General features: G+C 64.3%; 54 protein-coding genes and 1 other RNA gene (1 of these 55 cut by a window edge). 25 read left to right on the top strand and 30 right to left on the bottom strand.

Annotated elements, in window-relative coordinates:
* The 3 genes from C0Z19_RS09220 to C0Z19_RS09210 form a co-directional block, all read left to right on the top strand.
* Positions 1-301: the 3' portion of a bifunctional 4-hydroxy-2-oxoglutarate aldolase/2-dehydro-3-deoxy-phosphogluconate aldolase gene (locus tag C0Z19_RS09220; RefSeq protein WP_102609508.1), read on the top strand. 335 nt of this gene lie to the left of the window's left edge; 301 of the gene's 636 nt are visible here — the last part of the coding sequence; its start codon lies off the left edge, out of view; it ends in the stop codon at positions 299-301.
* Positions 302-404: 103 nt separating this feature from the next.
* Positions 405-1,772 carry a GntT/GntP/DsdX family permease gene (locus C0Z19_RS09215; protein WP_102609507.1) on the top strand — a complete coding sequence of 456 codons (1,368 nt, stop codon included), beginning with the start codon at positions 405-407 and terminating at the stop codon, positions 1,770-1,772.
* A 22-nt stretch (positions 1,773-1,794) separates the two neighbouring features.
* Entirely contained in the window at positions 1,795-2,298 is a 504-nt protein-coding gene (locus C0Z19_RS09210; RefSeq protein ID WP_102609506.1) for a gluconokinase, read from the top strand.
* A 170-nt stretch (positions 2,299-2,468) separates the two neighbouring features.
* Here C0Z19_RS09210 and purB read toward each other — a convergent pair whose 3' ends face one another.
* Positions 2,469-3,857 carry an adenylosuccinate lyase gene (gene purB / locus C0Z19_RS09205; RefSeq protein ID WP_102609505.1) on the bottom strand — a complete coding sequence of 463 codons (1,389 nt, stop codon included), beginning with the start codon at positions 3,855-3,857 and terminating at the stop codon, positions 2,469-2,471.
* Between the two features lie 124 nt (positions 3,858-3,981).
* A complete protein-coding gene (locus tag C0Z19_RS09200) occupies positions 3,982-5,391 on the bottom strand; it encodes an MFS transporter (RefSeq protein ID WP_102609504.1) in 1,410 nt (469 codons plus the stop codon).
* A 526-nt stretch (positions 5,392-5,917) separates the two neighbouring features.
* Between C0Z19_RS09200 and C0Z19_RS09190 the strand changes: the two genes are divergently transcribed.
* From C0Z19_RS09190 to C0Z19_RS09180, 3 genes are all read left to right on the top strand, one after another.
* Positions 5,918-6,877, top strand: a complete 960-nt coding sequence (locus tag C0Z19_RS09190; protein WP_102609502.1) for a LysR family transcriptional regulator — start codon at positions 5,918-5,920, stop codon at positions 6,875-6,877.
* Between the two features lie 166 nt (positions 6,878-7,043).
* Entirely contained in the window at positions 7,044-8,348 is a 1,305-nt protein-coding gene (locus tag C0Z19_RS09185) for a Glu/Leu/Phe/Val family dehydrogenase (protein WP_102609501.1), read from the top strand.
* A gap of 337 nt (positions 8,349-8,685) precedes the next feature.
* Positions 8,686-9,411: an amino acid ABC transporter ATP-binding protein gene (locus tag C0Z19_RS09180; RefSeq protein ID WP_102609500.1), complete on the top strand. Its 726-nt coding sequence runs from the start codon at positions 8,686-8,688 to the stop codon at positions 9,409-9,411.
* 47 nt (positions 9,412-9,458) lie between these two features.
* On the opposite strand, the gene C0Z19_RS09175 is transcribed toward C0Z19_RS09180, so the two are convergent.
* Positions 9,459-10,364 carry a class II glutamine amidotransferase gene (locus C0Z19_RS09175; protein ID WP_102609499.1) on the bottom strand — a complete coding sequence of 302 codons (906 nt, stop codon included), beginning with the start codon at positions 10,362-10,364 and terminating at the stop codon, positions 9,459-9,461.
* A 325-nt stretch (positions 10,365-10,689) separates the two neighbouring features.
* Here C0Z19_RS09175 and pyrC point away from each other — a divergent pair, with 325 nt between their 5' ends.
* From pyrC to rnpB, 3 genes are all read left to right on the top strand, one after another.
* Positions 10,690-11,778: a dihydroorotase gene (gene pyrC / locus C0Z19_RS09170; protein ID WP_102609498.1), complete on the top strand. Its 1,089-nt coding sequence runs from the start codon at positions 10,690-10,692 to the stop codon at positions 11,776-11,778.
* A gap of 23 nt (positions 11,779-11,801) precedes the next feature.
* Positions 11,802-12,719 (top strand): DUF3025 domain-containing protein, encoded by a 918-nt coding sequence (locus tag C0Z19_RS09165; RefSeq protein ID WP_102609497.1) that lies wholly within the window; start codon positions 11,802-11,804, stop codon positions 12,717-12,719.
* A gap of 13 nt (positions 12,720-12,732) precedes the next feature.
* Positions 12,733-13,144, top strand: an RNA gene (gene rnpB, locus C0Z19_RS09160) — RNase P RNA component class A.
* Positions 13,145-13,311: 167 nt separating this feature from the next.
* Here the strand turns inward: rnpB and C0Z19_RS09155 are convergent.
* Positions 13,312-13,734: an OsmC family protein gene (locus C0Z19_RS09155; protein ID WP_102609496.1), complete on the bottom strand. Its 423-nt coding sequence runs from the start codon at positions 13,732-13,734 to the stop codon at positions 13,312-13,314.
* A 596-nt stretch (positions 13,735-14,330) separates the two neighbouring features.
* On the opposite strand from C0Z19_RS09155, the gene rplM reads away from it, so the two are divergent.
* The 3 genes from rplM to erpA all read left to right on the top strand — a co-directional run bounded on the left by rplM (position 14,331) and on the right by erpA (position 15,815).
* The gene (rplM, locus tag C0Z19_RS09150; RefSeq protein WP_102609495.1) at positions 14,331-14,759 is read left to right on the top strand and encodes a 50S ribosomal protein L13; all 429 of its coding nucleotides are present in this window, start codon (positions 14,331-14,333) and stop codon (positions 14,757-14,759) included.
* 11 nt (positions 14,760-14,770) lie between these two features.
* The gene (rpsI, locus tag C0Z19_RS09145) at positions 14,771-15,163 is read left to right on the top strand and encodes a 30S ribosomal protein S9 (protein ID WP_102609494.1); all 393 of its coding nucleotides are present in this window, start codon (positions 14,771-14,773) and stop codon (positions 15,161-15,163) included.
* 283 nt (positions 15,164-15,446) lie between these two features.
* Complete coding sequence (erpA, locus tag C0Z19_RS09140) at positions 15,447-15,815, top strand: iron-sulfur cluster insertion protein ErpA (RefSeq protein ID WP_102609493.1); 369 nt, start codon at positions 15,447-15,449, stop codon at positions 15,813-15,815.
* Between the two features lie 93 nt (positions 15,816-15,908).
* Here the strand turns inward: erpA and C0Z19_RS09135 are convergent, their stop codons facing one another.
* The gene (locus tag C0Z19_RS09135; RefSeq protein ID WP_102609492.1) at positions 15,909-17,126 is read right to left on the bottom strand and encodes an anhydro-N-acetylmuramic acid kinase; all 1,218 of its coding nucleotides are present in this window, start codon (positions 17,124-17,126) and stop codon (positions 15,909-15,911) included.
* A gap of 192 nt (positions 17,127-17,318) precedes the next feature.
* Here C0Z19_RS09135 and tyrS point away from each other — a divergent pair, with 192 nt between their 5' ends.
* The 3 genes from tyrS (at position 17,319) to C0Z19_RS09120 (ending at position 19,813) form a co-directional block, all read left to right on the top strand.
* Positions 17,319-18,566, top strand: a complete 1,248-nt coding sequence (tyrS, locus tag C0Z19_RS09130; RefSeq protein ID WP_102609491.1) for a tyrosine--tRNA ligase — start codon at positions 17,319-17,321, stop codon at positions 18,564-18,566.
* An 82-nt stretch (positions 18,567-18,648) separates the two neighbouring features.
* A complete protein-coding gene (gene dtd / locus C0Z19_RS09125) occupies positions 18,649-19,107 on the top strand; it encodes a D-aminoacyl-tRNA deacylase (protein WP_102609490.1) in 459 nt (152 codons plus the stop codon).
* Between the two features lie 31 nt (positions 19,108-19,138).
* Positions 19,139-19,813: a histidine phosphatase family protein gene (locus C0Z19_RS09120; RefSeq protein WP_102609489.1), complete on the top strand. Its 675-nt coding sequence runs from the start codon at positions 19,139-19,141 to the stop codon at positions 19,811-19,813.
* A 113-nt stretch (positions 19,814-19,926) separates the two neighbouring features.
* Here C0Z19_RS09120 and C0Z19_RS09115 read toward each other — a convergent pair whose 3' ends face one another.
* From C0Z19_RS09115 to ruvC, 5 genes are all read right to left on the bottom strand, one after another.
* Positions 19,927-20,865, bottom strand: a complete 939-nt coding sequence (locus C0Z19_RS09115; protein ID WP_102609488.1) for an oxygenase MpaB family protein — start codon at positions 20,863-20,865, stop codon at positions 19,927-19,929.
* 71 nt (positions 20,866-20,936) lie between these two features.
* On the bottom strand, positions 20,937-22,004 hold the full coding sequence (gene ruvB, locus C0Z19_RS09110; RefSeq protein ID WP_102609607.1) for a Holliday junction branch migration DNA helicase RuvB: 1,068 nt from the start codon (positions 22,002-22,004) through the stop codon (positions 20,937-20,939).
* Between the two features lie 35 nt (positions 22,005-22,039).
* Positions 22,040-22,621, bottom strand: a complete 582-nt coding sequence (gene ruvA / locus C0Z19_RS09105; protein WP_102609487.1) for a Holliday junction branch migration protein RuvA — start codon at positions 22,619-22,621, stop codon at positions 22,040-22,042.
* Positions 22,618-22,899 (bottom strand): hypothetical protein, encoded by a 282-nt coding sequence (locus C0Z19_RS09100; RefSeq protein WP_102609486.1) that lies wholly within the window; start codon positions 22,897-22,899, stop codon positions 22,618-22,620. Before C0Z19_RS09100 ends, ruvA begins: the two co-directional genes overlap by 4 nt.
* Before the next feature lie 194 nt (positions 22,900-23,093).
* Complete coding sequence (gene ruvC, locus C0Z19_RS09095; protein ID WP_102609485.1) at positions 23,094-23,636, bottom strand: crossover junction endodeoxyribonuclease RuvC; 543 nt, start codon at positions 23,634-23,636, stop codon at positions 23,094-23,096.
* Positions 23,637-23,876: 240 nt separating this feature from the next.
* Between ruvC and C0Z19_RS09090 the strand changes: the two genes are divergently transcribed.
* The gene (locus tag C0Z19_RS09090) at positions 23,877-24,314 is read left to right on the top strand and encodes a hypothetical protein (RefSeq protein ID WP_102609484.1); all 438 of its coding nucleotides are present in this window, start codon (positions 23,877-23,879) and stop codon (positions 24,312-24,314) included.
* Positions 24,315-24,367: 53 nt separating this feature from the next.
* On the opposite strand, the gene C0Z19_RS09085 is transcribed toward C0Z19_RS09090, so the two are convergent.
* The 7 genes from C0Z19_RS09085 to C0Z19_RS09055 form a co-directional block, all read right to left on the bottom strand.
* Positions 24,368-25,519: a DSD1 family PLP-dependent enzyme gene (locus C0Z19_RS09085; protein WP_233196068.1), complete on the bottom strand. Its 1,152-nt coding sequence runs from the start codon at positions 25,517-25,519 to the stop codon at positions 24,368-24,370.
* A gap of 9 nt (positions 25,520-25,528) precedes the next feature.
* A complete protein-coding gene (locus C0Z19_RS09080) occupies positions 25,529-26,317 on the bottom strand; it encodes a hypothetical protein (protein WP_102609483.1) in 789 nt (262 codons plus the stop codon).
* Between the two features lie 228 nt (positions 26,318-26,545).
* Positions 26,546-28,111 carry a bifunctional phosphoribosylaminoimidazolecarboxamide formyltransferase/IMP cyclohydrolase gene (gene purH, locus C0Z19_RS09075; protein ID WP_102609482.1) on the bottom strand — a complete coding sequence of 522 codons (1,566 nt, stop codon included), beginning with the start codon at positions 28,109-28,111 and terminating at the stop codon, positions 26,546-26,548.
* A 40-nt stretch (positions 28,112-28,151) separates the two neighbouring features.
* On the bottom strand, positions 28,152-28,385 hold the full coding sequence (locus C0Z19_RS09070; protein ID WP_102609481.1) for a Fis family transcriptional regulator: 234 nt from the start codon (positions 28,383-28,385) through the stop codon (positions 28,152-28,154).
* Positions 28,382-29,443 (bottom strand): tRNA dihydrouridine synthase DusB, encoded by a 1,062-nt coding sequence (gene dusB / locus C0Z19_RS09065; RefSeq protein ID WP_102609480.1) that lies wholly within the window; start codon positions 29,441-29,443, stop codon positions 28,382-28,384. Before dusB ends, C0Z19_RS09070 begins: the two co-directional genes overlap by 4 nt.
* Before the next feature lie 167 nt (positions 29,444-29,610).
* On the bottom strand, positions 29,611-30,936 hold the full coding sequence (locus C0Z19_RS09060; protein ID WP_102609479.1) for a UbiH/UbiF/VisC/COQ6 family ubiquinone biosynthesis hydroxylase: 1,326 nt from the start codon (positions 30,934-30,936) through the stop codon (positions 29,611-29,613).
* Positions 30,933-32,345: an aminopeptidase P N-terminal domain-containing protein gene (locus C0Z19_RS09055; RefSeq protein WP_102609478.1), complete on the bottom strand. Its 1,413-nt coding sequence runs from the start codon at positions 32,343-32,345 to the stop codon at positions 30,933-30,935. Before C0Z19_RS09055 ends, C0Z19_RS09060 begins: the two co-directional genes overlap by 4 nt.
* A gap of 291 nt (positions 32,346-32,636) precedes the next feature.
* Here C0Z19_RS09055 and C0Z19_RS09045 point away from each other — a divergent pair, with 291 nt between their 5' ends.
* Positions 32,637-33,248 (top strand): glutathione S-transferase family protein, encoded by a 612-nt coding sequence (locus tag C0Z19_RS09045; protein ID WP_102609476.1) that lies wholly within the window; start codon positions 32,637-32,639, stop codon positions 33,246-33,248.
* Between the two features lie 33 nt (positions 33,249-33,281).
* Here C0Z19_RS09045 and C0Z19_RS09040 read toward each other — a convergent pair whose 3' ends face one another.
* From C0Z19_RS09040 to C0Z19_RS29010, 3 genes are all read right to left on the bottom strand, one after another.
* Complete coding sequence (locus C0Z19_RS09040) at positions 33,282-34,901, bottom strand: FMN-binding glutamate synthase family protein (RefSeq protein WP_102609475.1); 1,620 nt, start codon at positions 34,899-34,901, stop codon at positions 33,282-33,284.
* 123 nt (positions 34,902-35,024) lie between these two features.
* Entirely contained in the window at positions 35,025-36,164 is a 1,140-nt protein-coding gene (mnmA, locus tag C0Z19_RS09035; protein ID WP_233196067.1) for a tRNA 2-thiouridine(34) synthase MnmA, read from the bottom strand.
* Between the two features lie 26 nt (positions 36,165-36,190).
* Entirely contained in the window at positions 36,191-36,673 is a 483-nt protein-coding gene (locus tag C0Z19_RS29010) for an NUDIX hydrolase (RefSeq protein WP_233196074.1), read from the bottom strand.
* A gap of 415 nt (positions 36,674-37,088) precedes the next feature.
* Here C0Z19_RS29010 and C0Z19_RS09025 point away from each other — a divergent pair, with 415 nt between their 5' ends.
* The 3 genes from C0Z19_RS09025 to C0Z19_RS09015 are packed head-to-tail and all read left to right on the top strand — an operon-like array spanning position 37,089 to position 40,027.
* Positions 37,089-38,243 (top strand): Re/Si-specific NAD(P)(+) transhydrogenase subunit alpha, encoded by a 1,155-nt coding sequence (locus C0Z19_RS09025; RefSeq protein WP_102609472.1) that lies wholly within the window; start codon positions 37,089-37,091, stop codon positions 38,241-38,243.
* Positions 38,244-38,254: 11 nt separating this feature from the next.
* Positions 38,255-38,572 (top strand): NAD(P) transhydrogenase subunit alpha part 2, encoded by a 318-nt coding sequence (locus tag C0Z19_RS09020; RefSeq protein WP_102609471.1) that lies wholly within the window; start codon positions 38,255-38,257, stop codon positions 38,570-38,572.
* The gene (locus C0Z19_RS09015) at positions 38,573-40,027 is read left to right on the top strand and encodes an NAD(P)(+) transhydrogenase (Re/Si-specific) subunit beta (protein ID WP_102609470.1); all 1,455 of its coding nucleotides are present in this window, start codon (positions 38,573-38,575) and stop codon (positions 40,025-40,027) included. It abuts the gene before it with no gap.
* 70 nt (positions 40,028-40,097) lie between these two features.
* Here the strand turns inward: C0Z19_RS09015 and C0Z19_RS09010 are convergent, their stop codons facing one another.
* The 7 genes from C0Z19_RS09010 to C0Z19_RS08980 form a co-directional block, all read right to left on the bottom strand.
* Positions 40,098-40,805, bottom strand: coding sequence for a helix-turn-helix transcriptional regulator (locus tag C0Z19_RS09010; RefSeq protein ID WP_102609469.1), 708 nt, complete (start codon positions 40,803-40,805; stop codon positions 40,098-40,100).
* A gap of 30 nt (positions 40,806-40,835) precedes the next feature.
* Positions 40,836-41,243: a VOC family protein gene (locus C0Z19_RS09005; protein ID WP_102609468.1), complete on the bottom strand. Its 408-nt coding sequence runs from the start codon at positions 41,241-41,243 to the stop codon at positions 40,836-40,838.
* A 159-nt stretch (positions 41,244-41,402) separates the two neighbouring features.
* Complete coding sequence (locus C0Z19_RS09000) at positions 41,403-42,725, bottom strand: THUMP domain-containing class I SAM-dependent RNA methyltransferase (protein WP_102609467.1); 1,323 nt, start codon at positions 42,723-42,725, stop codon at positions 41,403-41,405.
* A gap of 171 nt (positions 42,726-42,896) precedes the next feature.
* Complete coding sequence (locus C0Z19_RS08995) at positions 42,897-43,619, bottom strand: PqiC family protein (protein ID WP_102609466.1); 723 nt, start codon at positions 43,617-43,619, stop codon at positions 42,897-42,899.
* Positions 43,616-45,274, bottom strand: coding sequence for a PqiB family protein (locus C0Z19_RS08990; protein ID WP_102609465.1), 1,659 nt, complete (start codon positions 45,272-45,274; stop codon positions 43,616-43,618). Before C0Z19_RS08990 ends, C0Z19_RS08995 begins: the two co-directional genes overlap by 4 nt.
* Entirely contained in the window at positions 45,271-45,954 is a 684-nt protein-coding gene (locus C0Z19_RS08985) for a paraquat-inducible protein A (protein ID WP_102609464.1), read from the bottom strand. The genes C0Z19_RS08990 and C0Z19_RS08985 overlap by 4 nt, the downstream gene beginning before the upstream one ends.
* Positions 45,951-46,628: a paraquat-inducible protein A gene (locus tag C0Z19_RS08980; protein ID WP_102609463.1), complete on the bottom strand. Its 678-nt coding sequence runs from the start codon at positions 46,626-46,628 to the stop codon at positions 45,951-45,953. Before C0Z19_RS08980 ends, C0Z19_RS08985 begins: the two co-directional genes overlap by 4 nt.
* A 276-nt stretch (positions 46,629-46,904) precedes the next feature.
* Here C0Z19_RS08980 and C0Z19_RS08975 point away from each other — a divergent pair, with 276 nt between their 5' ends.
* The 5 genes from C0Z19_RS08975 to C0Z19_RS08955 all read left to right on the top strand — a co-directional run bounded on the left by C0Z19_RS08975 (position 46,905) and on the right by C0Z19_RS08955 (position 52,099).
* Positions 46,905-47,471 carry a cytochrome b gene (locus C0Z19_RS08975; protein WP_102609462.1) on the top strand — a complete coding sequence of 189 codons (567 nt, stop codon included), beginning with the start codon at positions 46,905-46,907 and terminating at the stop codon, positions 47,469-47,471.
* Positions 47,472-47,589: 118 nt separating this feature from the next.
* Positions 47,590-48,156 (top strand): YceI family protein, encoded by a 567-nt coding sequence (locus C0Z19_RS08970; RefSeq protein ID WP_102609461.1) that lies wholly within the window; start codon positions 47,590-47,592, stop codon positions 48,154-48,156.
* 158 nt (positions 48,157-48,314) lie between these two features.
* The gene (locus C0Z19_RS08965; RefSeq protein WP_425330238.1) at positions 48,315-48,890 is read left to right on the top strand and encodes a YceI family protein; all 576 of its coding nucleotides are present in this window, start codon (positions 48,315-48,317) and stop codon (positions 48,888-48,890) included.
* A 348-nt stretch (positions 48,891-49,238) separates the two neighbouring features.
* Positions 49,239-50,516 (top strand): MFS transporter, encoded by a 1,278-nt coding sequence (locus C0Z19_RS08960; RefSeq protein WP_102609460.1) that lies wholly within the window; start codon positions 49,239-49,241, stop codon positions 50,514-50,516.
* 434 nt (positions 50,517-50,950) lie between these two features.
* Positions 50,951-52,099: a DUF8189 domain-containing protein gene (locus C0Z19_RS08955; RefSeq protein WP_102609459.1), complete on the top strand. Its 1,149-nt coding sequence runs from the start codon at positions 50,951-50,953 to the stop codon at positions 52,097-52,099.
* Positions 52,100-52,260: 161 nt separating this feature from the next.
* Here the strand turns inward: C0Z19_RS08955 and C0Z19_RS08950 are convergent, their stop codons facing one another.
* The 3 genes from C0Z19_RS08950 to secD all read right to left on the bottom strand — a co-directional run bounded on the left by C0Z19_RS08950 (position 52,261) and on the right by secD (position 55,832).
* Positions 52,261-52,500, bottom strand: a complete 240-nt coding sequence (locus tag C0Z19_RS08950; RefSeq protein WP_102609458.1) for a hypothetical protein — start codon at positions 52,498-52,500, stop codon at positions 52,261-52,263.
* 315 nt (positions 52,501-52,815) lie between these two features.
* Positions 52,816-53,766, bottom strand: a complete 951-nt coding sequence (secF, locus tag C0Z19_RS08945) for a protein translocase subunit SecF (protein ID WP_102609457.1) — start codon at positions 53,764-53,766, stop codon at positions 52,816-52,818.
* A gap of 29 nt (positions 53,767-53,795) precedes the next feature.
* Positions 53,796-55,832 (bottom strand): protein translocase subunit SecD, encoded by a 2,037-nt coding sequence (gene secD / locus C0Z19_RS08940; protein ID WP_102609456.1) that lies wholly within the window; start codon positions 55,830-55,832, stop codon positions 53,796-53,798.
* Positions 55,833-55,878 lie beyond the last annotated feature (46 nt).

Here is a 55,878-nt window from a genome sequence, read left to right as displayed (position 1 = left end):
GACGCCGAGCGACATCCTGCTGGCGCTTGAACTCGGCTATGAAACGGTCAAGTTCTTTCCGGCGCAGCAAGCCGGCGGCATTCCGATGCTGCAGGCGCTGTACGGCCCGTTCCCGACGCTCAGATTCTGCCCGACCGGCGGTATCACGACCGATACCGCGCCGAGCTTTCTGGCGCTGCCGAACGTCGTCTGCGTCGGCGGCTCCTGGCTGACGCCGAAAAGCGCACTGGCTGCCCAGAACTGGGATGAGGTTACGCGGCTCGCCCGCGCCGCCTCCGAACTCGCTGCCCACCAACACTGACCCGCCTCGCCGCGGTTCGCGCAAGCCACGCGTGAACCGTGGCTGCCCGCCGCCGCGGCTTTGTCCACCTGCCTCGTGTCAAAACAAGTGAAGGAGACTTTTCATGGGATCGGTCCACGGCGGCCTGTTGTTGGTGTACGCCATCATCGCTATTGCGGCGCTCATTCTGCTCATTGCGCGGTACAAGGTCTATCCGTTTCTGGTCCTGATCGTCGTTTCTTTACTGCTGGGGCTTGCGTCGGGCATGCCGATGGGCCAGATCGTCAAGTCGTTCGAAACGGGTAACGGCGGCACGCTGGGGCACATCGCAATCGTCGTGGGTCTCGGCACGATGCTCGGCAAAATGATGGCCGAGTCGGGCGGGGCAGAGCGCGTCGCGACAACGCTGATCCGCTGGTTCGGTGAAAAGCATATTCATTGGGCGATGATGTTCGTCGCGATTATCGTCGGCTTGCCTGTCTTCTTCGAAGTCGGCTTCGTGCTGTTGATCCCGATCGCGTTCAACGTCGCCAAGCGCACGGGCAAGTCGCTGCTGTTGATCGGGCTGCCGATGGTGGCGGGGCTGTCCGTCGTGCATGGCCTGATTCCACCGCATCCGGCCGCGCTGTTGGCCGTGCAGGCCTACGGCGCCGACATCGGCAAGACGATCGCGTATGGCCTCATCGTCGGCATTCCGACCGCGATCGTCGCGGGGCCGCTGTTCGCGCTGCTCGTCTATCGATACGTCAAGCTGCCGGAAAACAATCCGCTTGCCGCACAGTTTATCGAATCGGACGACGAAGCCGCCGAGCATCACCGCGATCTGCCCGGTTTCGGCATCACGCTGTTCACCATTTTGCTGCCCGTGTTGCTGATGCTCGTCGGCAGTTGGGCCGACCTCGTCTTTGCGCCGAAAACCACGGCGAACGACCTGCTTCGCTTCGTCGGCAATTCGGACGTCGCGTTGCTGATCGCCGTGATCGTCAGCTTTTGGACGTTCGGCGCGCAGCGCGGCTTCACGCGCGAGCAAATCCAAAAATTTTGCGGCGACTGCCTCGCACCGATCGCCGGCATTACGCTGATCGTCGGCGCGGGCGGCGGTTTCGGCGGCGTGCTGCGAGACAGCGGCGTATCGCAGGAGATCGTTGCGGTCGCCACGCAGGCGCAGCTCTCGCCGTTGCTGTTCGGTTGGTTCGTCGCGGCGCTGATCCGCCTGGCGACGGGTTCGGCCACCGTCGCGATGACGACCGCTTGCGGCATCGTCGCGCCCATCGCCAAGGCTGGCGCAATTCACGTTCAGCCCGAACTGCTCGTGCTGGCGACGGGCTCCGGTTCGCTGATCTTCTCGCACGTGAACGATGGCGGCTTCTGGCTGATCAAAGAGTATTTCGGCATGACCGTGGGCCAGACCTTCAAGACGTGGTCGCTCTGTGAGACGATCATCTCGTTGCTCGGCCTTGGGCTGACGTTTGCATTGGCCACGGTGGTATGAAGGTTTTGTCATTGGAACGCAAATGATCCTGATCGTGATGGGCGTCTCGGGCGCCGGCAAGACGCGCATCGGCGAGTTGCTGGCCGAGCGCCTCGGTTGCAGCTTCGTCGATGGCGACGTGTTTCACAGCGCCGCGAACAAAGCAAAGATGGCGCAAGGCATTGCGTTGACTGACGACGATCGCTGGCCGTGGCTCGCGTCCATTCGCGCGGCGATCGAAGAGAAAGTGCATGCGCGCGAGTCGCTCATCGTGGGCTGCTCGGCGCTCAAGCGCGTTTATCGCGATGTGCTGCGCGGCGGGGCGCAGGGCGATGGGAACGTCCGCTTTGTTTATCTGAAGGGCTCGTTCGACGTGCTGCACGAGCGGCTCGCAACGCGCGGCCGGCATTTCTTCAATCCGGCGCTGTTGCAAAGCCAGCTCGATACGCTCGAAGAACCGGGGGACGACGAAGCGGCGATTACGGTCGGCATCGAGCTGTCGCCGGAGCAGATCGTCGATGAGGTGGTCGCCCGTCTCGGCCGCTAGAGACAAGCCACAGTGACCGACATTCAGTCGTTGTAGCACTCGGCTCGCTTTTTGAAGCTTCGAAGTCGACGCAGAGCGCTTCGCCCGACGAGACAGGGTGCAAAAAATAAGGGCGCAGTCCGCTACGACCGCGCCCCTTCCGTGCTGAGATTGTGCTGATGCCGGGATCGTTATCCGATCCGCTTCGCCAATTCCGCCGCCTTGCCCGTATACGACGCGGGCGTCATCGCGATCAGCAGCGCCTTTGCATCTTCGGGGATGGCCAACGTAGCGATGAACTGCTGCAGCGCTTCCCGCGTGATGCCCTTGCCGCGCGTGAGTTCCTTCAACTGCTCGTACGGGTTTTCGATGCCGAAGCGGCGCATGACCGTTTGCACGGGCTCGGCCAGCACTTCCCAGCAAGCGTCGAGATCTTCGTTCAAGCGGGCGGGGTTCACTTCGAGCTTGTCGAGGCCGCGGATCAATGCGTCGTAGGCGAGCAGCGAGTAGCCGAGCGCAACGCCCATGTTGCGCAGGACCGTTGAATCGGTGAGGTCGCGCTGCCAACGCGAGACGGGCAGTTTGTCGGCCAGATGGCGCAGCGTTGCATTGGCGAGCCCGAGGTTGCCTTCCGAGTTTTCGAAATCGATCGGGTTGACCTTGTGCGGCATCGTCGACGAGCCGATTTCGCCGGCCTTCGTCCTTTGCTTGAAGTAGCCGAGCGAGATGTAGCCCCACACGTCGCGATCCAGATCGAGCAGGATCGTATTGGCGCGGGCGACGGCGTCGAACAACTCGGCCATGTAGTCGTGCGGCTCGATCTGGATCGTGTACGGATTGAACGTGAGCTTCAGACGCTGTTCGATGACCGTGCGCGAGAACGTTTCCCAATCGAAGCCCGGGTAAGCGGCCAGATGCGCGTTGTAGTTGCCCACCGCGCCGTTCATCTTGCCGAGGATCTCGACTTTGGCGATGCGCTCGATCGCACGCGACAGGCGCGCTGCGACGTTCGCGATTTCCTTGCCGAGCGTCGTCGGGCTGGCCGGCTGGCCGTGCGTGCGCGAGAGCATCGGCTGCTCGGCATGCGCGTGTGCGAGTGCGACGAGGCGGCTATGCACCGAGCGCAGCGCCGGTAGAATCACATGTTCGCGCGCGCCGGCGAGCATGAGCCCGTGCGACGTGTTGTTGATGTCTTCGGAGGTGCAGGCGAAGTGGATGAATTCGCTGGCGCGCTCGAGTTCGGGCTGGCCTTTGACCGATTCCTTGAGCCAGTACTCGACAGCCTTGACGTCGTGATTCGTCACGCGCTCGATGTCCTTGATGCGCGCGGCGTCGTGCGCCGAGAAGCGCGCGACGAGATCGAGCAGAAACTTTTCCGCTTCGTCGGAGAAGCGCGGCATTTCGGCGAAGCCCGCTTGCGACAGCGCGATCAGCCAGTGAACTTCGACCGTCACGCGATGGCGCATGAAGGCGGCTTCGGAAAGCCAGTCGCGCAGCGCTTCGGTCTTGGCGGCATAGCGGCCGTCGAGCGGCGAAAGGGCGGTGAGGGCAAACAGCGTGTCGGCGCGGGTATCGGACATGGTCGGAGGTCGCGCTCGAAGGCGCGGGTTCGGTGCAGGAGAGAACCCGCGATTTTACCACCGCCTGAGGCCGGCTTTGTCGCTGGCGGGAGAGCGCATCTGCAGCGGCGCCCGCCAGCCGTTCTCATTCCCCCGCGGCGGCCGGCTGTCCGACGCGTGCGGGTTGGGCTGCGTGCGCGAAGTCGGCCGCCGTGCCGGCCGGGCTTGCCCAGACGAGCCACTGCGCGCGCAATGCGACGACCGCGAGGCACGCGCAGGCCGCCAGTACGCCGAAAGTGGCGAAGCCCATCTGGTAGCTGCCGGTGGTTTCCTTGGCGATGCCCATGACGACGGGCAGATAGAAGCCGCCGATGCCACCGGCCGCCCCGATCACGCCCGACAGCAGACCGGTCTTGCCTTTCCAACGATGGGGCACGAGTTGGAACGTGGAGCCGTTGCCCAGACCGAACGCGAGATAGAGGCAGACCAGGATGGCGATGCCGCCCGCGAGCGGCGGCATCCAGGCGGCGAAGGCGAAATCGGCCAACGAGATCGCGGCGAGCAGACCGGTCAGCGCGCGCACGCCCGTGATCCGGTCGGCCAGATAGCCGCCCACCGGACGCACCATCGCGCCGAGGAAGGCGAGCAGCGACATGAACAGCCCGGCTTCGAGCTTCGGCATTTGATAGAGCGTCGTGAGCAGTAGGGTGACGTACGACGACATGCCGACAAAGCCGCCGAACGTGATGCTGTAGACGAGCATCATGACCCAGGTGTCGCGCTCGGCCAGGACCGCACGATAGCGGGCCGGCAACAGCACGATGGCGCCGACCGCACCGATCACAGGCAATAGCAGGACGCCGGCTTTGCCGGCGCCGAATACACCGGCATGAACGGCGAGCACGAGCGCAATGAGGCCCGCGAGCATCGTCACGAAGCCGGCCAGCGCGCGGCCCGGGCTGCCGGCTTTTTCGCCGCGATCGTCGCCCCAGGCGAACAGGGCGAGGCCGGCGATCGCCAGCAGCGGCAGCGCCGCGGCAGTCGCGTACTGCCAGCCGAGTGCGGCGGCCACGTGCGGGAACAGAAAGCCGTCGAGCACGGCGCCGACATTGCCGGCCGCGGCGAGGCCGAGCACGAGCCCTTGCACCTTTGGCGGGTAGCTGCTGCCCGCCATCGGCAGCGCAACGGCGAAGCTCGCGCCGCCTACGCCGAGGAACACGCCGAGCACGAGCAGCAGCGAGTAGGAGGGCGTGGTCGGCAACAGCGGCAGTGTCATCGCAGGCAAGGCCGAAATCAACACGCCCATCAACGCGACGCGCCGGCCGTCGGTTGACTGATAGAGGTTGCCGAGCGCCACGCGCAAAATGGCCGCCGCAAGCACCGGCACGGCCACGAGAAACCCCTGCTGAGCGGCTGTCATGGAGATGCTCTTGCTGATGAACGGCGCGAGCGGTCCGTACAACACCCACACCGTGAAGCCGGTGTCGAAATAGAGAAAGCAGGCGAGGAGCGAGCGCCAATTGCCGCTCCGTAGCGCGTGTTGAAGGTCCTTCATGATCGTCCTCGCGTCGAGTGTCGGATGAATCGGTCAGTAAATCGTCGGTTGAATCTTTGGGGCGACGACCGGCGCGGCACCTGCGGCGGCACGCGACGGCTCGCCAATGCAAGGGCTATGCCATCGGCGCCCGCAGCGCGCTGCGCATCGGCCGCTTCGTCAGGCGTGGCGTGCGATTGCGGCGTTTCGGACGAATTGCGGCTAAGCCTGGGCACGCTGCCGTTGCGATCGAATGCGGTGCGTGCCGGCGCACCTGCGTCGCGCGGCGCGGCACCGCCGGTGTGCCGGGCGCGCGTCGATGGTGCGCTGCACCAACGTTGCCACCGAAGCCGGTGGCGCGGAGCATCGGTGCGCCGCTGCGCCGCGCGGCACGATGACCGCCGCATCTCCGGCATCGCCATCCACCGTTTGCGCTGACGATGTGTTGGTCCAAGGGGCGGGCGAGGCCGCTGCAAGCCCGGCCCTGCGGCCCGCCCCGGTACAATGCGGGCGTTGCTTTTCCTCAGGCCCGCCCGGCCCCGCTCGCATGGAACTCAAATGGCTCGAAGATTTCGTTTCGCTCGCGGAGACGCGCAGCTTCAGCCGTTCGGCCGAGTTGCGGCATGTCACGCAGCCCGCGTTTTCGCGCCGCATCCAGGCGCTCGAGGCGTGGCTCGGCACCGAGCTCATCGATCGCTCGGTCTATCCGACGCGGCTCACGCAAGCGGGCGAGGTCTTCCATGAGCAGGCGCTCGCGATGCTGTCGCATATGCACGAGTCGCGCATCCTGCTGCGCGGGCACGTGCGCTCCCCGGCGCCGACGATCGAGTTCGCCGTGCCGCACACGCTTTCGCTCACCTACTTCCCGCTTTGGTTGCAACGGATCGAAGCGCAGATGGGGCCGGTCCATACGCGTCTGCGCGCGCTGAACGTTCACGATGCCGTGCTCTCGCTCGTCGAAGGCGGCTGCGATCTCGTGATGGGCTATCACCATCCGAGCCACCCGGTGGCGCTCGATCCGGGCCGGTATGACATGCTGACGCTCGGGTTCGAGCCGATCAGTCCGTTCTCGGCGCCGGCCCGAGCCGGGCGGGCGCGCTACACCTTGCCGGGCGCGGCCGACGCGGCCGTTCCGTATCTGTCGTACACGCCGAACGCCTATTTGGGACGCATGACCGAGGTCATCGTGGCGAATGCGCCCGAGCGCCTGTATCTCGATCGCATCTACGAAACGGATATGGCCGAGGCGCTCAAGGCGATGACGCTGGCCGGGCACGGCGTCGCCTTCCTGCCGCACAGCGCCGTCGAAGACGCCGTGGCGGCCGGCGATCTGATCCGGCTGGACCGTGCGGCGTCGCGCGGGTTGCCCGCCGATCGCTTCACGTTGACGATGGAGATCCGTCTCTACCGCGACAAGCTCGCGGCGGCCGGCGACGATCCGCGCCAACAGCTCGTGCGTCGCTTATGGCAGGTCGTCGCCGACGAGCTCGGCGTGAAATCGGCGTGACGGAGCGCGTGATTGCGACATGAAGGCGCCACGGGCGCCGAACGCGGCGCAGTGCGCGTGCTGCCAAGGTTATGCAAGAAATGCATAACGGGATGACCAAACGGCATTGGATTTCAAAATGGGCTTTTTCGACAATGGCGCACATTCAGTGACCGTTGGAGAGTCCATGTCCTCGCAATTGCAGTCCGCCACGTCTGCACAATCGATCCCCTCGTACCTGCATGCCGACGATCTCGGCCCCTGGGGAAACTATCTGCGTCAAGTCGATCGCGTCGCGCCGTACCTCGGTTCGTCGTCGCGTTGGCTCGAAACACTGAAGCGTCCGAAGCGCATTCTGATCGTCGACGTGCCTATCGAACTCGATAACGGCACCGTCGCGCACTTCGAAGGCTACCGCGTCCAGCACAACGTTTCGCGCGGCCCCGGCAAAGGCGGCGTGCGCTACCACCAGGACGTGACGTTGTCCGAAGTGATGGCGCTCTCGGCCTGGATGTCGGTGAAGAACGCCGCTGTGAACGTGCCGTACGGCGGCGCGAAGGGCGGTATCCGTGTCGATCCGCGCACGTTGTCGCGCGGCGAGCTCGAGCGCGTTACGCGCCGCTATACGAGCGAAATCGGCATCATCATCGGACCGAACACCGACATCCCCGCGCCTGACGTCAACACGAACGAGCAGATCATGGCGTGGATGATGGACACGTACTCGATGAACCAGGGCCAAACGGCCACGGGCGTCGTGACGGGCAAGCCGATCACACTGGGCGGCTCGTTGGGCCGTCGCGAAGCGACGGGCCGCGGCGTGTTCGTCGTCGGCACGGAAGCGGCGCGCCGCGTGGGCCTCGATATCAAGGGCGCGCGCATCGCCGTGCAAGGTTTCGGCAATGTGGGCGGCATCGCTGCCCGCCTGTTCGAAGAAGCCGGTGCGAAGGTCATCGCCGTGCAGGATCATACGGGCGCGATCCATAAGTCGAGCGGCATCGATACGCATGCGTTGCTCCAACACGTCGGCAACACGGGCGGCGTGGGCGGCTTTGCGGGCGCGGACCCGGTCGCGAACGACGAATTCTGGATGATCGAGAGCGACATCCTGATCCCGGCGGCGCTTGAGAATCAGATCACCGAGAAGAACGCGGCGAAGATCAGAACGAAGATCATCGTCGAAGGCGCGAACGGCCCGACCACGACGGCTGCCGACGACATCCTGCACGACAAGGGCGTGCTCGTGATTCCCGATGTGGTCGCGAACGCCGGCGGCGTGACGGTTTCGTACTTCGAGTGGGTGCAGGATTTCTCGAGCTTCTTCTGGACCGAAGACGAAATCAATCAGCGTCTCGAGCGCGTCATGCGCGAAGCCTTCAACGCCGTCTGGCAGGTGGCGAGCGAGAACAAGGTGTCGATGCGTACGGCGGCGTTCATCGTCGCATGCAAGCGGATTTTGATGGCGCGCGAAATGCGTGGCCTGTATCCCTGATTCCCTATTCGCCAAAAGCGAAACGGGTTTGACTTGCCGGTGCGCCGCTCACGGCGCTTCCGGCTTCCCCTGGGCGGGCGGCATCGACAAGATGTCGCCCGCTTTTTTCGTTTCGATCGACTTCCACCTTCCTCGCATTGACATCCGTAGTCCGTGGGCGATCGACCGAGAACGCGTCAATCCGGCGTTTCGATTTAAGGGCAAATGGGTATTCGACCGATCAATCGGCCGACGTGTAATATTTGCCTTCGTTCGCATACGCCCGCCGCGCAACAGGCGAGGCCGACGCCGGCCCCGTGGCGCTGGCGAGGACTTTCTGCACAACGAGGATGACCGGATGATTTCGATCAAGCATGTTTCGAAGTGGTATGGCACGTTTCAGGTCCTGTCCGATTGCACAGCCGAGGTCGCAAAAGGGGAAGTCGTGGTCGTATGCGGTCCGTCCGGTTCGGGCAAATCGACCTTGATCAAGACCGTCAACGGGCTGGAGCCGTTTCAAGAGGGGCAGATCGTCGTCAACGGGCAATCGCTCGGCGACAAGCAAACCAACCTTTCGAAGTTGCGCGCGAAGGTGGGGATGGTGTTTCAGCACTTCGAGCTGTTTCCGCATCTATCGATCATGGAGAACCTGACGCTCGCGCAGCTCAAAGTGCTGGGCCGGTCGAAAGACGAGGCCGCCGACAAAGGGCTCAAACTACTCGAGCGCGTGGGCCTGAAGGGCCATGCCGACAAATTCCCGGCGCAACTGTCGGGCGGCCAGCAGCAGCGTGTCGCGATCGCACGTGCGCTATCGATGGACCCGGTTGCGATGCTGTTCGACGAACCTACTTCGGCGCTCGATCCCGAGATGATCAACGAAGTGCTCGACGTGATGGTCGAACTCGCTCAGGAAGGGATGACGATGATGTGCGTGACGCATGAGATGGGGTTCGCCAGGAAGGTCGCGAACCGCGTCATCTTCATGGACCGGGGCGTCATCGTCGAAGACGATCACAAGGACGCGTTCTTCGCCAATCCGAAATCGGACCGCGCCAAAGAGTTCTTGGCGAAAATCCTGCACTGAGCGTTTGAAGCGGAACGACGCGAATGGAACGAGGGCGTGGGAATCGCTCAGGACTCGAATGCGGCGATGTCGTCCGCATCGGCGCTGAGCGGGGCGGCTGCTGAGCGCATCGATGCCGATGCGCTCGGATCGCAGGCGGGGTTGCGCGCTTTCTCGAGCACGCTAGCCGGCACGGGAATGTGCGCGCGCGCCGCCACGTCGCCGTCTTGGAACATCAGCAGATCGCCAGGTGCGAACGCGGTCCAGATCTCGTCGTCGGTGAGCGGTTGCGTCGCGATGACGGCCACACGATCCTCGGGCGTCGTGTATTGCGCGAAATCGATCGACATGTCGGCGTCGATCAGATGCGCCGTCGAAAACGGCCAGCTTCGCACGATGTAATGCAGGTGAGTCGAGCAATGCGCGAACAGCGCCTGCCCGTTGGACATCAAAAAGTTGAATACGCCGTAAGTCGTGATTTCGCGCGTCAGCGCCGTCACGGCGTCGAACAGCTCTTGCAGCGGCGGCTGCGCGCCTGGAAATGCGCGGCGCAAGCCTTGCATCAACGTGCAGAATGCCAGTTCGCTGTCGGTCGTGCCTACGGGCTGGTAGACGCCGGTAAGCTCGGGCCGATGATCCTTCAGGTCGCCGTTGTGCGCGAAGATCCAATGCCGGCCCCATAGTTCGCGCATGAACGGGTGGCAGTTCTCCAGCAGGATATGGCCCTGCGTCGCTTTGCGGATATGCGCGATCGTATTCTTGGATTTGATCGGGTAGCGCTTGACCATTTCGGCGATCGGCGAGGTGGCCGACGATTGATGGTCGATGAACAGGCGGCAGGCTTTATCTTCGAAGAAGGCGATGCCCCAGCCGTCGGCGTGGTGATCGGTGATGCCGCCGCGCGCGGCGAAGCCCGTGAAGGAGAACGTGACGTCCGTCGGCGCGGCGCAGTTCATTCCGAGAAGTTGGCACATGGTACGGGCTTGCGGTGCGTGGTGGCGAGCGGGTGCGTGGTCCGAACCCGCTACAATATGTTGTTTTGAAGCATATACCGGGCCGCTGGCCGAAAAAAGCAAAACGGTGGGACGGGTCGTCCGTCCGTTGCTGTTTTTCCACGATGGCCGGTGTCTTGCTTCACGTGACCCTGTTCGCGTCTGTTGCTTCGCATCGCCCCATGGCCGGATGACGTACTCGCCGAGGCCTGGTCCGCTTGCAAGGCCCGCAGCCACGCCCGGCCCGATTCAGCCAGATTCCGCCAGATTCCGCCAAATTGCGCTATACCCAGCCAGATCCATCGCCATGACCGTTTCCGTTTCGTCCCCGAACGCCGCGCCAACGAGCGGCTCTTTGTCTTCGCTGACGCTGGCCCGTCCAGACGATTGGCACCTGCATCTGCGCGACGGCGAGATGCTTGCGGCCGTGCTGCCGCATACGACCCGGCAGTTCGGCCGGGCGATCGTCATGCCGAACCTGAAGCCGCCCGTGACCACGGTCGAGGCCGCGCGGGCCTACCGCGGGCGCATCCTGGCGGCGCTGCCGCTCGGCTCGACGTTCGAGCCGCTGATGACGCTGTACCTCACCGACAACATGCCACCCGATGAAATCCGCCGCGCCCGCGAAAGCGGGTTCGTCCATGGCGTGAAGCTCTATCCGGCTGGTGCGACGACGAACTCGGACTTCGGCGTGACCGATTTGACGAAATGCGCGAAAACGCTCGAGACGATGCAGGAAGTCGGGATGCCGCTGCTCGTGCATGGCGAGGTGACCGATTCGTCGATCGATCTGTTCGATCGCGAGAAGGTGTTCATCGACCGCGTGATGATGCCCCTGCGCCGCGATTTCCCGGCGCTCAAGGTTGTTTTCGAGCACATCACGACGAAGGACGCCGCGCAGTACGTGCGGGACGACGGCGCGCCGGCCGGGCTGCTCGGGGCGACCATCACGGCGCATCATCTGCTCTACAACCGTAACGCGATCTTCCAGGGCGGGATTCGCCCGCATTACTACTGCCTGCCGGTGCTCAAGCGCGAAACGCACCGCGTTGCGCTCGTCGAGGCGGCCACCTCGGGCAATCCGCGGTTCTTCCTCGGCACCGACAGCGCGCCGCATCCGAAGGGCTTGAAGGAACATGCATGCGGGTGCGCGGGCTGCTACACGGCGTTGCATGCGTTGGAACTGTACGCCGAGGCGTTCGACAACGCGGGCGCGCTCGATAAGCTCGAAGGGTTTGCCAGTTTCTTCGGGCCCGACTTCTACAATCTGCCGCGCAGCACAGAGCGCGTAACGCTGCTGCGCGAAAGCTGGACCTTGCCGGCCGAGATCGTGGCGGGGGAAGCCGCCGTCGTGCCGCTGCGCGCCGGCGAGTCGATCGGCTGGCGTCTGGCCTGAGCGCCGTTCGGGAGAGTTGCGCCGTGACGCGGCAACCGTGCCTGGCCGAAGCCGAAGAGCCCGCGCGGCCGATCGCGAACATCGAGCGAATCGATTGGTCCGCACCTTGGCTGGCGCCGCATGCCGCGCGCGGTGCGCGCTGGCAGCGCGCCGCACTCGCCGATCCTTCGGGCTTCGTCGCCATGCTTGCGCGCGAGGCGCAGGCGGGCGACGAGAAAGTCACGGGGAACGGCCGGCCTTTGACATTCATCGAGCAGGCGCAGTTGCCCGAAGGCACCGCGTATGAAGCGCATATCGCCGCGACGGGTGGTGTGCCGACGCGCCACAATCTGCATGACTTCTTCAATGCGCTGATCTGGTTCGCCTACCCGCGGGTGAAGGCGACGCTCAACGCGCGGCAGGCCAGGGCGATCGCACGCGACGGTGTGAGCGGCGCGCGCGGCGCGGAGCGCGATTTCCTGACGCTGTTCGACGAGAACGCCGTGCTGTTCGTGTCGGCCGATCCGACGCTGACTGCGGCGTTGACGGCGTTCGATTGGCGGCGGCTGTTTGTCGACGAGCGCGCCGCCTGGGGCATTCGCTGCGAGGTGCGCGTGTTCGGCCACGCGCTCATCGAAAAACTTGTTTTTCCCTACAAGGCTTGCACGGGACACGCATGGATCGTCGCGGCTCCGGCCGAGTACTTCACCTGGGCGCTCGAGCAGCAAGCCGTATGGCTCGACGGTGCCGTGGCGGCTTCGCTCGCGGATTGCAAGCTCGACAACAGTCGCTATGCGCCACTGCCGGTCCTCGGTGTGCCGGGTTTTTGGCCGGCCAATGCCGATCCGGCTTTCTACGACGATCGTCAGGTGTTTCGCCTGGGCCGACGCTCGCGCGGGGCCCCTGGATGCACTGAAGCCGGGCAGAACGAAGACGAACGTAGGGAGGTCTGCCGGTGGTAAACTCTCTCGTTGCGAAGCAGGCCAGGCAGTCGCGGCTTTTCCGGCTCACGCCGGGAAGGGCGAGGAAAGTCCGGACTCCATAGGGCAGGGTGATGGCTAACGGCCATCCGTGGCAACACGCGGAACAGGGCAACAGAGAGCAAACCGCCGATGGCCCGGCGCAAGCCGGGATCAGGTAAGGGTGAAACGGTGCGGTAAGAGCGCACCGCGTCTGCGGCGACGCAGACGGCACGGTAACCTCCACCCGGAGCAATTCCAAATAGGCAGGCGCGCATCTTCGGATGCAAGGCGGGGCCCCCGTCTCGCCTGCGGGTAGGAAGCTTGAGCGCGTCAGCAATGGCGCGCCTAGAGGAATGGCTGCCACGTCCGAGGCGCCGCAAGGTGCGGCGGACGCACAGAATCCGGCTTATCGGCCTGCTTTGCTTTTCTTTTCCCGGCGTCGCATCCGACGTCGGCCTCTGGCGCTCGCTCGGCAATCGGGCGTTTTCGCGGCGGGGCGGGCGACAAGATCCCGCCAAAACGCGCGCATCGGGCGCGATTGCCGCGCCTAAGCGCGGGGCGGGCTTCGCGCCCAATGAGACCGATCGCGCCTTCAGCTTTCCACGATATCGAACGAGTGCGTGAGTTCGGCCGTCTTGGCCAGCATGATCGACGCCGAGCAGTACTTGTCGTGCGAAAGGTTGATTGCGCGCTCGACGGTGGCCGGGTTGAGGTTCTTGCCCGTCACCGTGAAATGGAAGTGGATCTTCGTGAACACCTTTGGGTCTTCGCTGGCGCGCTCGGCCTTCAGCGTCGCCGAGCACCCCGCAATGTCCTGCCGGCTTTTCTTCAGAATCATGACGACGTCGTAGGCCGTGCAGCCGCCCGTGCCGAGCAGCACCATTTCCATCGGCCGCGGCGCCAGATTGCGGCCGCCGCCTTCCGGCGCGCCGTCCATCATCGCCAGATGGCCGCTGCCCGTTTCTGCGGCAAAGGCCATCCCGTCAGGACCCATCCAGCTCACTTTGCATTCCATAGCGCTACTCCCGCGGTGTCCGCGATTACGGTAAATACGTTCTGTCAGGCTGGCATTGTAGCTTCGGCAGACGTCACGGGCGGGCCAGGGGCCTTTATCCTCATAGTGATTTCGATATCACATTATGAGATGAAATTTCGCGATGCAGATTTTCTTGCCTCTCCGTCATTCGCTCTGTACAATGCGTCTCATTGATTGTGGTTTTTGGCAATCTCCGCATGTCTCCTCCACCCTCCTCCTTAGGTGGATTACGCCCGAACCCTGAGTTCGGGCTTTTTTTTACAAAGACGTCGTCGAACGACTGCACGAACCGGCGCGAACCCCGTCACACCGTGCCTCTCGGTCGGGCGGCTGCGGCGTATGAGAGGGCTTTGCCCGCCGTTGGCGGCCGGCCTGAACCACCCCGATCGCTCGATTTCACGCCCCGCCGGGTGGCGGATTGCCGCCTTTGACTCACGCGGCCAAATTCCTTTATAATTCAGGGCTTTTCCGCATCCATGCCCGCGGAAGAAGAACAGGGAGAGCCTGCACGGCGCCTCGATGCGCCAACCGAAGCAGGAAAAATACGAAGGGCAGGTCAATTTTTTGGATCGATCATGAAGACGTTTTCCGCCAAAGCCGAAGAGGTGACGCGCGAATGGTACGTGATTGACGCGACGGATAAGGTTCTCGGCCGTGTCGCCAGCGAAGTGGCACGCCGTCTTCGCGGCAAGCATAAGCCTGAGTTCACTCCGCACGTCGACACCGGTGATTTCATCATCGTCATCAACGCCGGCAAGCTGAAGGTCACGGGCAACAAGACTACCGACAAGAAGTACTACCGTCACTCGGGCTATCCGGGCGGCATCTATGAAACGACGTTTGGCAAGATGCAGGAACGCTTCCCGGGCCGCGCGCTCGAGAAGGCGGTCAAGGGCATGCTGCCGAAGGGCCCGCTCGGCTACGCCATGATCAAGAAGCTGAAGGTCTACGCCGAAGCTACGCATCCGCATTCGGCTCAACAGCCGAAGGCGCTCGAGATCTAAGGGGAGCCCACATGATCGGTAATTGGAACTACGGTACGGGCCGCCGCAAGAGCGCCGTCGCTCGTGTCTTCATCAAGGCTGGCAAAGGCGACATCATCGTCAACGGCAAGCCCATTGCGGATTACTTCTCGCGCGAAACGTCGCTGATGATCGTGCGTCAGCCGCTCGAGCTCACGAACCACGGCACCACGTTCGACATCAAGGTCAACGTTTCGGGCGGTGGTGAGACGGGCCAGGCCGGTGCGGTTCGCCACGGCATCACGCGTGCGCTGATGGACTACGACGCAACGCTGAAGCCTGCTCTGTCGAGCGCTGGCTTCGTGACGCGTGACGCACGTGAAGTCGAGCGTAAGAAGGTCGGTTTCCACAAGGCACGTCGCAGGAAGCAATTCTCGAAGCGTTAATCGTTTCGAAGGGTCGTTTCGAAGCGCCCGTCACCAGACGGGTCGCTGCCGAAAAAGCCGCCGCTGCATCCGCACGGCGGCTTTTTTGCATGCGCTTTCGCCCGTTTTCAGCCGATTTCAGCGTTCGGGCAACGCACTGGCGCGGTTGCCGGCTACCCTGAAGGCCTGTCGCGGCGACCGTTGAGGCTAGAACCCATTGCAATCATAGGGTTACCGCATTTCGGGCAAGCAAGAGTCGGCGAAGGGCCATACAATAGCGCTTAGAAGCCTTTTGGAGAAAGTTATGAACACCGCCGTCACCGATACCCCCGTGACCGAAATGCCGAGTCCGTTCGTCTTCACGGACGCGGCGGCCGACAAAGTGAAACAACTGATCGACGAGGAAGGCAACCCCGACCTCAAGCTGCGTGTGTTCGTGCAAGGCGGCGGCTGCTCGGGCTTCCAGTACGGCTTCACGTTCGACGAAGCAATCAACGAAGACGACACCGTCATGAACAAAGGCGGCGTGCAATTGTTGATCGACTCGATGAGCTACCAATATCTGGTCGGCGCCGAGATCGACTATAAGGACGATATCAACGGCGCACAGTTCGTCATCAAGAACCCGAACGCCTCGACCACTTGCGGCTGCGGGTCGTCGTTCTCGGTTTGACGCATTGCTAAAGCGCAGGCGGGGCGGCGTAATCAGCCTCGCATCGTAAGAACGGGACCCCTGGTCCCGTTTTTTATTGCGCTGACGCTGGCTTTAGCGCGGGTAAATCGCGCCGAGCACGCGTTCCCCGGCGGCGCCCGTCACTGCGGGCAGGTTGCCCGCCGCGCGCTCGACGCACCGCATGGCCAGCCACGCGAAAGCCAGCGCTTCGACGTGATGGGCCGGCACACCAAGCGCTTCCGTCGTCATCACCGGCACGCCGCTTACGCCGCTTCGATCGAGCGCACGCTCGAGCGCTTTCAGCAGTTCGGGATTGCGCGCGCCTCCGCCGCAAACGTAGACGGCCCGGCACCCGGGCGCATGCCGCTCGATCTCGCGAGCGACGCTCACGGCTGTGAGTGCGGCGAGCGTGGCCTGCACGTCCGCAGGTGCAACTGCTTCGAATCCCGCGAGTTTGGCATCGAGCCACTCGCTGTTGAATAGGTCGCGCCCTGTGCTCTTGGGCGGCGCCTGCTCGAAGAAGGGCTCGGCCAACAGCGCGTTGAGCAGCGTCTGATTGACCGTTCCGCTCGCCGCAAACCGGCCCCTTTCGTCGAACGGCGCCCGAAGATGTCGTTTGGCCCATTCGTCGAGCAGCACGTTCGCAGGGCCACAGTCGAAGCCGCGTATGGCCCCGCTATCGGCTGCCGCTGCGTGGCCGCCGTCGTCGCCGCGGCTGGCCGCCCGGACGCGCGTGGGCGGCAACACCGTGATATTGCTGATGCCGCCGAGATTGCAGACGACGCGGGTTTCGTCTTTGGCACCGAACACCTGTGCGTGGAATGCAGGGACGAGCGGCGCGCCCTGGCCGCCGGCCGCGACGTCGCGGCTGCGGAAATCGGCGACGACGTCGATTTGCGTCATCTCCGCGAGCAATGCGGGGTTGTTGATCTGGCGCGTGTAGCCCTTTTCGGGGCGGTGACGGACGGTTTGACCATGTACGCCGATCGCGCGCACGCTGGCGGGCGCGAGGTTGGCGCTACGCAGCAGTTCGTGGCAACAGACGGCGTAGCGTGCCGCGAGCGCCGAAGCAGCGAGCGCTTCGCGCTCGATTTCGTTCTCGCCCGGCTGCTGCAAGGCGAACAGCGCATCGCGCAGCCCATCGGCGAAGCCGACGAACGCATCGGCCAGTACCCGCGGCGCCTCGCCGGCGCGAAATTGGACGGCGACGCCGTCGACGCCGTCCATGCTCGTGCCCGACATGAGGCCGAAGTAGACGCCATCGGCTCCGGTTTGCTGCGTCCTCGCCGCCAATTTTTGCTCCTCGTGCATGGTGGCGGGCCACCCCGGGCGGCCCGATCGAACCCGTCGGCTTGTGCGCCGGTTGGCCAGTCCGATTATCCGCGAGAATGAGCCCGCGTGCTCACGCCCACGCCTACGTACAAGAGGCGGCGCCAGATATGGGACAATTACGGTTTTTGCCCCATCCGCCAGCCGGATCAACCCGGATCTACCGACTTTAAGATGAGCACCGAGTCCACCTCCAAGCCTGCCTCGCCGTTCCCGATTACGGACGAAGTGCGGCACGCGCTCGCCGTCGCCAAGCGTGGCGCCGATGAGCTCCTGATCGAAGACGAGTTCGCGCAGAAGCTCGCACGCAGCGCGGCCACGGGCGCGCCGCTGCGGATCAAGCTCGGCCTCGACCCGACCGCCCCCGATATTCATATCGGACATACGGTCGTGTTGAACAAGATGCGCCAGCTGCAGGATCTGGGTCATACGGTCATCTTTCTGATCGGCGATTTCACTTCGCTGATCGGCGATCCGTCGGGGCGCAATGCAACGCGGCCGCCGCTCACGCGCGAGCAGATCGAATCGAACGCGAGGACCTATTTCGAGCAGGCCGCCCTGGTGCTCGACCGTGAGAAAACCGAAATCCGCTACAACAGCGAATGGTCGATGCCGCTTGGCGCCGACGGCATGATCAAGCTGGCATCGCGCTACACGGTGGCGCGCATGCTCGAGCGCGACGACTTCACGAAGCGCTTCCAAGGCGGCGTGCCGATTTCGATTCATGAGTTCCTCTACCCGTTGATGCAAGGTTACGACTCGGTTGCGCTCAACGCCGACCTGGAGCTCGGCGGCACGGACCAGAAATTCAATCTGCTCGTGGGCCGGGAATTGCAAAAGCAGTACGGGCAGGAGCAACAATGCATTCTGACGATGCCGCTGCTCGAAGGGCTCGACGGCGTCGACAAGATGTCGAAGTCGAAGAACAACTATGTCGGCATCAGCGAGAAGCCTGGCGATATGTTCGGCAAGCTGATGAGCATCTCGGACACGTTGATGTGGCGCTACTTCGAGCTGCTGTCGTTCCGCAGCCTCGATGAAATTGCGCGCTTCAGGCGTGAGGCCGAAGAAGGCCGTAACCCGCGCGACTTCAAAGTCTTGCTCGCCCAGGAAATCGTCGCTCGTTTTCATTCGCAAGCCGACGCCGAGCGCGCGCTCGACGATTTCAATCACCGCGCCAAGGGCGGCGTGCCGGACGATATCGCATCGGTCACGCTCAGTGGCGCGCCGCTTGCGATCGGGCAGTTGCTCAAGCAGGCCGGGCTCGTGCCATCCACGAGCGAGGCGTTGCGCAACATCGAACAGAGCGGTGTGCGGATCGACGGCACGGTGATCTCCGACAAGGCGCTCAAAGTCGAGGCGGGCGAATACGTCGTCCAGGTGGGCAAGCGCCGCTTCGCACGCGTGACGCTGACAGCCTGAGGAGCGGCGCGATGTCGAGCGGCGGTGCGAACGGATTGCACGAGGCGGGGCATGTGAGCCCGAGCTCCACGGGAGGGCAGCGATGATCGCGCTGATTCAGCGGGTGTCCCAGGCGAGCGTGCGCGTGGGCGATCGCATCGCTGGCGAGATCGGCCCCGGGTTGCTGGCGCTCGTTTGTGCCGAGCGCGGCGACACGCAGGCGAGCGCGGATAAGTTGCTCGCCAAAGTACTCGGCTATCGCGTTTTCAGCGACGCCGCCGGCAAGATGAACCTGCCCGTCACGAATATCGACGGGGCGGGCTGTGCCGGTGGTCTACTGGTCGTTTCGCAATTCACGCTGGCTGCCGATACGAACAGCGGCCTGCGACCGAGCTTTACGCCGGCAGCGGCGCCCGAGGACGGCAAGCGATTGTTCGACTACTTCGTTGCTTCGGCTCGCGCTCGCCATCCTGCCGTCGAGACCGGAGAGTTCGGCGCGATGATGCAGGTTTCGCTCGTCAATGACGGGCCCGTGACGTTCTGGCTGCAAGCGCGGCCCTGATTTTTCCTCATTTGCCAGCTATCTCTTGCCGATGCCTACGCACGTCCTTTTCATTCGACATGGCGAAACCGACTGGAATCGCATCAAGCGCATTCAAGGTCATGTGGATATTCCGCTGGCGCAAAGCGGTGTGGCCCAGGCGCAGCGTCTTGCCGAACGCCTTGCTCGCGAAGCGCGCGATGCTGCTGCGCTCGACGCGATCTATTCGAGCGATCTGCTGCGCGCCCAGCAGACCGCGCAACCCGCGGCGGCTGCGCTCGGGCTCGGATTGCGGCTGGTCGAAGGCTTGCGCGAGCGTGCTTATGGCGTGTTCCAGGGGCACGACAGCGGCGAGATTGCGGACCGCTTTCCGGACGACTATGCGCGCTGGCAAACGCGTGACCCGGGATTCGCGCCGCCCGGAGGGGAATCGGTGCGTGCTTTTTTTCACCGCGTCCTTCATGCGGTCGAGGCGATCGTCCAGGCGCATCGCGGGGGCCGTATCGCCTGCGTGACGCATGGCGGGGTGCTCGACTGCGTCTACCGCCATGCGCGCAGCCTTGCGCTTGATGCGCCGCGTGACTACCCGCTGCTCAATACCAGCATCAATACCGTCGAGTTTCGGGACGACGGTACGGCGCAGGTGCTCGGATGGGCCGACATCGCGCATCTGGATGGGGCCAGCGCGGATGACGGATTGGCGAAAGGGGCGCGAACAGGCCGGTGAGTCCGGCGGGTGCGCGCATGCGGGCGGCTGCGACGGCACGGGCGAGCGCTCGCCGGACTTTTCAGTCATCGCACCGATCGCCGTTGAGCGCACAACGGCGCCTCGTGAATCGCCTATGTATGCACCGCCGCGGCCCGCCGGCGCGCGCGTTTGGAAACGGCATTCACGTGCGCCCACCGAATCACGGGCGCGATGACCCGAACGCCTGGACGTGCCAGCACGCCTTGTATGCGTGCGAGCGCGCTGAAACCGAGCATCGTCTGGGCCCATTCCGGTAGCAGATCGACGCCCGCGTTAAGCATCAATCCCACGGCCGGCCGCATGAGCGGTCGATCGGGCGGCGCCGCATGGCGCAAAATTCGGACGACCTCATGCGTCCGGGGGCCGGCTTCGAGCTCGGGCCGCATCGCGACCAGATAGTCGGCAACCTGGGCGCGCGTTTCGGGTACGTCCGACGCGCCGAGCAGCCTGGCGATCAGTGCGACCTCCGCGTAATAGCGGTCCTGTTCTGCCGACGCCAGCGATGGCTGGACGTAGCGCAGATAGGCAGCCAGAAAGCTCGACACTTCGGCGACGTGCACCCAGGTGAGCAGCGCTGGATCATCGGCGCGGTAAGGCCGGCCATCGGGCGCCACGCCCGTGACGCCAAGATGGATGCGCTTGACGCGCTCGATCAGGGCCAGCGCGTCGTCGCGCGCCCCATAGGTCGTGCCGGCAATGAATGTGGCGGTGCGCCTCAAGCGGCCGCGCATGTCCGTGCGAAACGTCGAGTGATCCCAAACGCCAGCGAGCGCCAATGGGTGCAGCGCTTGCAGCATCAACGCACTGACGCCGCCGATCATCATCGATGTGAAATCGGCATGCACGCGCCAACAGACGGAATCGGGGCCGAACAGGCCCAGGTCGCCGGGAGGATTGTTGTAATCGAGCGTAGGACCGCTGCCGCTCGTGACACTGAGCACGCTTTGTGAAATCCGCTGGCGCAGCCGCAAGACAAGCGGGGACAGCGGCGTATTTCGCCCGTCGTCACGCTGATTAGCCGATTCGGACATCGCTCTCTAACCTCGATGCGCTGCAGTGCCGTGGATGCTTTGCGTCTGTGTTGCTTTAGCGAGGTGTGCGCTTACGCCTTGTTTTCGTCATCCCACAGCGTACGCACGGTGCTCGACGCATCGGGTGCGGCCAAGCCGAAATGACGGTAGGCGGCAAGCGTCGCCACGCGGCCCCGCGGCGTGCGTTGCAAGAACCCCTGCTGAATCAGAAACGGTTCGAGTACGTCCTCGATCGTATCGCGCTCCTCTCCGATTGCTGCGGCGAGGTTATCGACGCCGACCGGGCCGCCGTCGAACTTGTGCAGAATCGCTTCGAGCAGCTTGCGATCCATCAGATCGAAGCCGACCGGGTCGACATCGAGCATGGCTAGCGCGGCATCGGCGACGGGCGCCGTGATTGCGCCGTCGGCCTTCACTTCCGCGTAATCGCGCACGCGGCGCAGCAAGCGATTGGCGATCCGCGGCGTGCCGCGCGAACGCTTGGCGATTTCGAATGCGCCGTCGGGGTGAATCTGTGCCCCGAGCAGCGACGCCGAGCGCCGCACGATGCGCGAGAGCTGTTCCGCGTCGTAGAACTCCAAACGGGCGACGATGCCGAAGCGGTCGCGCAGCGGGTTCGTCAGCATCCCGGCGCGCGTCGTTGCGCCGACCAGCGTGAACGGCTGCAGATCGAGCTTCACGCTGCGCGCGGCCGGCCCTTCGCCGATCATGATGTCGATCTGATAGTCCTCGAGCGCCGGATAGAGAATTTCCTCGACGACGGGTGAAAGCCGATGGATTTCGTCGATGAAAAGGACGTCGTTCGCTTCGAGATTCGTCAGCAACGCAGCGAGGTCGCCTGCGCGTTCGAGGACGGGGCCCGACGTCTGCCGCAGGTTGACGCCCATTTCGCGCGCGATGATGTGGGCGAGTGTCGTCTTGCCGAGACCGGGCGGCCCGAACAGTAAAACGTGGTCGAGTGCTTCCGAGCGGCGCCTTGCCGCTTCGATGAAGATTTCGAGCTGCCCGCGCACCTTTTCCTGCCCGACATACTCGTCGAGCTGACGCGGACGCAACGCGCGCTCCAACGCCTCTTCATGCGTGGAAGCAGGCGTGGCGGAAATGATGCGCTCGGCGGCGAGCTTATCGGTTTCGATCATGAGCGCAATTGTACCGCGCGCGCCGGCCGCGGCCGTCAAGCCTTCGACAACGCCTTCAGTGCGAGCTTGATGCCTTCGGAGACGCCTGTGCCGGCCGGCACGTGCTTGATCGCCGCGAGGGCTTCTTTCTCTGAGTAGCCCAATGCGAGCAGGGCGTTCAGGATGTCCGAGGCGTGGTCGGACGGCGAAGCTGCCGCCGCCGCGGTGCCAAGGTCGGCGCCAAGCTTGCCCTTCAGCTCGAGCATCAGCCGCTCGGCCGTTTTCTTGCCGATGCCCGGCACGCGCGTCAGGCGTGCGGCGTCCTGCAGCGTGACGGCCTGCGCAAGTTCCTGCACGCTCATGCCCGACAGCACGGCCAACGCCATCCGCGCGCCGATGCCACTGATCTTGAGCAGCTCGCGAAACGTGGAGCGCTCCTGCGGTGTGCCGAAGCCGTAGAGCAGATGGGCGTCTTCGCGAACGATGAACTGCGTCAACAGGACGATTTTCTCGCCCACCGAGGGGAGGTTGTAGAACGTGCTCATCGGCACGTCGACCTCATAGCCGACGCCGTTGCAATCGACGAGCAGATGAGGCGGATTCTTTTCGAGCAGGATGCCGGCAATGCGACCGATCATGGCGGGTGACGCTTAGCGTGACGATGGTTGAGAATGATCGATAAGAACCTGATGAAGCACACAGCTGACGTGAAGCTTGCGATAAGCGGCACGCCGGCAATGACCTCGTCTTCGCCTTCAATTCCAACGGCGCCGTACAGGCGGAACGGCGGGATCAAGAGCTTCCAGCGGGTTTCCCCGTTATCCACGCGACCAACTGTGTCGAAGCTCGTAAGCACGAGAAAAACGGGCGCCGTGAGGCCAATGGCGAGCACGAACTGTAGCACCAGACGTTTCATCTGACGTCAACCGTTCCGAAATATTTGCTGTTCGTGTCTGGAATGAGCCGGATTGCTTGGGACAGAAGGAAGGATGCGGTCATGGGACGCTCCAGAGCGGATCGTCTCGCAGTCTGCCGTCCCTACGGGGGGTCCCGATCGGATTGCCGAATTTTCGGACGTGGTCGGAGCCCTTTGGCGCGTCCCCGGCGGACTCACCCCACGAGCCGCCCGCGCCGCACGCGCAGGCCCTTCCTGGCCAGCGCCGGTGCGATGCCGCCCAGCGTGTCGAGCGTGTTGCCGCCGTGGGCGTGGCAGATGGCCATGCCGAGCGCATCGGCGGCGTCGGTGCCAGGCACGCCCGACAGGTTCAGCAAACGCACGACCATTTGCTGCATTTGCTCTTTCGTTGCGCGGCCGTAGCCGACCACGGCCTGTTTCAACTGCAGCGCGGTGTATTCGGCCACCGGCACGCCGCCGGCCACGAGCCCGCAAATCGCCGCGCCGCGCGCTTGCCCGAGCAGCAGCGTCGATTGGGGATTGACGTTGACGAACACCTTTTCGATGGCCGATTGGTCGGGCGCGTGCTCGCGGATCAGCGCCGAGACGCCGTCGAAGATCGTGCCGAGACGGGAGGGCAGGTCGCCGTCTGCGGTGCGAATGACGCCGCTCGTCACGTAGGTGAGCCGCTGCCCCGACTGGTCGATGACGCCAAAACCCGTGACGCGCAAGCCGGGGTCGATGCCGAGAATTCTCATGAACAAAAACCGGACGAAGTGCCCGAGATACTACAACGAACGGCGCGCCGCGCCTAATGCGGTGCGGGTAGCCCGGTCAGGTGACCCCGTCCGCGGAGACGGGGTCACCTGACCTTTGCCGTGAAGCCCTTTGCGTCGCACCCCTGACTTCATCGACGACGTATGGCCTATTCAAGGATTTTCGCCCTCAGCCTACGCTTCATGTGCCCGTCACTCTTATCGACGGAACAAGGAGAAAACATGTTCGACATTATCACCACCGAGCCGGACGATTCCGCTGTGCAGACGGCGATCAATACCGTTGCGCAAGATAAATCGAATGTCGTTTCGGCGAAAGGTAGCTATGTCCTGACTACGCCGACAGCGAGTCACACGGAGGGCGGCGGCGGCGAGGACCGTAACGTGCTCGTCATCATTGGCCACGGATCCGCGAACAGCTTGAGCGATTGTCAAACCTGGGCGTGCTACAAGAAGCAGTTTTCTCATTTGAACATCGAATGGGACAAGAAGACCTCGGTCTATATCGTTTCGTGTTCTACGGCGGGGCAGTCGTACTCGGCTTTCGTGCATGGCAATTTCGCGCGGGAGGTCAAGGCTACGTTTCCGGAAGCGACCGTGTGGGCCTCGTCGACGCCGGTCAATGCCAGAACGCTGGAAGGGGATTGGGAGAAGCTGTGATGCAACGAGATGCTCGTCGGTGAAGGTCGGGTGCCCACAGGCGGAGCTGCGGCTCAAAGCCTGCCGCGCGCTTCGATCGGCCAGATATCGACGAGCACCTCACCCTCGACGACGTGATACCGGTCGTACAGATTCACGGTTGGGTCGCAATGCGGCGTGACAAATTCGATATGGGCGCCCAGGGATGGGCGGTGCTCGCTGGCGACGATGAGCTTGCCATGTTCGTCGCCGAAGAATGCATACGAGGACGGCCCGTTCACGCCGCGCGCAACGATGGGCACGCCGCTGTCGGTCGCGAAGCTTTTGGTGCCGGCGTCGACGGTGACCCAGGCATCGGCCTGCGTGCTGACCACCGTGCTTTGAACGAACAGCGCCGTCTCGAACGGCGTGTCCTGTCCATCCTCAGCCAGAACTTGCGCGTACTCGGCATCCATGAACACATACGAGCCCGGTTGCATTTCGGTGAACACGCCCGCGGCGGCGTCGGCCTCGTGAGTGCCCGTGCCCACGCCGGTGACGATCTCGACGGGCATGCCGGCCGATTCGAGTGCGGCAACGAGCCTGGCGACGGTGTGGCTCAATTGCGCGGCCGCTGTATTGCGGCGCTCGCGCCCTTCGATATGTTGCAGATGCCCGCCATATGCCTGCAAGCCGCGCAGCCGCAGCGAACCAGTGTCGTTGATCGCCCGGGCGAGCGCGAGCGCAGCGTTTTCGTCGACGACGCCCGTGCGGTGGTAGCCCGAGTGGTAATCGATCAGTACGTCGAGCGGATACGCGAGCCGGGCGGCCAGCACGGCGAGCTCGGCCACGTTGCGGGCGTCGTCCACGACGACCATCAATTGCCGCGGGCCCGCCTTCTCTGCAAGCTCAACGAGGCGGCGCAGCTTGTTCGAACTGACGACAGGCGACGTGATGAGTACACCCGGCACGCCGGCCTCAACCATCGCCTCAGCTTCGCCCAGCGTCGCACAGCTCACGCCGAGTGCGCCCGCGTCGATCTGCATCTGTGCGATGCGCGCCGATTTGTGGCTCTTCACATGCGGGCGCAGCCCGACGCCGTGCCGTGCGGCCGTCGTTGCCATCTTTGCGATATTGCGCATGAGGGCTGCGCGATCGAGCACGAGCGCGGGCGTGTCGAGCCTGTTTCGACTGCCGGCAACGCCGATCAGATAGGCGTTCGGGCCAAGGGCGGGTGCGCGTGTCAAGTGCGACTCCTAGAGGTGCGATCCAACGACTTTACCGAAAAACGATCCGGGCATGCGTTGATGGACGCGCGCATCGATCAGCACCTCTCGTAAGCTCGCGAAAGTGATGCCGGCGGCCGTGGCTTTGTCGGCGATACCGGCGAGGGCAGCGCTAACGTCTTCGTTCGTGCCCGGGGCAGGGCGCAAGCGGCGCATGAAGTGCATGATGCCCCCCGCGTCAATGCCTACCGCGAGCAGAAAGACCACTTCGTATTCAAGTGGCGAAAGCTGTCCGAGGCCGTGGACAGCTGAGGCATCGGCGCGCTCGATACTGCATCCGAAACCGAACTGCGCCCAATAGCCGGGGAACAGCGCAGTGAATCGCTCGAGACTCGTTTCATAGGCACTGTAGACGATGCCCAGCACCGATTTCGTCGGATGGTGCTTCAGCAAGAACTTGTCGAATACGAGCGCGGTGAGCCCGGTTTCATACCGGTGGATGTTAAGGACCGATGTTGTTGCACCAGGATTGCCGCTTTCCAGCAAGTCGCGATCTTCGCGCACGAAGCAATCGGCGAATCGTGCAGTGCCTTCGCAGGGCATGTCGCGATCCAGGCGACCGGCCACGTCTTTGCCATAACGCAGGCCCACGATGCGCGCGTATGCGTCGCTGGCCGTCAGGTGGCGAGAGTGAATGTCCTTCGCGCCGACTATCGCCCCGCTGCTTGACGACGCGACTTCGATCGTTCGCGCAAAGCGCTCGATGAAGGACTGATGTTCCTCGATGAAAGAGTGGGACTCAGCGAGCGAGTAGGTCATGGGTCGCGTTTCGGTTTGGGGAGGGAGTCGAGCCTGCCAGAGTGGGCCGCGCTGGGTGAGTCTCGCGAAAAAAAACAGACCATCGGAGGGGACGGACTCGCTTCGCGCACAGCGGGGACTCACCAGACCGGCGCAACCGGCCCCGATTCGCCAGACACAAAAAAACCCGGCCGCAGCCGGGTTTCGTCGCAGGCGCCTCAGCGCTCGCTGCGGTCAATCCATGCGCGGTCAATGACGGAAGTGGCGCACTCCGGTCACGACCATTGCGATGTTGTGCTCGTCGGCCGCTGCAAGGACTTCGTCATCGCGCATCGAGCCGCCCGGTTGGATCACGCAGGTCGCACCGGCCGCGACGACGACGTCGAGTCCGTCGCGGAACGGGAAGAACGCATCCGACGCCACGGCCGAACTCTTCAACGAAAGCCCGGCGTTCTCCGCCTTGATGCTCGCGATACGTGCCGAGTCGACACGGCTCATTTGACCGGCGCCGACGCCGAGTGTCATGCCCTTGCCGCAGAACACGATCGCATTCGATTTGACGAACTTCGCGACGCGCCAGGCGAACATCAGATCGTCCATTTCCTGCGGCGTCGGATGACGCTTCGTGACGACGCGCAGGTCGCGCGGCAGCACATTCTTCGCGTCGGGCGACTGCACGAGCAATCCGCCGCCGACACGCTTGAAGTCGTACGTGTTGTGGCCCGCGCCCAACGCGATTTCGAGCACGCGCACGTTTTGCTTGGCGGCCAGCACCTGTTTGGCGCCGTCGGTCAGCGACGGCGCGATCAGCACTTCGACGAACTGCTTCGACACGGCCTGGGCTGCCGCTTCATCCACTTCGCGATTGAAGGCGATGATGCCGCCGAACGCGGACGCCGGATCGGTTTGGAACGCCTTCTCGTACGCTTGCAGCGGGCTCTCGCCGACCGCCACGCCGCACGGATTCGCATGCTTGACGATGACGCAGGCGGGCGCATCGAACGTCTTCACGCATTCCCACGCCGCGTCCGCATCGGCGATGTTGTTGTACGACAATTCCTTGCCCTGCAATTGGCGGTAACCAGCCAACGCGCCGGCCGGCAGGGTCAGGTCGCGGTAGAACGCCGCGCTTTGATGCGGATTTTCGCCGTAGCGCAAATCCTGCACCTTTTCGAAGGCGAGGTTCAGCGTGTTCGGATAGGCGACGCGCGACGAATGCTGCAGCGCCTCGGTCAGGCTCGTCAGATAGTTCGTGATGGCGCCGTCGTACTGCGCCGTGTGCGCGAACACCTTCGTCGCCAGTCGGAAGTTCGTCTTGTAGCCGACCGAATTGCCGTTCGCACGCATTTCTTCGAGCACGGACTCGTAGTCGGCCGGGTCGACGACGACGGTGACGTCGCGGTGGTTTTTCGCAGCCGAACGCAGCATCGTCGGACCGCCGATATCGATGTTCTCGATCGCGTCTTCGAGCGTGCATTCATCCTTCGACACCGTCGCAACGAACGGGTAGAGGTTCACGACGAGCAGGTCGATCGTCGGAATGTCGTGCGCCTGAAGCGCGGCCATGTGCTCGGGCAGATCGCGGCGCGCGAGGATGCCGCCGTGGACCTTCGGATGCAGCGTCTTGACGCGCCCGTCGAGCATCTCGGGAAAGCCTGTGTAGTCGGCCACTTCGGTGACCGGAAGGCCGGCTTCGGCGAGCAACTTCGCCGTGCCGCCCGTCGAGAGAATCTTCACGCCGAGCTCCGACAGCGAACGAGCGAATGGCACGATGCCGGACTTGTCGGAGACGGAAATGAGCGCTTGCTTGATCATGATGAGAACGATGGCCGAAAAGAGACGAGGGTGGCGCGCGTTACAGCAATCCGTGCTGCTGCAGCTTCTTGCGCAACGTGTTGCGGTTGATGCCGAGGTAATCGGCGGCCAGCGACTGATTGCCGCCGGCCCGCTCGAGCACCACCTCGAGCATCGGTTTCTCGACGCATGACATCACCATGTCATAGACGTCGTGCGGATTGGCGCCGTCGAGATCCTGGAAGTACATGCCCAGGCTGTCGCGGACGCATTGTTCGATGTTGTGCTTGCTCATGCTGCTAAGGGTTCGTTTCGGTTCGGCTCGGCGCGCCCGGCTTCTTCGTCGACATAGACGAGGCGGTCCGACAACGCCTGCTGCTCATCGAAGAAGGCGTTGACGGCGTCGAGTTGGTCGCGTGTGGTATCGAGTGTGTTCATCCGGTGCCGGAATGCATTGGCGCCGGAAAGGCCGCGAGTGTACCAGCCGATGTGCTTGCGCGCCGTGCGCACGCCCGTGAATTCGCCGTAAAACGCGTAGTGATCCTCGAGATGCTCGTTCATCACCTGCCGGATTTCGGCGATGCGTGGCGGCGGCAGCAACTCGCCCGTCGCCAGGAAATGCGCTATCTCGCGAAAGAGCCACGGGCGCCCCTGCGCCGCCCGGCCGATCATGATGGCTTCGGCGCCCGTCGCGGCCAGCACGGCGCGCGCCTTGGCAGGCGAATCGATATCGCCGTTCGCGACGACCGGAATGCGCACGGCCGCCTTCACGGCCGCGATGGTCTCGTATTCGGCTTCGCCATGATAGAGATCGGCGCGCGTGCGGCCGTGGACCGTCAGCATCGAAATGCCCGCGGCCTGCGCCAGTTGCGCGATGCGCACGGCATTGCGATTCTCGCGGTTCCACCCGGTGCGGATCTTCAGCGTCACGGGCACTGCGTCGGGACCGACGCCGACTGCGCCGACAACCGCTTCGACGATGCGCACGACGAGCGGCTCGTTTTGCAGCAGGGCCGACCCGGCCGCGACGTTGCAGACCTTCTTGGCGGGGCACCCCATGTTGATGTCGATGATCTGCGCGCCGTTATCGACGTTGTAGCGCGCCGCCTCCGCCATCATGGACGGGTCGGCGCCCGCGATCTGCACGGCGATCGGCTCGACCTCGCCGGCGTGGTTCGCGCGGCGCATGGTTTTTTCGCTCTTCCACAGCTGGGCGTTCGACGCGACCATCTCGGACACGGCATAGCCCGCGCCCAGCCGTTTGCAAAGCTGGCGAAACGGCCTGTCGGTCACGCCCGCCATCGGGGCGACGAACAGGTTGTTGCGCAGAGTGTGCGAGCCGAGCGTTGGCATCATGGAAAGGAGCGGCCGCTCGCGCGGTGACGGCGCGGGCGCTCGAAGGCGAACAGGGAAACGCGTATTTTACCGTTAACCTGAAACCGCGAGCGCGCGGGCCGGTACGAACGACATCTGCCGCCCGCGTCCGGTGCGACCCGGCCACCCGCCACCAGCCGATGCGGCTAGCGGCGCTGGCCGAACATCATCTGGCGCGCGAGCGCCATCTTCGCAGGCGGCACGCACTCGAGTGCTGTCAGCGCGAGACCGCGCAGCGCTGCCAACGGGCCAAAGTCGAGCGTGAACAGCCGCGCGAGCGTGTCGGTGGCGCCGATCGTCAGGCGACGGTCGAACGCACGCCGGCGCGCAAATTCGGCCAGTGCCGCGGGCGTTGCGCCGGCTCGCCCGAGCGCATCGGCAAGCGCATGGGCATCGCGCAGCCCGAGGTTCAGCCCTTGGCCGGCGACGGGGTGCAGCGTTTGCGCCGCGTTGCCGATCGAGGCAATGCGGCCCTCGACGAGCGTTTGTGCAGCGACGAGCCCGAGCGGGAATGACGCCCGGCCTCTGATCGATTCGAAGCGGCCCATGCGCTCGCCGAACGCGGCGCCCAGCTCGTCGAGCAGTTCCGTATCGCCAAGCGCTGCGCGACGCAGCGCTTGCTCCGGCTTCATACACCAGACGAGCGCATAGTCGGCTTGCCGCACGCCGCCCATCGGCAGCAGGGCGATCGGACCTTCGTCGGTGAAGCGCTCCCAGGCGACGTGCGGTTGCGGGGCCGAAACGGTGACTGTGCCGACGATGGCCGTTTGGCCATAGTCGCGGCTGTCGTGCCTGGCAACGAACGCGGAATGCGCCGGAGCAGCGGCAGGCGGCACATCGCGTCGTGCGCCCTGGCTGCGCTGTGCGACGGCAGCGCCGGGTTCGGCTTGCGTTCGAGCGACGTCCGACGCCTTGTCATGCCGCTTGCCATGCCCTTCGCCATAGAGTCCGCCTTCGGCGTTGATCAGCACGCGCGTGCGCAGCGTGCGCTGCACGTGGGCGCTTTCGATCGGCAGCGTGACGTATTCGTCGCCGGCTTCGACGCGCGGCGGCAACGCACGGCACGACGTGAACCAGTGCGTGCCGGTTCGCCGAACGGCGAGCGCCAAGGCATGGACGATCGAGCCGTAGCGGGCCACGTAGCCGAGCGCCGGCAGGGCGTGCTCGGTACGCTCGATCAGGGTCCGGCCGAAGTGCCCGCGCTGCGACACATGGATGCGCTCGATTGCGTTGGCGTCGGCCGGCCACGCCCCTAACGGTTCGAGCAGCATCCGGCTGCCCTCGGAGACTGCGATCGCGCGCGGATCGCCGGCCGCCGCCTCGGGTTCGCGTGCATCGACGAGCGCGACCGATAGCCCCGCGCTCGCGCTGCGCCGTGCGAGCCAGGCCGCCAGTGCGAGGCCGACCGGCCCCGCGCCGACGATCGTCACGTCGAATTCGTGCGGTGACTGCAGGGGACGAACGTCGCTCATGGGTTCAGGCCGGGGTTTGGATCCTGACGACCGTCGCGCATGATCGCCTCGATCGCGTCGGCTTCGACGGGCACATCGCGCGTGATCAGCACGCAGCCGTCGTCGGTGACGATCGCGTCGTCTTCGATACGGATGCCGATGTTCCAGTAGGCTTCGGGCACGTCCGGCGCGGCGCGCACGTAGAGCCCCGGCTCGATGGTCAGCGCCATCGAGGGGCGCAAGCTGCGCCAGGGCAGCGCGCCGGAGGCGTCGGGCAGCGCGGTGCGTTCGCGGTAATCGCCGCAGTCATGCACGTCCATCCCGATCCAATGACCCGTGCGGTGCATGTAGAAGCGCGAGTAAGCCCGTTCGGCAATGACGTCTTCGACCGACGAGAATTTGGTGCGATCGACGATGCCGGTATCGAGCAGCCCCTGCGCGAGCACGCGCACGGCCGCGTCGTGAGGCGCTTCGAAGCTGACGCCGGGGCGCGTGGCGTCGATCGCCGCTTGCTGAGCGGCCAGCACGATGTCGTACAGCTCGCGCTGCGCCGGCGAGAAGCGACCGTTCGCCGGGAACGTGCGGGTGATGTCGGAGGCGTAGCCGTCAAGCTCGCAGGCGGCGTCGATCAGGACCAGATCGCCGTCGCGCAGGATCGCGTTGCCGGCGGGATAGTGCAGCACGCAGGCATTGGCGCCGGCTGCAACGATCGACCCATAAGCCGGGGCTTGCGCTCCCTGGCGGCGGAAGGTGTAGAGCAGCTCGGCTTCGAGTTCGTACTCGCGCATGCCCGGGCGGCACGCCTGCATGGCGCGGCGGTGGGCCTGGGCCGAAATGCGCGCGGCTTCGCGCATGATCGCAAGCTCGTGGTCGTCTTTGACGAGGCGCATATCGTCGAGCAAAGGCATCGCATCGACGAGCCTGACCGGCGCGGCGATTCCGCTGCGACCTTGCGCCCGCACGGCTTCGAGCCAGCGCCGGACCTGGCCGTCCAGCTCGGCGGAGCGACCGAAGCCGTAGTAAAGCGCCGGGGCATCGCCGATAATGCGCGGCAGTTGCGCGTCGAGTTCGTCGATCGCAAACGCGGCGTCGAAGCCAAACGCTTCGCGCGCGGCCTCGGGCCCGTAGTGGAACCCTTCCCAGGTTTCGCGTTCGGCGTCCTTGGTCCGGCAAAAGAGGATCGAGGACGGCTCTCCCGCCTGCGCCGTCGCGTCGAGGACGAGGAACGACCGGGGTTCCGCGAAACCGCTCAGGTAGTAGAAGTAGCTGTCATGCCGATACGGATAATCGGTATCGCGATTGCGTAGCGCTTCGGGGGCCGTCGGCACGAGCGCGACGCCACCGCCGGCGGCGCGCATGGCGGCGAGCAGGCGCTCGCGCCGCGCTTGATAGACGGAGACGGCAATGGGAAATTCAGTCGGCGTGTTCATGGCGCGATTGTACTGCTCAATGGGCGCCACCTAGCGGCACGGCTTGGCGCCGCCGCGGAAAGTCACGGGCACGACGCCCGGTGTCTCCTGCGTCAAATGGATATGATGCGACGCGCTTGCGCCGATTTGGGCGTCGGCGACGTTATACTCTTTCTCGCACTTCAAAGGGCCCCCGAACTGACGTTGTGCGCGCGGCGCGTCGCCGGCGCCGCGCCAGCGCGCCGCGCGCACGACGCGGTCGGTATCAAAGCCAATTCCGGGCGGTCCCGCGTTTTCTTGAGAGAAAGTCAGATGATGAAATTAATCGGTTCGCTCGGGAGCCCGTACGTCCGTAAAGCGCGGATCGTGCTCGCCGAAAAGAAGATCGACTATCAATTCGTGCTCGAAGATGTCTGGTCGCCCGACACGACCATTCATACGTTCAATCCGATTGGCAAGGTGCCGTGCCTTGTGATGGAAGACGGGGAAGCCGTGTTCGATTCGCGCGTCATTTGCGAATACGTCGATACGCTTTCGCCTGTCGGCAAGCTGATCCCGCAGTCGGGCCGCGAGCGCGTCGAGGTGCGCTGCTGGGAGGCGCTGGCCGACGGCATGCTCGACGCCGCCGTGCTGATCCGCCTGGAAGGCATTCAGCGCGAACCGGGCCAGCGCAACGAAGGTTGGGTGACGCGCCAGCAGCGCAAGATCGAGGAGGGGCTCGTGGCGATGTCGCAAGGCCTCGCCGGCAAGCCGTGGTGTGCGAACAATCACTACTCGCTGGCCGACGTCGCCGTCGGCTGCGCGCTCGGTTATCTTGACTTCCGGATGCCCGATCTGGGCTGGCGAGAGAAATATCCGAATCTCGACAAGCATCTGGCCAAGCTGTCGCAGCGCCAATCGTTCATCGACACCGTGCCCGCCTGACCAATGCGCCCGGCGCGCCGCGCCGGGACAGTCTCAGGCCACCACCGCCACGGGTGCGAGCGGTTTGGGCGAGAACGATTCGCTGCTCGCAAGCGGCCACCATTTCTCATAGAGCGAATAGCGGTACTTGCCGTTGACGAGGTCGTTCGGCTCGAGATACTTGAGCAGCTCCGACATCAACTGCACTTCGTGAGACGAAACGCGGCGCACGATGTGATGCGCCCGCAACTGCGACGGGTGAGCGAGCCCCGCGGCCTGCACGATTTCCTGCAGCGCATGCAGCGTATTGCGATGGAAATTGAACACGCGCTCGGATTTATCGGGCACGACGAGCGCGCGTTGACGCACGGGGTCCTGCGTCGCAACGCCGGTCGGGCAACGCCCCGAATGGCAGGTCTGCGCTTGAATGCAGCCCACGGCGAACATGAAGCCACGCGCCGAGTTGACCCAGTCGGCGCCGATCGCGAGCGTGCGCGCGATATCGAACGCGGTGATCATCTTGCCGCTCGCGCCGATGCGGACTTTCTCGCGCAGGCCGATGCCGACGAGGGTGTTATGCACGAGCAGCAGGCCCTCTTGCAGCGGCACGCCGATGTGGTCCGTGAATTCGAGCGGCGCCGCGCCCGTGCCGCCTTCGGCGCCGTCCACGACGATGAAGTCGGGCACGATGCCTGTCTCGAGCATGGCCTTGGCGATCGCGAAGAATTCCCACGGGTGGCCGATGCAGAGTTTGAAGCCGGTCGGCTTGCCGCCTGCGAGCGTCCGTAGCTGGTCGACGAATTCGAGCAGGCCGCGCGGCGTCGAGAACGCGCTGTGCGAAGCGGGCGAGATGCAATCCTGGCCGATCGGCACGCCGCGCGCCTCCGCGATCTCGGGCGTAACCTTGGCAGCCGGCAGCACGCCGCCGTGGCCCGGTTTCGCGCCTTGCGAGAGCTTCACTTCGATCATCTTGACTTGCGGATCGCGCGCTTGCCGCGCGAATTTTTCGGCGCTGAACGTGCCGTCGTCGTTGCGGCAGCCGAAGTAGCCCGACGCGATTTCCCAGATGATGTCGCCGCCGTGCTCGCGATGGTATTTCGACAGCGAGCCTTCGCCCGTGTCGTGGGCGAAGCCGCCTTTCTTCGCACCGAGGTTCAGCGCCCGGATCGCGTTGGCCGACAGTGCGCCGAAGCTCATCGCCGAAATATTGAAGATTGACATCGAGTACGGCTGCGCGCGCTCGGGCCCGACGACGATGCGGAAATCGTGCGAAGGGAGCTTGGTCGGGGCGAGCGAGTGGCTGATCCATTCGTGTGCCACAGCCTTGACGTCGAGCTCCGTGCCATAGGGGCGGCTGTCGGGTTCGTTCTTGGCACGCTGATAGACGATGCTGCGTTGAGCGCGTGAGAACGGTTTTTCTTCCGTATCGTCTTCGACGAAGTATTGACGGATTTCCGGCCGGATGAATTCGAAGAAGAAGCGCAGGTGGCCGGCGATCGGGTAATTGCGCAGGATACTATGGCGTGCTTGCCGCAGGTCGAACACGCCGACGGCGATGAGCGCGGCCGGGATCAGCAGCCAAAGCCACGAGATGGCGTGGCGCGCGGCGAGCAGGGCGCCGGCCGCGGCCAGCAGCAGGGCGCACCAGAGCGCGAAATAGCGTCGGGAAAACATGGGCATGCTCCTGGGCGGCCCCGCGGAGAAGGTCGCGCGGTGAGCCGGATGAAGAGATGCGCAAGTTTAATCGGGAACGATCAGCGTGGGGCGCGTAGTGAGCAGAGTACGGTTGCGCTTCGCTCAATTATTGGCCGTGGCTGCGCGCGTCGCGGCCGCTGTCGGCGCCCCGGTCGTTTCGATGATCCCGCCGCCCAGGCAGATGTCGCCGTCATACAAAACGGCCGACTGCCCCGGCGTCACGGCCCATTGCGGCTCGTCGAACGTCAAGGCGAAGCGTTCGCCGTCGCCATTCGCATCGGCCGCACCGAACGCACAAGTGGCATCGGCCTGCCGGTAACGCGTCTTCGCCCCGAAACGCAGGCCGGCGTCGGGCGCGGCGCCCGCCACCCAACTCGTGTTGCCCGCCACGAGCGTGCGCGAGAGCAGCCACTCGTGGTCGTGCCCTTGCACGACGTAAAGCGTGTTGTTCGCCATATCCTTGCTCGCGACGAACCAAGGCTCGCCGCTGCCGGCTTTGCTGCCGCCGATGCCGATGCCTTTGCGTTGTCCGAGCGTGTAGAACGCGAGCCCGACATGTTCGCCGACGACCTTGCCGTCGGGCGTCTTCATCGGCCCCGGCCGGGTCGGCAGGTAGCGATTGAGAAATTCGCGAAACGGCCGCTCGCCGATGAAGCAAATGCCCGTCGAATCCTTCTTCTTGGCATTGGGCAGGCCGATCGATGCGGCGATCGCGCGCACTTCGGTTTTCGGTATCTCGCCGAGCGGGAATAAGGTTTTCGACAATTGCGCCTGATTCAGCCGATGCAGGAAGTACGACTGATCTTTCGTGAGGTCCGTCGCTTTGAGCAACTCGAAGCGGCCGTCCACTTCGCGCACGCGCGCATAATGGCCCGTCGCGATCGTCTCGGCGCCGAGCGCCATCGCATGGTCGAGGAACGCTTTGAACTTGATCTCGGCGTTGCAGAGCACGTCGGGATTAGGGGTGCGGCCGGCAGAATACTCGCGCAGGAACTCGGCGAAGACGCGCTCCTTGTACTCGGCTGCGAAATTGACGGCCTCCACATCGATGCCGATCAGGTCCGCGACCGAAACGACATCGATCCAGTCCTGCCGGGTCGAGCAGTACTCGCTATCGTCGTCGTCTTCCCAATTCTTCATGAACAGGCCGACGACGTCGTAACCGGCTTGCTTGAGCAGCCAGGCCGTCACCGACGAATCGACGCCGCCCGACATCCCCACTACGACTCTTTGCTTTCCCATTGAACGAATGACCGACTGCTTGGCTGTTACCTGCCGTTGAGAGGCCCGACCGAGTGCGTATGCACGAAATCGAGCGGAAAACGCCGGCCCGCGAGGTAATCGTCGAGCGAGCGCATGACGAGCGGCGTGCGATGGCGCGCGCGACAGGCGCGCAGTTCCTCGGCCGTGAGCCACAGCGTGCGGACGATGCCGTCATCGAGTGAACCCGCCTCGGAATACGTGCCGGGCTGGCCGCAAAACGTGAAGCGCAGATACGTCGCGCCGCCGTTGGGCCGATCGACGTGCATCATGTAGGCGCCGATCAGCGCTTGCGGGACGAACCGGTGCGCCGTTTCCTCGAAGGTTTCGCGCACGACGGCGTCGACCAGCGTCTCCCCCGGTTCGAGGTGCCCCGCGGGCTGATTGATGCGCAAACCTTCCGACGTTTGCTCCTCGACGACGAGAAACCGCCCCTCGCGTTCGACGACGGCCGCTACGGTAACGTGCGGCGCCCAGCGTTCCTGTTTCATGGCCGCCATTTTAACGTCTCGCGGGCCGCGCTGCCGCGAGTGCCCGCTTGCGGTGCGAACCGCGCCCGGTTCCCGGTGCGCCCCCCGAGTAGTCGAGCGTTTGCTTCCGCTTGTCCCTCTCTCGTCTCTCGCCTGTCTCTTTATGGCACCGTTTTTCATCGCCGCGGGCGACTTCGGTTAAAGTGACGCTCAGTGCGCCGCCTACGCCCGCGGCGCGCATGTCGCCATCAGTCTGACGCCGCCATCAGCAGCGTCGCTCGATCCTGTCGTATGCCGCAGGACGCCGGGCGACCACCATGCTGGGGCGGCCAAGCGTTTCAATGCAGCCGTGTAATCGTATTCAAACGATGGAGTCGGCGCAGCATCGTCGGCCCCGTCTTCGCTTCATTCACGAGCAGGTGAGGAGGAATCAACGATGCACATCGGAGTGCCAGCCGAGACGCGCGCGCACGAAGCGCGCGTGGCCGCGACGCCCGAGACGGTGAAGAAGTACGTCCAGGCCGGGCATCGCGTCACGATCGAGCGCGGTGCGGGAGCTGCCGCCAGCTTTACCGACGACGCTTTTGCGGCCGTGGGCGCCGAGCTTGTCGAAGCCGACGCGGCCTTCAGCGCCGACCTTGTCCTGAAAGTCCAGGCGCCGAGCGAAACCGAGCTTGCGCTCTTCAAGCGCGGCGCGGTGCTCGTCGGCATGCTCGATCCGTTCAATCCGTCGAATGCCGAGCACGTCGCACAGGCAGGGTTGACGGCCTTCGCGCTCGAAGCCGCGCCGCGCACGACGCGCGCGCAAAGCCTCGACGTCCTGTCCTCGCAGGCGAACATCGCCGGCTATAAGGCCGTGCTGATCGCCGCCGATCTCTATCCGCGCTTCATGCCGATGTTGATGACGGCCGCCGGCACGGTGAAGGCCGCGCGCGTGCTGATTCTCGGCGCCGGCGTCGCGGGTCTGCAGGCGATCGCCACGGCGAAGCGGCTCGGCGCCGTGATCGAAGCCTCCGACGTGCGTCCCGCCGTCAAAGAGCAGATCGAATCGCTCGGCGGCAAGTTCATCGACGTGCCCTATGAGACCCAGGAGGAGCGTGAAGCGGCCGAAGGCGTCGGCGGCTACGCGCGCCCGATGCCGCCGTCGTGGCTCGCGCGCCAGTCCGCTGCGGTTCACGAGCGCGCCAAAGCCGCGGACATCGTCATCACGACGGCGCTGATTCCGGGCCGCGACGCGCCGACGTTGCTGTCGGCCGAAACCGTACAGGCGATGCGCCCCGGTTCGGTCGTCGTCGATCTGGCCGCGGGCCGCGGCGCCGAGCTGGCCGGCATGCCCGGCGTGCGCGGCGGCAATTGTCCGCTGACCGAGCCCGACAAAGTCGTGACCAAGCACGGCATCACGATCGTCGGTCATACGAACCTGCCGGCGATGGTTGCGGCCGATGCTTCCTCGCTCTATGCGCGCAATCTGTTCGACTTCCTGAAGCTGATCGTCACGAAGGAAGGCGCCTTGAACATCGACATGAACGACGACATCGTCGCGGCCACGCTGCTGGCCCGCGACGGCGCCGTGACCCGCAAGGCGGCATAAGGAGCGAGGCGATGGAAATCATCAATCACACCGTCATCAACCTGATCATCTTCGTATTGGCCGTCTATGTCGGCTATCACGTCGTCTGGAACGTGACCCCGGCGCTGCACACCCCCCTGATGGCCGTGACCAACGCGATTTCGGCGATCGTGATCGTCGGCGCGATGCTCGCCACGGGCCTGACCGTGGGCGGTCAGGCCAAGTTCTTCGGCACCTTTGCCGTGCTGCTCGCGGCCGTCAACGTGTTCGGCGGGTTTCTCGTCACGCGGCGCATGTTGGAGATGTTCAGGAAGAAGGAGCCCAGGAAGGCAACGAAGGAGGGTGCGTAAATGAGCATGAACGTCGTTACGCTGCTTTATCTGGTCGCGTCGGTCTGCTTCATTCAAGCGCTCAAGGGCCTGTCGAATCCGAAGAGCGCGCGCGCCGGCAACATCTTCGGCATGGCCGGCATGGCGATCGCCATCCTCACCACGATCGCGCTCATCGTCAGGCAGGCGGCGCTCTTGGGCTCCAACCTGACGCTGGGCCTGAGCCTGCTGTTCGCGGCGCTCGTCGTCGGCGGGGCGCTCGGCGCTTATGTGGCGGCGCGCGTCGAAATGACGAAGATGCCGGAACTCGTCGCGGCCATGCACTCGCTGATCGGTCTGGCGGCTGTGGCCATCGCTTACGCCGTCGTCAGCGAACCCGCCGCATTCGGGCTCGTGCCGCCCGATGCGCTCGATCCGTCGTTCCTGCCATACGGCAACCGCATCGAACTGTTCATCGGCACGTTCGTCGGGGCGATCACGTTTTCCGGTTCGGTCATCGCATTCGGCAAGCTGTCGGGCAAGTACAAGTTCCGCTTGTTTCAGGGTGCGCCGGTGGTCTATCCGGGCCAGCATCTGATCAACCTGATGCTCGCGCTCGGCATGCTCGGCTTCGGCATCATCTTCTTCCTGACGCAATCGTGGCTGCCGTTCATCATCATGACGCTCATCGCGTTCGCGCTCGGGGTGCTCATCATCATCCCGATCGGCGGCGCCGATATGCCCGTCGTGGTGTCGATGCTGAACTCGTACTCGGGCTGGGCCGCGGCCGGTATCGGCTTCTCGCTGAACAATGCGATGCTGATCATCGCGGGCTCGCTCGTCGGCTCGTCGGGTGCGATTCTGTCGTACATCATGTGCCATGCGATGAACCGCTCGTTCTTCAACGTGCTGCTCGGCGGGTTCGGCGCCGAGCCGGGCGCGGCCGCAGCGGGCGGTGCGGCGGAGCAGCGGCCCGTGAAGTCGGGTTCGGCCGAAGATGCTTCGTTCATGCTCGGCAACGCGGAATCGGTCGTGATCGTGCCCGGGTATGGCTTGGCTGTCGCGCGGGCGCAGCATGCGCTCAAGGAACTGACCGACAAGCTCATCGAGAAGGGCGTCGACGTGCGTTATGCGATCCACCCTGTCGCAGGCCGGATGCCGGGCCATATGAACGTGCTGCTGGCCGAGGCCGAGGTGCCCTACGATCTCGTCTACGAGATGGAGGACATCAACAACGAGTTCGGGCAGACCGATGTCGTGCTCGTGCTGGGGGCCAACGACGTCGTCAACCCTGCGGCCAAGAACGACCCGAAATCGCCGATCGCCGGCATGCCGATCATCGAGGCGTACAAGGCGCGCACGGTGATCGTCAATAAACGGTCGATGGCGGCCGGGTATGCGGGGCTCGATAACGAACTCTTCTATATGGACAAGACGATGATGGTCTTCGGCGATGCGAAGAAAGTCATCGAGGACATGGTGAAGGCGGTGGACTGAGGCTTGCACGCCGGCTGCTGCCTGCGCGGCGGCCGGTGCGGCGATAGAAGGGAAGCGCGGGGCCGGCGTGTTACCGACCGGCCGCCGCCGCCCGTTCGGACGGCGCTTCCACGCGCCGAAGGTAATCGGCGAGCCGTCGTCCTTCCATGTCGGGGAACGCTTCGTGTTGCTCGACATGTGTCATCTGCGCGATGTCGAAGTTGCGGAAATCGCTGCGCAGCTCGCACCACGCGCCGACCGTCCAACGTCCGCCCCAATAGACGAGACTGAGCGGCCAGATGCGCCGCTCGGTGAGTGCGCCAAGACGGTCACGGTAAGCGAAGCTCACGATGTGCCGCGTGTCGACGGCCTTGTGCAACGTATCGACCTTCTCGGAAAACGCCCGGTCCACATGAAACGATGGCGCGAAGACGGCGAGCCGCTCGAGCGTGGCGCGCTTGTCGGCCGGCATCGCTGACGCCACTTTTGCCAGCGCGGTGCGCGCGCCGCTCGCCAGCGCCGCGCCGCCCCACGTTTCGATCATGCGCGCACCGGCTGCGAGCGCCGCCAGCTCTTCGGCCGTAAACGTGAGCGGCGGCAGGCTGGCCGAGCGACTCAATCGATAGCCGATGCCGGCTTCGCCTTCTATCGGCACGCCCGACAACTGCAGATCGCGCACGTCGCGATAAACGGTGCGCGGCGAGACGCCGAGCCAGTCAGCCAATTGCTGCGCGGTGGTCAGGCGCCGGCCGCGCAGCAGTTCGGCGATCTGAAAAAGGCGGTCGGCGCGTCGTGTCATGGCCGCAGTTTAATGCGCAGAGGCCGACGCTCAACGCAGATGACGCGCATGCAGGCCGATGCGGTTGCCTTCGGTATCGATGAAGAAGGCGATATACCCGATGTCGTTCGGCAGCTCGACGATCGAGCCGTCGAGCTTTCCGCCAGCCGGCTCGATCCGATCGAGCGTAGTCTGCAGCGTCGGCTCGGCGTTCAGGTAGATGGTCACGCCGTCGCCCGTCACCGACGGACGCATGTCGCGCGGGTTGTGAACGATCGCGCCACCTGTCGCTTCTTCATCCGATGCGAAAACGGCCATCGGTACGCCGCCGAATACCTCGCGCCGCAGGGGGGCGTCCAGGGCGGCTTCGTAAAAGCGCACCGCGCGATGGAAATCGAGCGCGGGGATCTCGAACCAGGAAATGGCGCGCGTGGCGGTGGCAGCAGCGGTAGCAGTCATGACAGTCTCCGTCGAAGGTGGGCAAGCAGGCTGGGCAAGGCGCCGGATAGCGCGCGAAGGGAAGTCTGCGCCAGCGCTACTGACACCGTTCTGTCAGTAGCTTGTCCCTATTTTGCGGGGGCTGTCAGGAGGAGGCTTGTCGGGTGTCGGCTGCGGCCGTCACTGGGCGTCGGCGTCCTGCTCCGTTTGGCCCGGCCGCGACTTGACGCTGCCGGCAACGAGATCGAAGCGGAACAATCTGCACTCGAGCGCGCCGTTGAACAGCGGCGTCTTCGCCGATTCGCGAAGACGCATTTGCCCTGGCAGCGAGCGGTCGGCCGTCAGCACGAACGCGCGCCAGCCGGCAAAGCGCTGTTTGAGCGCATCGCCGAACGCGCGGAAGAATTCGCTGTCGGCGGCATCGGGCTGTGCGCGGCTGAACGCTTCGGCCGCCGGCTCGCGGCCGCCATGACGCGGCTCGCGCACCTCGCCGCGTGGCCCGCGTCCGCGCACGGCAATACGTTCGCCGTACGGCGGGTTCGCGACGATGATGCCCGGTTGTTCGCTTGGCGGCACGATCGCGCGCGCGTCGAGTTGTTTGAGCCAGAGGCCCGGCACGCCTGCGCGAGCCAGATTGGCTCGCGCCTTTTCGAGCATGTCGCCTGAAATGTCGCTGCCGAAGATCGGCAATGTCGACTTGTTCGCGCTGGCGGCGCGCTTGGCATCGAGTGCTGCGACCTTCATGGCCTGCCAGGCCGACACGTCGTATTGCTTGAGCTTCTCGAAACCGAAGCGGCGTTCGACGCCGGGCGCGACGCCGAGCGCGATTTGCGCGGCTTCGGCGATGAACGTGCCGCTGCCGCACATCGGATCGTAGAGCGGCGAGCCGGGCACCCAGCCGGTGATGCGCAGGATGCCCGCGGCGAGGTTTTCGCGCAGCGGGGCGGCGCCCTTGTCGAGACGCCAGCCGCGTTTGAAGAGCGGCTCGCCCGAGGTGTCGAGGTAGAGCGTGCAGACGGTCGCCGTCAGGAAAGCGAAAATGCGCACGTCGGGCTGCGCCGTGTCGACGCTCGGGCGTGCGCCGCTTACGCTGCGCAGGCGGTCGCAGACGGCGTCCTTGACGCGCAGCGTTGCGAATTCGAGGCTGCGCAATGGCGACTTGATCGCCGTGAGGTCGACCCGCAGCGTTTCGTTCGCCGAGAACCAGCGTTCCCACTGCTGCTCGGCGGCGAGCGCGTAGATGTCCTGCTCGTTGCGGTAGGGGCGTTCGGCGATCTTGAGCAGCACCCGGCTGGCGATGCGCGAGTGCAGGTTCGCCGCCATGCCGACGGTCCACCCGCCACGGAAATGAACGCCGCCCGGTACCTGCGCGCCCGCTTCGAAACCTGGCGCGCCGGCCTGGCTCGGGACGCGCTCGGCGATTTCCGCGAGCTCGGCGGCGAGCGCGGCTTCGAGACCGCGTGGGCAAGGGGCGAAAAAGTCGAACGGCGTGGGCGATGACATGGAAGAAAACCGAGCGTGCAAAGGCGTTATTGTACGCGGCCGGCTGAGGTGCGGCCGGCTCAGGTGCGGTCCGATCAGGTTGCGTCAGCAACCACCGACCGACACGGGTTCCAGGCCGCCCGCGGAGCACGGACTCCCCAGCGGCTCCGATTGGCTTGGACGACCGCCGTTTTACGAAGCTCCGCTGTTCTTTGCCGTCACGGGCGTCCCGACCGCGCAAGCATTGGCGCCAAGCGCCGGCGCCCGCCCGCCGGCCGCCAACACGCGCACGGTCGAAGCGATCGCATCGGCCAGCTCACCGACGGCTCGCCGGTGCCCAGCTACGAGCGCGTCGAAGCCCGGACCCACTGCTTCGGTCTGCACCGTATTGCAGGTGACGACGACCTGCGTGCGCAGCGAGCGCACGCTCCAGACGGCGTCGAGCACGGCGCGCGAGCCGGGCCACGATTCGAACCGCCGCACGTTGACGGCGATCCGGTAGACCGGCACGTTCTGCGGATGCGGTGAGTCGAACACGTCGAACGTGCCCAGCCGCGCCGCCAAATCGCCCGACAACGCGCGCCGCAACTCGTCGCCCGGCGGCGACGCCCAACGCTCCTGCTCGAGCACGGTCACGCGCGTCGCGTTGTCCTGCACGACGAGCTGATTGCGCGCGACCTGCGCCGGCATCCCGACCGTCGGCACTTCGATCAGAAACGCGGGCACGGTTTGAGCACCGGCGCTTTGCGGCGCCGCTTCGCTGCCGGCCCCGAGCGTATAAAACCGGCTCTCGGGCGGCGAAGCGCAGCCCGAGACGAGCATGGCACCGATCAGCGCAGCGCCGACCGCCACCGGCCGATACGACGTAAGCACGGCAAACACGCGCCCATTGCGGGCGAATCGAACGGGCTTCATGGTTGTTTCGGATCCTTGTTCTTGCCGCGCAAGAGCGATTCGGGGTGGCGCTCGAGATAATCGGCAAGCGCATTGAGCGTCTGCAGCGTCTGCGTGAGTTGAGTCAGCGCCTGGTGCATGTCCGATTGCAGGGGCGAATCCTGCTGCAGCGTCGACTGCGCCGCGCCGAACGTGTGCTGGGCCGCTTCCAGCGTCGCCCGCGCCTGCGGTGCGAGTTGCGTGTCGAGTTGCTTGAACAGACTGTTCGCGCTCTGCAGCGTGCCGTTGAGATTGTTGCTGATCTGGTCGAACGGAATCTGATCGACTTTTTTCGCGATATCGGCGATCTGCACCTGCAGCTCTTCGAGCGCGTTGGGCACGGTCGGCAGTTCGAGCGGCGAGCGGTTCACGTCGATCGAAACCGGCGCTGCTTTCGGGAACAGATCGAGCGCGATATAAAGCTGGTTCGTCAGCAGGTTGCCGGTGCGCAACTGGCCGCGCAGCCCATGGGCGACGAGCGAGCGCAGCAATTGTTTGCCGGCCGCTGCGCCGCCGTGCTCGACCGATTCACGAAAACGCGCGCCGAGGCGGTCGGGATAGAGGTTCATCGTGACCGGCATCGTGAAGTTGCGCGCCTTCGGATCGAATTGCACGCCGATCCCCGTCACTTCGCCGAGCTCGATGCCTCGGAAATCGACCGTCGCGCCAACCGACAGGCCGCGCAGCGATTGATTGAAGTTCATGACCACGGTGAGCGGCGGACCATCGGGCGCGCGCATGGCGTCACCCTCGTTCGCGGCCAACGTGAAGACGGTGTTGTCGGGCGCTTCCGCGCCGATTCGGTCGCCGGGCGGCGACTGGAAGGCCAGCCCGCCGATGATGACCGTCGCAAGCGATTGCGTGTTCAATTTGAGCCCGTTCGAATCGAGCCGCAGATCGACGCCGCTCGCATGCCACCAGCGCGAATTGAGGCTGACGTATTGATCGTACGGCGCGTCGACGAAAACGTCGATCGAGACGCCCGTGCCGTCCCGATCAAGCGAGAAGCCGACGACCTGGCCCACCTGCACGCGCCGATAGTAGACGGGCGAGCCGATATCGATCGACCCGAGCGAGGCGCCATGCAGCGAGAAACGCCGTCCTTTCTGATCGCCGGTGACGGCCGGCGGTTTTTCGAGTCCGACGAAGTCGGACTGCGATTCGTGAGAACGTCCGGCATCGACGCCGATGTAGGCGCCGGACAGCAGCGTGCCGAGCCCGGTGACGCCGGTCGAACCGATCCGCGGACGCACGATCCAGAAGCGCGTGTCCTCGACCGCGAAATCTTCGGCTTCCTTCGTCAGTTGGACCGAAACGAGCACGCGCGCGTGATCGCGCGAGAGCCGGATCGTCTTCACCGAGCCGATGTCGACATCCTTGTACTTGACCTTCGTCTTGCCCGGTTCGAGCCCTTCGGCGGTGGTGAAACTGATCGTGATCGTGGGGCCACGATCGATGACAGACTTGGCAACGAGCGCGATGCCGACCAGCGCCGCGACGAGCGGCACGAGCCACACGAGCGACGGCAGCCATCCACCGCGCGGCGCGGAAACGGGCTCGGGCAGATCGGGCGGCAACTCGGGGCCCTGCGGCGGGCCGCCGTTCGAGGCGGGGGGCTGTCCTTGCGGGCTGGTCATGTTTTCTTTCTCGTCCGAAAAGCGTGCGTGCTGCGGGCGTCCGCGCAATCCCAGATCAAACGCGGATCGAATTGGAGCGCCGCCATCATCGTCAGCACGACGACGCAGGCGAAGGCGAGGGCGCCCCAACCGGCCGTAATGACGGCGAGCGATTTGAAGCGTACGAGCGCGACGGTCAGCGTCACGACAAAGACATCGAGCATCGACCACCGGCCGATCCGCTCGACGATGCGATAAAGCTGCGTGCGCTCGAGCGGGCGCCAGTCGGAGCGGCGTTGTGTGGTCCACGCGAGCAGCGCCAGCACGCTGAGCTTGAGCATCGGCACGAGGATGCTGGCGACGAAGACGATCACGGCCAGCGGCCAGTCGCCCGACACCCAGAAATAGACGACGCCGCTCATGATGGTGTCGTCCTCGTTGCCGAACAGCGATGTCGTATGCAGCACCGGGAGCAGATTGGCGGGGATATAGAGAATCGCCGCTGCAATGAGCAGCGCCCACGTGCGCGAAATGCTGTCGGGGTTGCGCAAGTGCAGCGTTGCGCCGCAACGCGCGCAGCGCTGCTTGAGCCCCGGTGCGACGGCCACGCGCCGGCCGCCGGCCGGGACGTCGCGTGTTTGCACGTGTCCGCAGGCGTGGCAGCCGATCATGCCCGCACGGGCGGCGCTCACGTATTTCATGGCGCGCGCGTGCCCTGGCCCGTCGCCGGCGGCATGTCTCGCTGCCGCGCCGCGTCGCTCGTTTGCCGCTCTGCGATTGCGTCGGCGATATCCCATAGCGCCCGCGGATCGAACAGCACGACGACTGCCAGCATCAGTGTCAAGGCGCCGAACGCGAACAGCGCCGCTTCGGGAATGACGTGAGCAAGACTCGTCATCTTCACGATCGTCACGAGGATGCCGAGCATGAGCACTTCGATCATTCCCCAGGGCCTGACGAACTGGATCGCGCGCAGCACGAGATTGAAACCGGGCGGCACGACGCCCGCGCGGATCGGCATCAGGACGTAAAGCAGCGCGGTCAATTCGATAAGCGGAAACAGAATCGTCGAGCAGAAGACGGCGATGGCGACGAGTTCCATCCCCTCGTTCCAGAGCGCGACGAGCGCGCCCATCAGCGTCGTTTGCGACGTCACGCCGTTCAGGTCGAGTTCGACGATGGGGAACGTCTGGGCGATCAGAAACGTGAACAGCGCGGCGAGCGTCAGCGCGCTGATTCGTTCGAGCTGAATGGAACTCGGACGATAAAGCAGCGCCGCGCAGCGTGGACAGCGCGCACTGCCCTTGGCCCAATGGCGCGGTTTTCGCAACAGTGCGTCGCAGTCATGACAGGCAATGAGGTCGTTTCGGTTCATAGGCGTTGCATGTCGACTTCGTTGACCGGAGCCTTCGTCGCGCGGCTTCGAAAACTGTCGATGCCCCGCAAACCCGCGCCCATCTTACCAAATGGGGTGCAATACGCCTGTTGAAAACGCTGCGTTTTGCGCTGCGCACTGCGTCACACGGTTCTGCAACGGGCAACTTTCGCGCCACCCCGCGCGGGCCGGGCGTCGCTGGCCGACGCAGGGGGCGGCCCACGCGAAGCGGCAGCTTGGGGTAGCATGGCGACCGTACAAATTCGCAGCACGCCAATGACACACCGCGATACGTTTACCGTCGGTTACGACGAGCGCTATACGACCACCGCCATCGGCCTGCATTGGCTCATCGCCACGTTGATGATTTGCGGTTTCGCGCTTGGCTGGGTGATGACGAGCATTCACGGCTTCACGCCGGCCAAACTGCGCTACGTCTCGTGGCACAAGTGGATCGGCGTGACGGTGTTTGCGCTTGCGACACTGCGCATTCTTTGGCGCGCCACCCACCGAGGCCCGCCGTTGCCGCGCCGGATGCCCGTGTGGCAGCGCGCGGCCGCGCACCTCGTTCATGCGTTGCTGTACGTGTTGATGATCGCGATTCCGCTGACCGGCTACCTGTTCAGTTCGGCGTCGAACGTGCCGGTCGTCTACCTGGGCCTTGTGCCGCTGCCGCGGCTGATTGCGCCTGATCCGACGCTCAAGGTCGTGTTCAAGACGGCCCACCTCATTCTCAATTACAGCCTGGCGGTGCTCGTCCTCGCGCATGTCGGGGCCGCGTTGAAGCATCAATGGATCGATCGCGACGGCTTGCTCGCCCGCATGCTTCCGTTTTTGAAATAAAGCCGCCGTAAATTCGTTATTGACGTAAGGAGGGCTGCTGCGCCTCGCTGCAGACCATTGAAAGAAATCTGAAAGAAATACGACGTCAACCCGCAAGCATCAGCAAGGACCCACCAGCATGAAAGCTTCGTTTTACCGCTACATGATCGCCGCATTCGCGGCCGCGTCGATGGCAGCCACGGGCATCGCCTTCGCGCAGGTCGATGCCGCCAAGAGCACGATCACGGCCACGTCCAAACAGATGAACGTGCCGGTCGAGGGCGCGTTCAAGAAGTTCGACGCCAAGGTGAGCTTCGATCCTGCCAAGCCGTCAGCAGGCAGCGCGCAGTTGAATGTGGATATCGGCAGCTACGACCTCGGCGACGACAGCTACAACGAACAGGTGCGCGGCAAGGACTGGTTCGATGCGAAGACGTACCCACGGGCGACATTCACGTCGTCGTCGATCGCCCCCGCGGGCGCGAATAAATACACGGTGACGGGTACGCTGACGATCAAAGGCAAATCGCAGAACGTCTCGTTCCCGATGACGGTCACGAGCCAGGCGGGCGCGCAAACGTTCGACGGCGCGCTGCCGATCAGCCGCTTGAAGTTCGATGTCGGAACGGGCGAGTGGAAAGACACGTCGACCGTCGCCGACGAAGTCACGATCAAGTTCCATATCGTCGTACCCAAGAAGTCGTAGGCCCGCTTTCGTTGCCGTTGCTGTTGCCATTGCGACGGCGGAAATCGATGTCGCCTTTCCATGTCGCTATGCCGGTGTCGCAAACGCATCGGACCTGCATCGCCATCCTTTGATCGCCGCTTCCCCGGGCGGCTTCCGACCAGGAGAATCCTTTGAAGATCCACACGCTCATCACCGCTGCGCTGGCCGCTGCTTCGATCGGCTCGCTGACGCCTGCCTTCGCCGACACCTACCAGCTCGACCCGAATCACACGTACCCGAGTTTTGCCGCAGATCACTTCGGTGGCTTGTCGGTATGGCGCGGCAAGTTTACGAAGACGACGGGCACGGTCACGCTCGATCGCAAGGACAAGACGGGTTCCGTCGATGTGACGATCGACGCGGGTTCGATCGATACGGGCAATACGTCGCTCAACGAGCACCTGCAAGAGGCCAATTTCTTCGACGTCAAGCAGTATCCGACGGCCACGTATAAGGGCACGAAAATCAAATTCGACGGCGACAAGCCCGTCGAAGTGATCGGTACATTGACGCTGCGCGGCGTGACCAAGCCGGTCAATTTGAAGATCGAATCGTTCAAGTGCATGCAGCATCCGATGCTCAAGCGCGAAGTCTGTGGCGTGGAGGCCAGGGCCGATTTCGATCGCGACGAATTCGGCCTCGACTTCGGCAAGACGTACGGCTTCAACATGGACACGAAGCTCGAGATTCAAGCCGAGGGCGTCAAGCAATAAAGTCCGAGATCGGCGCTGGCTGCATTGGGTAGTCTGTCTTCCAGACTTCCAGTCTCTCGGACTCGTCTTGGCTTGACGGCTTGCCGGATGGGCCGCCGCTCAGCCTGTTCGCCTCGCAACTTCGTAGTGAGTAAGACCGCCCGCAAGCCTTCGCTTCGGGCGGTTTTTTTCGCCCTCTGGGAATCGCCGCGTTGCGTGTGTCAAATTTGCACGCCATACTTGGCGCCAGCCGCCAAGTGGGTTGCATTCGAGTCGCATTTGGTTGCGTACGCATCTAATTCGGCAGATGGCCAAGGGCTTTTCAAATGCACACGCCATCACCGACGATTTCCTTCTCGGGAGACTGGCATGAGTGATACGTTGGCGGCAGCATCGGTAGCTTCACGCGGACATGTTTGGCGCGCTGTCGTGGCCACATCGATCGGTAACGCGCTCGAGTGGTTCGACCTGGTCGTCTACGGCTTTTTCGCCGTCGTCATTGCAAAGCTGTTCTTTCCCGCGGGCAACGACGCCGTGTCGCTGTTGCTCACGCTCGGTACGTTCGGCGTTTCGTTCTTCATGCGGCCGCTGGGCGCGATCGTGATCGGCGCCTACGCCGATCGAGCCGGACGCAAGGCGGCGCTCACGCTCTCGATCCTGCTGATGATGCTCGGCACGGCAATCATCGTGGTGTTGCCTACCTACAGCCAGATCGGCGTTGCAGCGCCGGTCATTCTCGTGCTCGCGCGCTTGGTGCAGGGTTTTTCGGCGGGTGGCGAGTTCGGCAGCGCCACAGCATTTCTGGCTGAGCATGTGCCGCATCGGCGTGGTTTCTTTGCAAGCTGGCAGGTAGCGAGCCAAGGGCTCACGACCGTGCTCGCGGCCGTGTTCGGCACTGTGTTGACGGGCACGCTCAGCGCCGATCAGTTGGCCGGTTGGGGCTGGAGGATCCCGTTCGCCTTCGGCCTGCTGCTCGGGCCTATCGCCTATTACATTCGCTCGAACGTCGACGAGACGCCGGAGTTTCTCGCGGCGAAAACGACGCGCTCGCCGCTACGCGATACCTTTGCCGGGCAGAAGACGCGGCTCGCGATCGCAGTCGGTATCGTTGTGCTGGGGACGGTGGCGACTTATCTCGTGTTGTTCATGCCGACTTACGGCGTGAAGCAGCTGGGCTTGTCGCCTTCCGTGTCGTTTTCTGCCGTCGTGTTGACCGGGTTGATTCAAATGGTCTGCTCGCCGCTCGTGGGTCACTGGTCGGACAAGATCGGGCGTACCGGGCTTATGTTGACGTCGGCTGCGCTGTTGCTGGTGCTGATTTATCCGGCGTTCGCCTGGCTTGTCGACCAGCCGAGCCCGGCAAAATTGATCGCCATGCAAGTGGCGATGGGCGTACTCGTCACCGGTTATTTCGCGGCGCTGCCTGGTTTGCTCTCCGAGATCTTTCCCGTTGCGACGCGCACGACCGGGATGTCCCTCGCTTACAACATCGCCGTAACGATATTCGGCGGCTTCGGCCCGTTCATCATCGCCTGGCTGATCCGCACGACGGGCGACAAGGTCGCGCCGAGCTTTTACTTGATGTTCGCGGCGCTCGTGAGCATCGTTGCGCTCGTGGCCGCGCGCAGGGTGCTCGGTTTCAAGTGAAGCCTGCGCGCGTGATGTCGTAACTGAACCGGCGAGGCGCGCACGGCGCACGCTTCGCGGTTCAGCCTCCCTCCTGCGTTGTTCCTGCCCCAATCGTTCGGCTCAGGCCCAACACCTATCAACCTGGATAGGCTCGGGGTCTAAGTCGGAACCGATGCACTAAGCTCCATTTGGCTTCGTACGAATTGCTTTCGCATGCTCGCCATGCGGGCGCCGTTCGTGCCGTTGGCTGCGGCGAACCGACCAGCGAGCGCACAGGCCGTAGCGAGCCGCCGGTGCATCACTCGAATCAAGAAAGCGCCAAATGTCGAGATTGGTTCATACGTTGGTGTCAGCCGTTTCACGGGCATTCGTCAATCGCCCGCCACCGCGCGCAGTGCGGCGAAACGAGGGCTGAAGTACGCCGCGCGTTACCAAGGAGATCAGGAGCTACCATGGCCACACCCTTATCCACGAACGAGTTTCAAGAAGCGGAGTTTTCCAGGTTATCCGTCAGTCCGACGGCGGAATGGGCGAACCTCGGGGGGCAGCTTCGCGGGTTGCCGACGCCGATCTACTACTCGGGTTCCCTATTCGCGTTCACGCGCAATCTCGACAACCGACTGGGTATGTGCAAGGTCGATCCGAGCGGCACGAAAGGCGTTTGGAGTACTTACGGCGGGACGCTCACATATAGTCCCGCGGCGGCCTTGTCGCAAAACGGCTCGATTGCCGTGATCGGCCGCATGCAGTCGGGACAAATTCAGATCAGCTACATCAACCCATTCCAGGGCATCTATACGCCTTGGGTCGCGATCACCGGTGCGCCGTCGGGCACGAACTTCACGGGGCCCGTCCAACTCGTTCAAAACACCAATGCGCGATTGGAGGCTTTCGCGCTCGATACCAGCGGGAACCTCTGGCATGCGTGGGAAACGTCGGTGGGCAGCAGTCCGAAGTGGTCTTCGTGGAGTCACCTCGGGAGCGGCTTCAACGCGACACAGATCGAGTTTCCCGTGTTCCTGTTGCAGGGCGGCACCAACAAGGGGTGCCTGCAAGCCGTGCTGATCGGGAACCAGCCGAACATGTATCAGTCGACGCAGTATGCCGGCGGGGGCTACGATTCTTGGAGCCCGTTCACGGTAGTCGGCACGACGATCGCACCTGATTCGCCGCCGCAGTTCGCCAATGGCGCAGCGGCGAACTTCGATACGAACCTGCAGAACGCCGCCTATGCGGGCTACAACGCAAATGCCGGCGTCGGTCAAAACCCGCTCGTCTATTGCGCGCCGCCAAGCTTCCCGCAGTGGGGGCCGATCAACAACGTCACGGCCGACCAGTATCCGATCTCAAATGCCGCGCCGGTCATGCTATCCAACGGCGGCGTCGCCAACCTGGCATGGGCTACGCCGAGCGGTCAGGTGTATCTCGTGAGCGAGGCGATTACGGCAAACAACTTCTGGTCGAACACCATCCAACAGGTGGGGACTGCAAACCCGCAGTTTACGGGGCAAATGAGCGCGATCGTCAACAACGGCATCGACGGGCTGTTCATGTTGGTCGCCGATGGTTCGCTCGCCTTCATCAACTATTTGCCGCAGTAGCGGACTAGCCGGCAAGCCTACGGCCGATGTACCCGGGGCGCGGAGCGTGCGTCTCCCGTCTCGGGTGCAAACTGGAGCGGATGCGCAGATTTGGGGGCGGCAACCCCCACCGCGGTGCGGCTGCGCGCGAGCGCCAGCAGTAGGCTCGCGCGACCTCCTGCCTATCGCAGAACCGCGTCGTTGGACGCGCCGTCCGAGGCAAGCGTTGCCGGCTTCGGCGCGACGGCTTCGATCGCCTCGTCGATGATGAGACCCAGCAGGTGCCGCTGCGATGCAGTCAATTCGACCTGCGCGGCAAACCGATCGACGGCGGCACGTATCGTGTTCGATCGCTGCGCCCGGGTGGGCGTCGTGATGGTACGCGGCGGCAACGCCGTTACCGATCCAGGTTCTGTACTCATTGCTCGCTTCCGATCAATCAGCATGAATGGGCGCTTGCCATGCAAGGAGCATGCCGTGCCGTGCTGTCCGGGGCGCCGGGGGCACCGGGAGGGGCCACGACATCCATGGGCGGACCAAAACGTTTCGCTTTCGATACGGAAACGGCTCGCGGCGCAAACGTGCGCACCTGGTGTCCCACCGTTACATAAGCGTTGAATGCATCCGCACGTGAAAACGGCGCGCATTGCGGAATCACCGCATTGCGCGCCGTTTTACTTTGCGGCGCCAGGTAGCGCTGAAAAGAGGAGCGAAAGTGAATGAGCGCGGCCGGCGGCTCAGACCTCCGCGCCCGCGTTCGGGTCGTTCGGGTCGTAGCGCGGCTTCTTTTCCTTCAGCAAATCCTCACGCTTGACGCCGAGCCACATGGCCAGCGCCGCCGCGACGAACACGGACGAGTAAATGCCGAAGCAGATACCGATCGTCAGTGCGAGTGCGAAGTAGTGCAGCGTCGGACCGCCGAACAGGAACATCGAGAGCACCATCATCTGCGTACAGCCGTGCGTGATGACCGTGCGCGACATCGTGCTCGTGATCGCGTGGTTGATGACTTCCATGACCGTCATCTTGCGTTCGCGGCGGAATGTCTCGCGGATCCGGTCGAAGATAACGACCGATTCGTTCACCGAGTAGCCGAGCACGGCCAGCACGGCCGCGAGCACCGACAGCGAGAACTCCCATTGAAAGAACGCGAAGAAGCCGAGAATAATCACGACGTCGTGGAGGTTCGCGATGATGCCGGCAACCGCGTACTTCCATTCGAAGCGGAACGACAGATAGATGACGATGCCGGCGACCACGCACGCGAGTGCAAGCAGGCCATCCGTGGCGAGTTCCTTGCCCACCTGCGGCCCGACGAACTCGACGCGTTGCAGTTGCACCGAAGCGTTCTGCGTTTTCAGCGCCGTCATGACCTGCTCGCTTTGCTGCGACGAAGTGAGGCCCTGCTTGAGCGGCAGCCGGATCATCACGTCACGCGAAGTGCCGAACGTCTGCACCTGCGCATCGCCATAGCCGAGCGTACCGAGCGTCGCGCGCACGGGTTCGAGTTGTGCGGCCTGCGGGTATTGCACTTCGATGACCGTGCCGCCCGTGAACTCCACCGAAAGATGCAGCCCGCGATGCAGCAGGAAGAACACCGCCGCGAAAAACGTCAAGAACGAGATCGCGTTGAAGATCAACGCGCGTTGCATGAACGGAATGTCTTTGCGGATGCGGAAAAATTCCATGTTCTAGTCTCCGAGTCCTTTCGAACCGGTTAACGGGGCGAGCCCGGTTTGCGCGGCGCCGCGCCTTCGCGCGCGCGATTGCGCAGGACCGGCTTCGGGCCGCTGCGTCCGCCTTTGCTCTTCGGTTGCGTGACGGCCTTCGTTGCGCGCATCGTATCGGTATCGGCGTCGGCATCGTTGCTGATTCTCGGATAGGTGACGCCTTCGGCCGCGGCCGGACGCCAGACCTGGCCGATCGCAAGCGTCTTCAGCTTCTTCTTGCCGCCGTACCACGCGTTGACGATCCCGCGCGAGAAGAACACGGCCGAGAACATCGAGGTCAGGATGCCGATGCAGTGGACGATAGCAAAGCCGCGCACGGGGCCCGAGCCGAAAGCGAGCAGGGCGAGGCCGGCGATCAGCGTGGTGACGTTCGAATCGAGAATCGTTGCCCACGCATGCGCGTAGCCGTTCTGAATCGCGAGTTGCGGCGGTGCGCCGTGACGCAACTCTTCGCGCACGCGTTCGTTGATCAGCACGTTCGAGTCGATCGCCATCCCGAGCGCAAGCGCGATAGCGGCGATGCCAGGCAGCGTCAACGTGGCCTGCAGCATCGACAACACGGCGATCAACAGCAGCAGGTTGACCGACAGGCCGATGACCGATACGAGACCGAACAGCAGGTAGTACGCGATCATGAAGACGGTGATCGCGGCGAAGCCGTAGATGACCGAATCAAAGCCCTTCTTGATGTTGTCGGCGCCCAGGCTCGGGCCGATCGTGCGCTCTTCGATGATGTCCATCGGCGCGGCGAGCGAGCCGGCGCGCAGAAGCAGCGCGAGATCGGTGGCCGCTTGCGGCGTCGGCTGGCCCGTGATCTGGAAGCGATCGCCCAGTTCGGACTGGATCGTTGCGACCGTCAGCACCTGGCCCTTGCCCTTTTCGAACAGCACCATCGCCATCGGCTTGCCGATGTTGTCGCGCGAGACGCTGGCGACCGCGCGGCCCGCCGACGAGTTCAGGCGAATGTTGACCGAGGGGCGCTGGTGTTCGTCGAACCCGGCCGATGCATCGATGATGCTGTCACCCGTGAAGATGACCTGCTTGCGCAACAGCACCGGCGCTTGAGCGCCCTCGGTGAAAAGCTCGTCGCCGGGCGGGACGGCTTCGCCCGGTGCGGGGTGCGTGTTGACCGGATCGGCAAGGCGCGCTTCGAGCGTAGCGGTACGGCCGATGATTTCCTTCGCTTTGGCCGTGTCTTGCACGCCCGGCAGTTCGACGACGATCCGATCGGCGCCTTGCTGCTGGATGACCGGCTCGGCCACGCCGAGTTCGTTCACGCGGTTGTGCAGCGTCGTGATGTTCTGCTTGACGGCGGCTTCCTCGACGGCGCGTTGCTGCGCGGGCGCAAACGTGCCGATGACCTGCACGCCGCCACCCGCGGCCGCCTGCGTGGTCCATTGCAGTTCGGTGACGCTGCGTGCGAGCTGCACGCGGGCCGCATCGGCGGTCGCTTGATCGGCGAAGTCGATCGCGACCGTTTGACCGACGCGATTGACGCCGCCCTCGCGGATGTTGTTGTCGCGCAGGAGCGTGCGCGCATCGGATGCGTCGGAGTCGAGCCGCTTGTTGAGCGCGCCCGCCATGTCGATCTGCATCAGGAAGTGGACGCCGCCGCGCAGATCCAGCCCCAGATACATCGGCAGCGCATGCAGCGCCGTGAGCCAGCGCGGCGAGGCGCTTTGCAGATTGAGCGCGACGACGTACTGCGGATCATTGGGATCGGGGTTCAGCGCCTTTTGCAGCACATCCTTCACGTGCAGCTGCGTATCGGTGTCCTTCAAGCGGACACGGATATTGGCATTGGCCGAAGCGGTGTCGACCGTGATGTCGTCGGGCTTGATCTGGTTGGCTGCGAGCGCCGCTTCGACCTGCGCGAACGTGGACGTGTCGAGCTTGACCGTCGCCTTGCCGCTGAGCACCTGCACGGCCGGCGCTTCGCCGTAAAAGTTGGGCAATGTGTACAGAAGGCCGATGACGAGCGCCACGGCCATCACGACATATTTCCAAAGGGGATAGCGATTCATGAGGGAGCCGAACGGGTGGGTTGGCGTGTGGGCGGGGCGCGCCGGT

It is taken from the genome of Trinickia soli, assembly GCF_002879855.1.
GTDB lineage: Bacteria > Pseudomonadota > Gammaproteobacteria > Burkholderiales > Burkholderiaceae > Trinickia > Trinickia soli.
Note: the sequence above shows the minus strand (reverse complement) of the source record. Positions and strands in the feature narration are given on the sequence as shown.

Coding starts and splice junctions, on each gene's coding strand:
- C0Z19_RS09215 (WP_102609507.1), top strand. CDS start 405: ATGGGATCGGTCCACGGCGGCCTGTTGTTGGTGTACGCCATCATCGCT.
- C0Z19_RS09210 (WP_102609506.1), top strand. CDS start 1,795: ATGATCCTGATCGTGATGGGCGTCTCGGGCGCCGGCAAGACGCGCATC.
- purB (WP_102609505.1), bottom strand. CDS start 3,857: ATGTCCGATACCCGCGCCGACACGCTGTTTGCCCTCACCGCCCTTTCG.
- C0Z19_RS09200 (WP_102609504.1), bottom strand. CDS start 5,391: ATGAAGGACCTTCAACACGCGCTACGGAGCGGCAATTGGCGCTCGCTC.
- C0Z19_RS09190 (WP_102609502.1), top strand. CDS start 5,918: ATGGAACTCAAATGGCTCGAAGATTTCGTTTCGCTCGCGGAGACGCGC.
- C0Z19_RS09185 (WP_102609501.1), top strand. CDS start 7,044: ATGTCCTCGCAATTGCAGTCCGCCACGTCTGCACAATCGATCCCCTCG.
- C0Z19_RS09180 (WP_102609500.1), top strand. CDS start 8,686: ATGATTTCGATCAAGCATGTTTCGAAGTGGTATGGCACGTTTCAGGTC.
- C0Z19_RS09175 (WP_102609499.1), bottom strand. CDS start 10,364: ATGTGCCAACTTCTCGGAATGAACTGCGCCGCGCCGACGGACGTCACG.
- pyrC (WP_102609498.1), top strand. CDS start 10,690: ATGACCGTTTCCGTTTCGTCCCCGAACGCCGCGCCAACGAGCGGCTCT.
- C0Z19_RS09155 (WP_102609496.1), bottom strand. CDS start 13,734: ATGGAATGCAAAGTGAGCTGGATGGGTCCTGACGGGATGGCCTTTGCC.
- rplM (WP_102609495.1), top strand. CDS start 14,331: ATGAAGACGTTTTCCGCCAAAGCCGAAGAGGTGACGCGCGAATGGTAC.
- rpsI (WP_102609494.1), top strand. CDS start 14,771: ATGATCGGTAATTGGAACTACGGTACGGGCCGCCGCAAGAGCGCCGTC.
- erpA (WP_102609493.1), top strand. CDS start 15,447: ATGAACACCGCCGTCACCGATACCCCCGTGACCGAAATGCCGAGTCCG.
- C0Z19_RS09135 (WP_102609492.1), bottom strand. CDS start 17,126: ATGCACGAGGAGCAAAAATTGGCGGCGAGGACGCAGCAAACCGGAGCC.
- tyrS (WP_102609491.1), top strand. CDS start 17,319: ATGAGCACCGAGTCCACCTCCAAGCCTGCCTCGCCGTTCCCGATTACG.
- dtd (WP_102609490.1), top strand. CDS start 18,649: ATGATCGCGCTGATTCAGCGGGTGTCCCAGGCGAGCGTGCGCGTGGGC.
- C0Z19_RS09120 (WP_102609489.1), top strand. CDS start 19,139: ATGCCTACGCACGTCCTTTTCATTCGACATGGCGAAACCGACTGGAAT.
- C0Z19_RS09115 (WP_102609488.1), bottom strand. CDS start 20,865: ATGTCCGAATCGGCTAATCAGCGTGACGACGGGCGAAATACGCCGCTG.
- ruvB (WP_102609607.1), bottom strand. CDS start 22,004: ATGATCGAAACCGATAAGCTCGCCGCCGAGCGCATCATTTCCGCCACG.
- ruvA (WP_102609487.1), bottom strand. CDS start 22,621: ATGATCGGTCGCATTGCCGGCATCCTGCTCGAAAAGAATCCGCCTCAT.
- C0Z19_RS09100 (WP_102609486.1), bottom strand. CDS start 22,899: ATGAAACGTCTGGTGCTACAGTTCGTGCTCGCCATTGGCCTCACGGCG.
- ruvC (WP_102609485.1), bottom strand. CDS start 23,636: ATGAGAATTCTCGGCATCGACCCCGGCTTGCGCGTCACGGGTTTTGGC.
- C0Z19_RS09090 (WP_102609484.1), top strand. CDS start 23,877: ATGTTCGACATTATCACCACCGAGCCGGACGATTCCGCTGTGCAGACG.
- C0Z19_RS09080 (WP_102609483.1), bottom strand. CDS start 26,317: ATGACCTACTCGCTCGCTGAGTCCCACTCTTTCATCGAGGAACATCAG.
- purH (WP_102609482.1), bottom strand. CDS start 28,111: ATGATCAAGCAAGCGCTCATTTCCGTCTCCGACAAGTCCGGCATCGTG.
- C0Z19_RS09070 (WP_102609481.1), bottom strand. CDS start 28,385: ATGAGCAAGCACAACATCGAACAATGCGTCCGCGACAGCCTGGGCATG.
- dusB (WP_102609480.1), bottom strand. CDS start 29,443: ATGCCAACGCTCGGCTCGCACACTCTGCGCAACAACCTGTTCGTCGCC.
- C0Z19_RS09060 (WP_102609479.1), bottom strand. CDS start 30,936: ATGAGCGACGTTCGTCCCCTGCAGTCACCGCACGAATTCGACGTGACG.
- C0Z19_RS09055 (WP_102609478.1), bottom strand. CDS start 32,345: ATGAACACGCCGACTGAATTTCCCATTGCCGTCTCCGTCTATCAAGCG.
- C0Z19_RS09045 (WP_102609476.1), top strand. CDS start 32,637: ATGATGAAATTAATCGGTTCGCTCGGGAGCCCGTACGTCCGTAAAGCG.
- C0Z19_RS09040 (WP_102609475.1), bottom strand. CDS start 34,901: ATGTTTTCCCGACGCTATTTCGCGCTCTGGTGCGCCCTGCTGCTGGCC.
- mnmA (WP_233196067.1), bottom strand. CDS start 36,164: ATGGGAAAGCAAAGAGTCGTAGTGGGGATGTCGGGCGGCGTCGATTCG.
- C0Z19_RS29010 (WP_233196074.1), bottom strand. CDS start 36,673: ATGAAACAGGAACGCTGGGCGCCGCACGTTACCGTAGCGGCCGTCGTC.
- C0Z19_RS09025 (WP_102609472.1), top strand. CDS start 37,089: ATGCACATCGGAGTGCCAGCCGAGACGCGCGCGCACGAAGCGCGCGTG.
- C0Z19_RS09020 (WP_102609471.1), top strand. CDS start 38,255: ATGGAAATCATCAATCACACCGTCATCAACCTGATCATCTTCGTATTG.
- C0Z19_RS09015 (WP_102609470.1), top strand. CDS start 38,573: ATGAGCATGAACGTCGTTACGCTGCTTTATCTGGTCGCGTCGGTCTGC.
- C0Z19_RS09010 (WP_102609469.1), bottom strand. CDS start 40,805: ATGACACGACGCGCCGACCGCCTTTTTCAGATCGCCGAACTGCTGCGC.
- C0Z19_RS09005 (WP_102609468.1), bottom strand. CDS start 41,243: ATGACTGCTACCGCTGCTGCCACCGCCACGCGCGCCATTTCCTGGTTC.
- C0Z19_RS09000 (WP_102609467.1), bottom strand. CDS start 42,725: ATGTCATCGCCCACGCCGTTCGACTTTTTCGCCCCTTGCCCACGCGGT.
- C0Z19_RS08995 (WP_102609466.1), bottom strand. CDS start 43,619: ATGAAGCCCGTTCGATTCGCCCGCAATGGGCGCGTGTTTGCCGTGCTT.
- C0Z19_RS08990 (WP_102609465.1), bottom strand. CDS start 45,274: ATGACCAGCCCGCAAGGACAGCCCCCCGCCTCGAACGGCGGCCCGCCG.
- C0Z19_RS08985 (WP_102609464.1), bottom strand. CDS start 45,954: ATGAAATACGTGAGCGCCGCCCGTGCGGGCATGATCGGCTGCCACGCC.
- C0Z19_RS08980 (WP_102609463.1), bottom strand. CDS start 46,628: ATGAACCGAAACGACCTCATTGCCTGTCATGACTGCGACGCACTGTTG.
- C0Z19_RS08975 (WP_102609462.1), top strand. CDS start 46,905: ATGACACACCGCGATACGTTTACCGTCGGTTACGACGAGCGCTATACG.
- C0Z19_RS08970 (WP_102609461.1), top strand. CDS start 47,590: ATGAAAGCTTCGTTTTACCGCTACATGATCGCCGCATTCGCGGCCGCG.
- C0Z19_RS08960 (WP_102609460.1), top strand. CDS start 49,239: ATGAGTGATACGTTGGCGGCAGCATCGGTAGCTTCACGCGGACATGTT.
- C0Z19_RS08955 (WP_102609459.1), top strand. CDS start 50,951: ATGGCCACACCCTTATCCACGAACGAGTTTCAAGAAGCGGAGTTTTCC.
- C0Z19_RS08950 (WP_102609458.1), bottom strand. CDS start 52,500: ATGAGTACAGAACCTGGATCGGTAACGGCGTTGCCGCCGCGTACCATC.
- secF (WP_102609457.1), bottom strand. CDS start 53,766: ATGGAATTTTTCCGCATCCGCAAAGACATTCCGTTCATGCAACGCGCG.
- secD (WP_102609456.1), bottom strand. CDS start 55,832: ATGAATCGCTATCCCCTTTGGAAATATGTCGTGATGGCCGTGGCGCTC.